Source organism: Sphingopyxis sp. A083 (assembly GCF_001468495.1).
In the GTDB taxonomy this organism is placed as follows: domain Bacteria; phylum Pseudomonadota; class Alphaproteobacteria; order Sphingomonadales; family Sphingomonadaceae; genus Sphingopyxis; species Sphingopyxis terrae.
Genome location: NZ_LNSK01000001.1, coordinates 56987 through 109649, shown reverse-complemented (window position 1 = coordinate 109649; position 52663 = coordinate 56987). Strand labels below are relative to the sequence as shown.

The window sequence follows — 52663 nt, the reverse complement described above, 5'->3', positions numbered from 1 at the left end:
ATCCCCATTTTTTTCGCGATCACGCCAGTGCGCATGATCATTCACTCCTAACAGAGGCCGGGCAGAACCATTTCCGCACGGCGTGTGGACCCCACCGAACCTGCGTTCGATGACTGTCCTCCCAGCCCGAAATTTCGATGCATCGCCCCGTCCGGGCTGAGGTGCCGCCTTCCCGTGGGATCAGCGGCGAGACGGGGGACGCAGCCCGGATAAATCCGGCGGTATCCTCCGAAACCTGAATGTGTTCCTGCGAAAGCAGGAACCCAGGGCGGTTTCAGTGCGACCTATCGGCCGCTTCTACCCTGGGCTCCGGATCAAGTCCGGAGCACGCTGGCTATTTAGGCCAACTTGATTTCGACGTTCACGCCCGCGGCGAGGTCGAGCTTCATCAGCGCATCGACCGTCTGCGGGGTGGGCTGCACGATGTCGAGCAGCCGCTTGTGGGTACGCACCTCGAACTGCTCGCGCGACTTCTTGTCGACATGCGGACCGCGGTTCACGGTGAATTTTTCAATGCGCGTCGGCAGCGGGATGGGACCGCGAATGAGGGCGCCCGTACGACGTGCCGTATCGGCGATGTCGGTGGTGGCCTGATCGAGCACGCGGTGATCAAAGGCCTTCAGGCGAATGCGAATATTCTGCGTTTCCATGACTATTCCAGTCGAATCCCGTCTGACGATGCGAAAGAGCCGAAATGGCCCGTCCCGACCCCCCGCATGGAGGCCGGAAAGGCCATCAAAAATCTCAAAAGCTACGAGCCGCCCGAATCACCCGATTCGAGCGGCTCGTGGCCCTATATTACTTAATGATCGAGGCCACAACCCCTGCGCCGACCGTGCGGCCACCTTCGCGGATCGCGAAGCGCAGGCCCTGGTCCATGGCGATCGGAGCGATGAGCTTGACCGTCAGCTGGACGTTGTCGCCCGGCATGACCATTTCCGTGCCTTCCGGCAGGATGACTTCGCCGGTGACGTCGGTGGTGCGGAAGTAGAACTGCGGACGATAGTTCGCGAAGAACGGCGTGTGACGGCCGCCTTCGTCCTTCGACAGGACGTACACTTCCGAGGTGAACTCGGTGTGCGGCGTGATCGAGCCGGGCTTCGCCAGAACCTGGCCACGCTCGACTTCTTCACGGCCGACGCCGCGGATCAGCGCACCGATGTTGTCGCCAGCCTGGCCCTGATCGAGCAGCTTGCGGAACATTTCGACGCCGGTGACGGTCGTCTTCTTGGTGTCCTTGATGCCGACGATTTCGACTTCTTCACCAACCTTGACGATGCCGGTTTCGACGCGGCCGGTGACAACCGTACCACGACCCGAAATCGAGAACACGTCTTCGATCGGCATCAGGAAGGGCTTGTCAAGCGGACGTTCCGGCTGCGGGATCCAGCTGTCGACGGCTTCCATCAGCTTCAGGATCGCTTCCTTGCCGATGTTGTCGTCGCGGCTTTCGAGGGCGGCGAGAGCCGAACCCGCGATGATCGGAATATTGTCGCCGTCGAAGTCGCGCTTCGAAAGTTCTTCGCGGATTTCGAGTTCGACGAGTTCGAGCAGTTCGGGATCGTCGAGCTGGTCAACCTTGTTCAGGAAGACGACCATGGTCGGAACGCCGACCTGCTTCGCGAGCAGGATGTGCTCCTTGGTCTGCGGCATCGGGCCGTCAGCAGCCGAAACCACCAGGATCGCGCCGTCCATCTGCGCCGCGCCGGTGATCATGTTCTTCACATAGTCGGCGTGACCCGGGCAGTCGACGTGCGCATAGTGGCGATCCTTGGTTTCATATTCGACGTGCGCGGTCGAAATGGTGATGCCGCGTTCGCGCTCTTCGGGCGCCTTGTCGATGTTTTCGAAGTCGACCTTCTGCGACAGACCTTCTTCGGCGAGCACCTTGGTGATCGCGGCGGTCAGCGAGGTCTTGCCATGGTCGACGTGACCGATGGTGCCGATGTTGCAGTGCGGCTTCGTCCGCTCAAATTTAGCCTTAGCCATGTTTCTTGAACCTTCTTGTTCGCGTGTTGAGTTGATCAGTCCTGGACGAGCCTGCTGAATCAGGCGCCGCCCTTAGTAGGTCTTGCCGCGCGGTGCAAGCCCGCGCTTGTCCGGGTCCGCCGTGCGAGGCAAGCCCCGCACGGCCAAACCGGATCAGGCCATCTTCGCCTTCACCTCGTCCGCGACGTTGTTCGGCACTTCTTCATAGTGCGAGAACTGCATCGTGTACTGGGCGCGGCCCTGGGTGAAGGAGCGCAGCTGGTTGACGTAGCCGAACATATTGGCGAGCGGCACGATGGCTTCAACCACCTGGGCGTTGCCGCGGCTGTCCGTACCCTGGATCTGGCCACGACGGCTGTTGAGGTCGCCGATCACGTCGCCCATGAATTCTTCAGGGGTGACAACTTCGACCTTCATCACCGGTTCGAGCAGCTTGATGCCGGCCTTCGCCGCCACTTCGCGCATCGCCGCACGGCCCGCGATTTCGAACGCCAGCGCCGACGAGTCGACGTCATGGTACGCACCGTCGATCAGCTTGATGTCGAAGTCGATGATCGGGAAGCCGATCATGTGACCGTTTTCAGCCGATTCGCGGAAACCCTTTTCGACCGCCGGGATATATTCGCGCGGAATGTTGCCGCCCTTGATCTCGTCGGTGAAAGTGACGCCGCTGCCGCGTTCGCCCGGGGTGACCTGGACCTTGACGCGACCGAACTGACCCGAACCACCCGACTGCTTCTTGTGGGTGTAGTCGACTTCGACCGGCTTCGCGAGGCTTTCGCGATACGCCACCTGCGGCGCACCGACATTCGCTTCGACCTTGAATTCGCGCTTCATGCGATCGACGAGAATGTCGAGGTGAAGCTCGCCCATGCCCTTGATGATCGTCTGGCCCGATTCATGGTCGGTCGAGACGCGGAACGAGGGATCCTCGGCGGCCAGGCGGTTGAGGGCGACGCCCATCTTTTCCTGGTCGGCCTTGGTCTTGGGTTCGACCGACAGCTCGATGACCGGCTCGGGGAATTCCATCCGTTCGAGGATGATCGGCGCATTGTTCGCGCAGATCGTGTCGCCCGTCGTCGTTTCCTTGAGGCCGGCGAGCGCAACGATGTCGCCCGCATAGGCTTCTTCGATGTCCTCACGCGAGTTGGCGTGCATGAGGAGCATACGGCCGATCTTTTCCTTCTTGTCCTTCACCGAGTTCAGATAGGTGCCCTTCGAGAGCGTACCCGAATAGATGCGCGCGAAGGTGAGCGAGCCGACGAACGGGTCGTTCATGATCTTGAACGCGAGCATCGACAGCGGCGCGCTGTCCGACGTCGGACGCGAATCGGCTTCCTCGGTGTCCGGGTTGATGCCCTGGACGTCGGGGATGTCGAGCGGCGAAGGCAGATAGTCGACGACCGCGTCGAGCAGCGTCTGAACGCCCTTGTTCTTGAACGCCGAGCCGCACAGCACCGGAACGAACGCCTGGCCGAGCGTGCCCTTGCGGATCAGCGCCTTCAGCGTCGCGACGTCGGGCAGCGTGCCTTCGAGATAGGCTTCCATCGCATCGTCGTCCTGTTCGACGGCGAGTTCGACGAGCTTTTCGCGATATTCGGCAGCCTTGTCGACGAGGTCGGCCGGGATGTCTTCATAGAAGAATTCGGCGCCCAGGCTTTCATCCTTCCAGATGATCGCGCGTTCGTTGACAAGGTCGACGAGGCCCTTGAAGTCCGATTCCGCCCCGATGGGGAGGTACAGCACGGCCGGCACCGCACCCAGGCGATCGATGATCGTCTGGACGCAGTAGTAGAAATTGGCACCGGTGCGGTCGAGCTTGTTGATGAAGCACATCCGCGGAACCTTGTACTTGTCTGCCTGGCGCCACACGGTTTCCGACTGCGGTTCGACACCGGCAACGCCGTCGAACGCGGCAACCGCGCCGTCGAGAACGCGCAGGCTGCGTTCGACTTCGATGGTGAAGTCGACGTGGCCGGGGGTGTCGATGATGTTCAGGCGGTGTTCCGGACCCTGACCTTCATCGGCTTTCCACAGGCAGGTGGTGGCAGCCGACGTGATCGTGATGCCGCGTTCCTGTTCCTGTTCCATCCAGTCCATCGTGGCAGCGCCGTCGTGGACTTCGCCGATCTTGTAGGACTTGCCAGTGTAATAGAGAATGCGCTCGGTCGTCGTGGTCTTGCCGGCGTCGATGTGCGCCATGATACCGAAATTGCGATAGCGTTCGAGCGGATGGCTGCGTGCCATGATCTTTTCCTCGGTTTTTGGGGGAAGCCTTGGGAGCCGCCCCCGATATAGGAAGTTTTGTTGCGATTGCGAGACGCCGGGGGGCGCCCTCGCAAATTACCAGCGGTAGTGGCTGAAGGCGCGGTTCGCTTCGGCCATGCGGTGCGTGTCTTCGCGCTTCTTGACCGCGTTGCCGCGATTGTTCGACGCATCGAGCAGTTCGCCCGACAGGCGCGCGGCCATCGTGGTTTCGCTGCGGTTGCGCGCCGCGGTGATCAGCCAGCGGATCGCGAGCGCCTGCGCGCGGTCCGGACGGACTTCGACCGGAACCTGATAGGTCGCACCGCCGACGCGGCGGCTGCGCACTTCGATGTTCGGACGGATGTTGGCGAGCGCCTCATGGAACACGCCGAGCGGTTCCTTCTTGGCGCGGGCCTCGACCGCTTCAAGCGCACCATAGACGATGCTTTCGGCGACCGACTTCTTACCGTCGAGCATGACACTGTTCATGAACTTCGACAGCACGACATCCCCGAAACGGGGATCGGGCAGGATTTCGCGGCGTTCAGGACGACGACGACGAGCCATAGGTAATTCCTTTTACAACAGCACCCCGGCGCAACGCGCCCGCGGGATGATCAAATAGCCGAAAAAGCCGTCCTTACTTCGGACGCTTCGCACCGTATTTCGAACGGCTCTGCTTGCGGTCTTTCACACCCTGGGTGTCCAGAACGCCGCGCAGGACGTGGTAACGGACACCGGGAAGGTCGCGCACACGGCCGCCGCGGATCAGCACGACGCTGTGTTCCTGGAGGTTGTGGCCTTCGCCGGGGATGTAGGAAATGACTTCGCGCTGGTTGGTCAGGCGGACCTTCGCAACCTTGCGGAGCGCCGAGTTCGGCTTTTTCGGGGTCGTCGTATAGACACGGGTGCAAACGCCGCGCTTCTGCGGGTTTGCTTCCATCGCCGGGACCTTGGACTTCACCTTTTGCGGAGTCCGGCCCTTGCGGACCAGCTGGTTGATCGTGGGCATGAATGCTTCACCTTCAAGTGTCCGCCCATCGGAGCGAACGGTTACTCTACCGCGGTGGATGAAGCTCCGGGGCATCGAAATGCCCCGACCTGATAACAGCAAAAGACCCCGGCGGACACATTCGTCCTCCGGAGGCTCCATCCGCGCCAGCAATGTTCAAGCGCTGTTGTGAACGAGTTTGGCGAAAAGTCCGCCGCTTTCGATCGGGGGCGCCCCTAGCGGTGATTCCCTTTGCGGTCAAGCGTCAAGCGGCTTGCGCCGCGGATTTCCGGCCGGTAGCGCCCCGTAAATGCCGCCGGTCCGCCACGCCAGCTTCGCACCGCACGTCGCGCCCGACGCGCGCCTGCTGATTCTCGGCAGCCTGCCCGGCGCGCGGTCGCTCGCCGAGCGGCGCTATTATGCGCATCCGACGAACCAGTTCTGGCGGCTGGTGGGCGCAGCGATCGACCGGCCGCTCGCCACCATGACCTATGACGAGCGGCTGGGCGCACTCGCGGATGCGAAGATCGGGCTGTGGGACGTGATCCGTTCGGCCGAGCGGCTTACGAGCAGCGATTCGCTGATTCGCGAGGCCGAGGCGCACGACCTTGCGACACTGATCGCGGCACTGCCCGACATGCGCATGATTGCCTTCAACGGCGGCAAGGCCGCAGCGATCGGGCGAAGGCAATTGCCAGTGCTTGAGGGCGTCGCGCTCGTCGATCTGCCATCAAGCAGCGCAGCGAATACGGTGGGCTATGCGGCGAAGCTGGAGCGGTGGCTGGAGTTGCGCGCGGCGTTGGCATAATGAAGCTCGTCATTGCGAGCGAAGCGAAGCAATCCAGTGCTGGTTGACGCTACCCTGGATTGCCGCGTCGCTTCACTCCTCGCAATGACGATGCGGGTCAATCAACCACTTCCCCCCGCGCCATCACGAAATCGACTTTCTTCAGCACGGTCACGTCGGCGACCGGGTCGCTCGCCACCGCGATGATGTCGGCGCTCTTGCCCGGCGCGATCGTGCCGATTTCGTCGGAGAGGCCGAGCAGATCGGCGGCGTTGACCGTCGCGGCCTTGATCGCGTCGATCGGCGTCACACCGTGCTGGACCAGCAGTTCGAATTCGTCGGCGTTGCGGCCATGCTTGGACACGCCCGCGTCGGTGCCAAAGGCGATACGGACGCCGCGCGGGACGAGTTGCTCGAGGCTTTTGCCGGTGATCGAGATGCGCCAGCGAATCTTGGCGAGCACATCGGGTTCATAGGCATTCGCGTTCGCCGCCAGCCGTTCCTTGTAGCCGTTCACGGTCGACAGGGTCGGAACATAATAGGCCTTCGACTTCGTCCAGGCGGCGATCGTCGCTTCGTCGAGGATCGTGCCATGCTCGATCGAATCGGCGCCGGCGTCGAGCGCCAGGCGGATGCCGTCGGCGCCGTGCGCATGGACCGCGACCTTTTTGCCGAACATATGCGCGGTATCGACGATCGCCTTGGCTTCGTCGTCGAACATCTGTTTGCCGAGCCCTGCGCCAATGCGGCTGTTGACGCCGCCGGTCGAGGCGAATTTGATCACGTCGGCGCCGCGCCCGACCTGAAGCCGGACGGCGCGGCGGCAATCGTCGGCACCGTTGCAGGTGTTGCCCGCTCCCTGGAAATAGGGGCGCAGTTCGTCCCGATAGCCGAGCGATCCGTCCATATGCCCGGCGCTACCCGAAATCGCGTTACCCGCATCGACGATGCGCGGCCCCTCCACCTTCCCCGCAAGGATCGCGTCGCGCAGCGCCAGCGTGGCGCCGTCGCCATCGCCCAGATTGCGCACCGTGGTGAAGCCCGCGCGCAGGGTCTTCATGCCGTTTACCTCGGCATTGAAGGCCTGTGCTGCAGGGCTGAGCGTCACTTCCTCGAGCTGACCCGCCAGACCGCCGGCATCGCTGGTCAGGTGGACGTGGCTGTCGATCAGGCCGGGCAGGACATATTTGTCCTTGAGATCGATCAGCACCGCGCCCGCATCGGCAGGCTGGTAGCCGTCGAGGATCGCGACGACCTTGCCATTTTCGACGATGATCGTCGTCGCGCCGCGCACCGGCTTGCCCGGCTCCGCCATCAATGTGCCCGCGTGGATCACCGTGCGCGTCGGCGCCTGCGCCGCGACCGGCGCCGAATGCAGCGCGCCTGCCAGCGCGAGTGGAAGAAGCATCGTCGATTTCATCAGTCTGTCCCCTCTTGCCCGGTGGCAGCCTGCTTAGCGGGGTAACATGGGAACCGCAAAGTGTGCCACGGCTACCTTGCCGTCGCGGGCGCCGCGTCCTAAGGCGCGCGGCGTCATGACGGTACCGATCGATCATATCGACTGCTGGATCTTCGATCTCGACAACACGCTCTACCATCCGTCGGCGCGGCTGTTCGACCTGATCGACGCGCGCATGGGCGCCTTCATCATGCGCCTGATGGGCGTCGATGCCATCGAAGCGCGGCGCGTGCAGAAGCAATATTTCCACGATCATGGCACGACGATGGCGGGGCTGATGCGCCACCACGGCGTCGATCCCGAAGATTTCCTGATCGACGTTCACGATATCCCGCTCGACCGGCTGGCGCCCGATACGCGGCTGCGCGCCGGCCTCGAACGCCTGCCCGGCCGTCGTCTGATCTTCACCAACGCCGATGCCGATTATGCGGCCCGCGTGCTCGACGCGCGCGGCATCGCCGATCTGTTCGACGGCATCTGCGATATTCGCACGACGCACTATACGCCGAAGCCCGAAGCCGAAGCTTATCGCATGATGATCGGCCATCTCGGAATCGATCCGGCGAAGAGCCTGTTCGTCGAGGATATGGCGCGCAATCTGACCCCCGCCAAAGCGCTGGGAATGACGACCGTATGGCTGGACAATGGCAGCGAAAGCGGCCATCGCGACCACCTGCCGGACCATGTCGATTTTCATGTGAACGACATCGCCGACTGGCTTGATGCGCTTCCGGAACATTTTGGGCCGTAACCTTGGGGAATTTCATGAGCACCGACCTGCAATCGACGATCGAAGCCGCCTGGGATGCGCGCGAAACGCTCGGGCTGACGACGACCGGCGCGGTGCGCGACGCGGTCGAGGCGGCGCTCGCGGGCCTCGATGACGGCAGCTTCCGCGTTGCCGAACGCGATGCCGGCGGGACGTGGCAGGTCAATCAATGGCTCAAGAAGGCGGTGCTGCTCTCCTTCCGCCTCAACGACATGGAGATTATCGAGGGCGGCGCCGGCGGCGCGACCTGGTGGGACAAGGTGCCGTCGAAATTCGCCGGCTGGGGCGAGAACCGCTTCCGCGATGCCGGCTTCCGCGCCGTTCCCGGATCGATCGTCCGCCGCGGCGCCTTCATCAGCAAGGGCGCCGTGCTGATGCCGAGCTTCGTCAATATCGGCGCCTATGTCGGCGAGGGATCGATGGTCGATGCCTGGGCCACCGTCGGCAGCTGCGCGCAGATCGGCGCGAACGTCCATCTGTCGGGCGGCGCCGGAATTGGCGGCGTGCTCGAACCGCTGCAGGCCGGACCCGTGGTGATCGAGGATGGCGCCTTCATCGGCGCGCGCGCCGAAGTAGCCGAGGGTGTGATCGTGCGCGAGGGCGCAGTGCTGTCGATGGGCGTCTATCTCGGCGCCTCGACCAAGATTATCGACCGCGCGACCGGCGAAGTCTTCATCGGCGAGGTTCCGGCTTATTCGGTCGTTGTCCCGGGTTCGCTTCCGGGCAAGCCGCTTCCCGACGGAACGCCGGGGCCCTCGCTCTATTGCGCCGTCATCGTCAAGCGCGTCGATGCGCAGACGCGCGCGAAGACAGGGATCAACGAGCTGCTGCGCGACTAAAGCAGATGCGTCGCCCCCGCGAAGGCGGGGGCCGGTGGAGGCCTTGTGCCATGCCGATAGCAGCCCCCGCCTTCGCGGGGGCGACAGGACTTACCGCTCGCTAAGATAATAGCGTTCGCGCGCCGTTAGATCGTCGTTCAGATCATAGACGATCGGCTGGCCGGTCGGGATTTCGAGGCCGGTGATGTCGGCGTCGGTAATGCCCGACAGATGCTTCACCAGCGCGCGCAGGCTGTTGCCGTGCGCCGAGATCAGCACCGTCCTGCCGTCCCGCAACTGCGGCGCGATCGCGCTGTCATAATAAGGAAGAACGCGCGCGATCGTGTCTTTCAGGCTTTCGGTCGCCGGGATCGCGATGCCCGCATAGCGCGGATCACGCGACAAATCGTAGGGCGAGCCGGCCTCAAGCGGCGGCGGCGGGGTGTCGAAGCTGCGGCGCCAGATCTTCACCTGATCCTCGCCATGCCTGGCCGCGGTCTCCGCCTTGTCGAGGCCGGTGAGCCCGCCATAATGGCGTTCGTTGAGGTGCCAATCCTTCGTCACCGGCAGCCAGAGCCGGCCCATCGCCTCGAGCGCGAGGTTGAGCGTCTTGATCGCGCGCGTCTGGACCGAGGTGAAGCAGGTGTCGGGTGCGATACCCTTTTCCTTCATCAGTTCGCCCGCCGCCCACGCCTCGGCCGCGCCTTTCTCGGTGACATCGACGTCCCACCAGCCGGTGAAGCGGTTTTCGAGATTCCACTGCGACTGGCCGTGACGGATGAGGATGAGCTGCGGCATGATCTGTCCTTTCGACAAAGGGCGCGCCCGCGCGGGCGATTCGGGGGCGCCATAGCGCGGCTTTCGGGCAAGGGCCACCGCCCCTCTTGAAAAGGGTCGGCGCCATCCCAGATTCGGATCATCCGGTCGCCGAAACGGGGCCGGATGGAAGCCGCGGCAGGCCATGCCGCAGCCCGATGACTTCGCTTTGCAAGGAAGGAATGACCCATGCGTAACAGCTTTGACTGGACCCCCTATCGCCGCTCGACCGTCGGTTTCGATCGTCTGTTCGACTTTCTGGAAAACAGCGGTTCGGCCGAAAATTATCCGCCCTTCGATATCGAGAAGGTCGCCGACGACCATTTCCGCATCACTGTCGCGGTGGCGGGTTTCAAGAGCGACGAGATCGACATCACCGCGCAGCAGAATATGCTGACCGTCAGCGGCCGCAAGGCGCCCGCGAAGGACGGCGAAACGCGCCAGCTTCTGTATAGCGGCATTGCGACGCGCGCCTTTGAGCGCCGCTTCCAGCTTGCCGATTTCGTGCGCGTAGATCGCGCCGACCTGGCCGACGGGCTGCTGATCATCGACTTGGTGCGCGAAGTGCCCGAAGCGATGAAGCCGCACAAGATCGCCATCGGCGGCACCCAGCCCACGGCGATCGAAGCCAAGAAAGCCGCGTAAGCCAGCGGCTAACGCCGGTCCGAATGGGCCGTACGAACGGGGTCCGGCTGTCCCTTCCGGGCCCCGTTTCTGTTTTGCGTTGCTAGATTGCGCGCGTCATGAAGCGACTGAATGGATCGGGCCTGTAATCCGCGAAAGGCGCACAGTCCGTGAAGCCATGCCGCCGGTAGAGCGCAAGTGCCGGTTCGAAGGCAGCGCCTGACCCGGTTTCGAGGCTGAGCCGCTCAAGCCCGCCCGCGCGGGCCTCTTCGATGATGTGGTCCAGCATCCGGGCGGCGACACCGCGGCGCAGAGAGGCGTCGGCGGTGCGCATCGACTTGATCTCGCCGTGCCGGCCATCGAGTCGCTTCAGCACGCCGCAACCCGCCAGATCGGGGCCGCAATGAATCGACCAGAAGGTAACGCCCGGCGCCTTCAGCCCCTCGAAATCGAGGAAATGGCAGCTTTCCTCGGGCGAGTTTGCGAGCATGCCGGCAAAATGCCGTTCGAGCAGCGCGCGGATCGGAGCGCCCGACAGATCGTCCTCGACGATATGCCAGCCGTCCCGACCTGCGGCATCGGTCAAAGCATCTGGTCCAGCGTCGCGAGGCACGCGTGCGCGAGCAGCTTCGAGCGTTCGGGCGACCAGCCGGCGACGGGATCGGGCAGATCGCGATTGTCCTTGAACGGCATTTCGATCGTCATCGACACCGCACCAAAGCGTTCGGCGAGCTGCGTCGTCGACATCGACAGATTGGCTTTGCCCGGCGCCGAGCTTTCATAGCCGAGGGCGGTCTGGAAATCGGGCGTGTTGGCGGCAAGGGCGGACTGGAAGGCCAGATAGCGCGCCTGTTGCTCGTCCTTCAACGACGGGATGCCCTCGAAACCCGCGAGGAACACCGCCGGAATCGCCTCGTCGCCATGAACGTCCATCGCCCAATCGACGCCGCTTTCGTCCATCGCATTGCGCACCGCGAGCACTTCGGGGCTGCGATCGGCAGTCGGATTGTCCCATTCGCGGTTGAGATTCACCCCGGCATAGTTGGTGCGCAGATGACCGCGGCGCGACCCGTCGGGATTCATGTTCGGGACGATGTGGAAACGGCATTTCTGCCGTAGCGACCGGGCATGGGGATCGGCCGGATCGGTGAGCTTTTCAAGCGCGCCTTCCATCCACCATTCGGCCATGCTCTCGCCCGGATGCTGGCGCGCATACAGCCACACCTGGACCGGCCCCGTGCCCATTTCGAGGCAGTCGATCGGCTGCCCCTCGAGACTGGTGCCGAGACAGCGATAGGAAACGCCGTCGCATTCGGCCACAGAGGCGACCAGATCGTGATGCCGTTCCATCGAATAGGGAGCAAAATAGGCGATCCACAGAAGCTGCCCTTCGGCGCTGTGGTTAATGGTGAGCGTCCCGGCATCGTAGCCGGTGTCGAGCCGGAACCAGTTTTCGCGGTCATAGCTGGCGCAGGCGGCATAGCCGGGCCAGCCATCGGGATAAGCCGAATCGCCGAGCCCGGCGATCGCCAGTTCAAGTTCATCGCCCACCGCGCAGGCCACGCGGAGATGGAACCACTGGAAGAAATCGGATTCGCGATCCTTGCGGATCGAAAGGCGGGCACGCGTGCCATCGATCGAATCCACGACGATATTGCCGCTGTCGAAAGCGGCGTTGATGCTGATTGTCATGGGACGCTGATAGTGCGTCCCGATTCGCCGGGGAAGTCCTTGAATAGGGCTTCGGCCAATTTCGCCGCAGCAATCGACGGTTGTGCCGCAGGCGCCTTCACCGGCACCGCGCTGAGCGCCCGGCCTTCCCACAGGGCTTGGCCCGTGGCCGCGTCATCGATGCGTACAGACAGCTGCAGATCCTGCATCTGTTTCGGCCCGCCACCAAGATTGATGCCGATCCCGAGCCCGACTCCCGAACCATAGCTGCCCGTCGATCCGCCGACGCCGACCGAAACCGGCGAACGCTTCGCGAGCGGCAGGCGATCGTTTCGGTCGAAGGCGATGCGAACCTTGAGCGGCGCGGCCGTTCCTTCGGGCGCAGCGACGAAGCCGAGCAACTGCAGCTGACGCTCCACGGCGATGCGATAGCTGTTCCATTCAAGCGAGGGCTGCGCCGCGCCGCCCGTCGCCGAGGCATCGCCGTGCGGCAGCACCTCGACGGCATAGCGCGTGCCTGGGGCCAGGCCAGCGGTCGCATTGTTATGGAAGCGGGTAACCTCGACGGGTGGAACCGCCGTGGCACAACCGCCGAGCGCAAGCGCCGCTGCCGCGAGCAGGGCGACGGAAAAATGACGCGTCATGCCCACATCATGCGCCAGCAAAAATGGCTTGGCAATGAACGAGGTGGGGGGCGTGGCCCCCGCACCCGCGAATTCAGCGATAGAAGATATGGTTGTCGATCTGCGCGATGCGCGTCTTGCGCCAGCCGGGCGAGACGTAACGCGCATGGAAGAACAGCGCGCCGGGCGCCCTATTCTGCCAGCTGTCGTCGCGCGCGATCTGCGCGATCGCCAGCGCGTTCGACCATTGGGCGGCATTGCGCACGGCAGGCATCTTGCCGCGGCGCACGAAGCTGAACTGGCTCGGCTGATGGACGACGCCGCACAGGGTCGTCGGGAAGCGGCCCGACTTCGCGCGGTTGATCACGACATGCGCGACCGCAAGCTGGCCCGCGAGCGATTCGCCGCGCGATTCGAAATAGACCGCCTGCGCCAGGCAGCGCAGTTCGGGATCGATCGTCTCGGGCTTCGGGGTCGCCGCGACCAACTGGGCCAGCGTATCGGCAACAGCGCTGTCGTCGGTGGCGGTATCGACCGGCGTTTCGGCTTCGGTCGACGGGGCTGCCGCATCGCTGTCGGCCGGCGCATCGGCGGCGGGCAGCGTGATCGCGGGAATGTTGGCGTCGGCAGCCAGATCGCTGGCGAAGCCGGGTTCGGCCAACGACAGCGCGGCAAAGGCAGTCATGCCCACGGCAGCCACGCTGGCAGCGTTCAGAATACGACTCATCTAATCCGTCAAAAGGGCGGCTGACGAACCTAAATCTAACAGGCTGGGGGATCGTCGATCCTGAACCACCTGCGGTCGTCATCCGACTGCGTGTCCATATCGGGAAATCGGGCCTGTCCGAAAAGACGGATGCAACCCGCGATACGACCTACGCGTTATCAAGTGGCCGGGCACCTATTGTGCGCCGCAACAGAGTCAAGTTAACGCGCCCCACTCCGCGACGAGTCGTGGCGCATCTGCGATATCCAGTTCGACGATCCACAAGTCGGGATCGGCCTTTCGCCGCCGGTCCTGATAGTTTGCGCGTTCTTCACCATCGCTAGCGGGGTCGGGTCCGACCGCTTCCCATACATAATTACCGGTCATCGCGAAGCGGCGTTCGAGCAGCGGCCCCGCGACCCCGCGGTCGCTGCACTGGACGAGGATCGAGCCGGAATGATCGTCGCCCGCGGCAAGAACCGCAGCGAATCCGCCCGCGGCCTCGGTTTCGCGGATAAGAAGATCGACGAGGAACCGGCTGGTGAAGCGCGTCATCGGAGCAGCCGCCCCGGAAGGTCAGGCCGCGTCGCGCGCTTCGGCATCGACGAGCATGGCATAAAGCGCTTCGTCATTCTTCGCACCGCGCAATCGTTCGGCAATGCTGTCGTTGCGCAGCATACGCGATACGCCGGCGAGCGCTTTCAGATGGTCGGCACCCGCGTCGAGCGGCGACAGCAGCACGAAGAGAAGATCGACCGGCAAACCGTCTACCGCCTGAAAATCGATCGGCCGCGCGAGTTGCAGAAACATGCCGCGCACGCCGTTGAGATCGGCCATCTTGGCATGCGGCAAGGCGATGCCGCGACCGAAGCCGGTCGAGCCGAGCCGTTCGCGTTCGAGCAGCGCCTCGCTCACTTCGCCCGCGTCGAGCCCCAGCGACCGCGCCGCCAGTTCGCCGACATAGGGGAACAGGGCCTTTTTCGAATCGAGCTGCACATGCGCCCGCACGGTGGCCGGATAGAGGAGGGAAGATAGGTTCATCGGTCTGGTCAAATCTGCATGGCCGCAAGGCGACGCCATGCGGGTCATCCTGTTGGCATTGGTTCGCATGAGCGGACTAGGCTGGCCCCCGCCGTCCGGCTTTCGGGCTTTGTTGGGCGCGGCCCTTAGGCCGAACGGCAGAGAAAATCCAGCCCTATTGTCTACTAGCGGGGCTCGACCCAGCCGATCGTGCCGTCGCGGCGGCGATAGACCATGTTGTGCGACCCCGTCTTGCTGTTGACGAACAGCAACGCATTGGTGTCGCGCAAATCAAGCATCATGACCGCATCGGATACGCTGCTCGTCGGGATATCGACGCGGGTTTCGGCGATGATCGCAGGCGCATCGCCCGCTTCCTCGTCATCGGTGCCGCCGTCGAAAACGACATAGCTGGCGTTGTCCTCGATCGTTTCGATCGTCACCAACTGCGCACCATTGCCGTTGTTGCGGTCCTTGAGCCGGCGCATATAGCGGCGCAGCTGCTTTTCGATACGGTCGGCCGCGCCCTCGAACGCGACATGCGCGTCCTGCGCCTGGCCATGGCCTTTCAGGACCAGACCCTGCATGACATGCGCGACGATGTCGCACTGGAAACTGTCGTGCGGCCCCTTTCCGAAGGTCGCGTGCGCCCCGATCGCGCGCGAGAAATATTTGTCGGCAATCGCGTTCATCCGGTCCGACACATGCGCCTGCAGCGCTTCGCCGGTTTCGATCTGGTGGCCAGAGACGCGGATTTCCATTTTTCTTCTCCTTCAGTCATGTCCACGGGATCGCAGGGGAGCCGCGATCAGGGACTATCGTGCCACAGGGGTTGATTGAGCGTGGCGACGAATTCTGCATGACGCGCTAGTTCGGCCGGGGTTGCACCGTGCGGGCGCGGTTCGCGAAACGGGCGAGCGGGCGCGACCGGTCGAATAGGGGCCGGCTCGGCGCCGCGCGGCGTGGCGGCCGGTTCGGCAGCGAGCCCGAGCGCGATCTGCCGCCCGCCGGTCATTTCGATATAGAGGTGCGCCAACAGTTCGGCGTCGAGCAGCGCGCCGTGCTTGACGCGGTGACTGCGGTCGATGCCGTAGCGCGTACACAGCGCGTCGAGGCTGTGCTTGGCGCCCGGATGAAGCTTGCGCGCCATCTGCACGGTGCAGCACATGCGCGCCATATCGAGCGGCGGCCGCCCGACGCGCGCCAGCTCGGCATTGACGAAACCGAAGTCGAAAGCGGCGTTGTGCGCCACCATCGGCGCATCGCCGAGAAAGTCGAGCAGTTCGTCGACGCGCGCGGCAAAGAGCGGCTTGTCGGACAGAAACTGGATCGACAGGCCGTGCACCGCCTCGGCCTCGGCCGGCATATCGCGTTCGGGATGAAAATAGGCGTGAAAGGTCCGCCCCGATTCGCGGCGGTCGATCAATTCGATGCACCCGATTTCGACCAGCCTGTGCCCCGTTCTGGGGTCGAGGCCCGTGGTTTCCGTATCGAAGATTATCTCACGCATCTTTCAAACAATCTGGACCCTATTGCGCATGGAAACAAGAGGCGATCCGCCGAATCTGACGATGCGTCTCGCTTTTCGGGCGGCCGGTTTCGATCAGAAAATCGGCGCGCGCACGCTTGACGCGATCGGGAACCTGCAAGCCCCGGATCGCTTTGAACTTGGCGTTGGTCATGCCGGGCCGGCGCAGCACGCGTTTGCGCTGGATCCACATCGGTGCGGTGACGACGGCGACCGCGCCGACGCGGTGCCAGCCCCCCTTTTCGAACAGCAGCGGAATGTCGAGCACAACGACATCGCGCGCGCGGTGACGGGCAAGGAATTTCTTTTGCGCCCGACCGACCGCGGGGTGGACGATCGCTTCGAGCGCGGCAAGCTCGTGCCGATTCCCCAGAACGCGGCGCCCGAGTTCTTGGCGATCGACGCCGCGCGGTCCGGTCGTGCCGGGAAAGCGCGCCTCGATCGCGGCGACCAAGGCACCGCCCGGACCTTGCAGCCGGTGAACTTCGGCATCGGCATCGAACACAGGCACCCCTTCTCGTTCGAACATCGTCGCCGCGGTCGATTTCCCCATGCCAATCGAACCCGTCAGGCCGAGGATGAATGGCCGGCGAAGCCGCGATCCGGGGCGCTTGTAGTGCGTCATGCGGTCAAGATCGCGCGCAATTCCTCGTCGCGTCCCTCGGGCGGGGGCGCGCCGAAAAACAGCTCGAATGCCAGGGCCGCCTGACCGATCAGCATGTCGAGCCCATCGACGATGTCCAGCCCGCGCGCGTCCGCAGCGCGGAGCAGCCCTGTCATCAGCGGTGCGTAAACAAGATCGTATACGATCGCATCGTCGGGCAACGGCGACAGGTCGAGGTCGAGCGGCGGCTGCCCCGTCATGCCAAGACTGCTCGAATTCACGAGCAGCGCAGCGGGCGGAAGCGGGACATCGAGCGCGACGACATCGCCCTTGAGCCCGAAGGTGGCAAGCAGGCCCATCGCTTTCAGCGGGGAACGGTTGAGGATGGTGACATGCCCGACCTTCGCGCGCGCGAGCGCGAAAAGCACCGCCCGCGCTGCGCCCCCCGCGCCGATCAGCACAACCGGCGCGCCTTCGAGATCGAGTTCGGCGAGCGGGGCATAGAAGCCCGCAGCATCGGTGTTGGTCCCGATCAGCGCCCCGTCTCGCTGCCGCACGATCGTATTCATCGCGCCGATCGTGCCGCGAATGTCGCCCGGATCATCGACCAGATCCATCACCGCGATCTTGTGCGGAATGGTGACATTGCATCCGCGCCAGGCGGGATCGGTCCGGCGCTCGGCGATATAGGCCGCCAGATCGTCGGGCTTCACATGCGCGCGCCGATACGCGCCCTTCATGCCCAGCGCATCGAGCCAGAAGCCATGGATCAGCGGCGATTTCGACTGGGCGATCGGATCGCCGATCACCTCGGCATAAGGGGCGGAATCGGCAGCGCTCATTGCGGCGCCAGCCCGGTCGCGCGCAGCCATGCCATCAACGGCAGCATCGGCATGCCGATGATCGTCCAGGGATCGCCTTCGACCCGATCGAACAATTGCACGCCCGCCCCCTCGATTTCGTAACAGCCAACGGTCCAGCGGATGCTGTCCCAATGCTGCGCCACATAGTCGGCGATGAAGGCGTCCGACAAGGGCCGCATCCACAGCCGCGCCTCGCCGATCGCGCGCCACACCGGCACGCCATCGCGCGCCGCAACGACCGCGCTGAACAATTTGTGCCGCGTCCCCGCCATGCGGCGCAGATGATCGGCCGCCTCATCGGGGTTCTCTGGCTTGGCGAGCATGGTTCCGTCGGCAAGCGCGAGCGTCGAATCGGCACCGATTACGGTCACGCCGGGCAGCCGAGAAGAAATCTTGATCGTCTTGGCCTCCGCCAGCGCGTCGGCAATGTTGCGCGCCGTCTGCCCGGCGGCCGCCAGTCCGGCCGTCAACGCCTCTTCATCGACATGCGCCGAGGTCGCTTCGAACGCGATTCCGGCCGCGCGCAGCATCGCGGCGCGGCCGCTGCTCTGCGATGCGAGGACGATCTGCGTCATGCCGGTCGACCCCCGCGGTCCTCGACCAGCTTGATGACGGCAGCCGCCGTTTCCTCGATCGATCGGCGCGTCACATCGATCACCGGCCAGTCATTGTCGGCGAACATGCGGCGGGCATAGGCGATTTCGGCTTTCACGCGTTCATCGTCCACATAGGCGGTTTCGGGCGCCTGATTGAGCGAGAGCAGACGGTTGCGCCGAACCTGGACAAGGCGGTCGAGGCTGGTCGTCAGCCCGACGACGAGCGGACGCTTCAGATGATAGAGCGCCTCGGGCGGTGGCGATTCGGGAACGATCGGAATATTGGCCGTCTTGTATCCCCGATTCGCCAGATAGATGCTCGTCGGCGTCTTGGAGGTTCGCGATACGCCAGCGAGCAGGATGTCGGCCTGTTCCCAATTTTCCCAGCCGATCCCGTCATCATGCGCGACGGTGAACTGGATCGCCTCGACCCGCGCGAAATAGGCGGCATCGAGCGCATGTTGACGACCCGGCCGCGCCTTGGCCTCCTGTCCCAACATGCGCGACAAGGCATCGGTTACCGCGTCGAGCGCGGGAACCAGCGGCAGGCCCTGAACTTCGGCGCGGCGCTCGAGGCTGGCGCGCAATTCGCCGTTGACGAGCGTGAAAAGGATCATGCCGGGGCTCGCCTGAACCTCCGCCATGATCCGGTCGAGATGCGATTCCGACCGCACCATCGGCCAGAAATGGCGCACGACTTCGACATCGTCGAACTGTGCGATCGCGGCCTTGGCGATATTTTCGAGCGTTTCGCCGGTGGAATCGGATATGAGGTGAAGGTGGAGGCGGTCCATCGCCTCTCTTGCCGCCTTGCGATCCGAAAAGGCAAGCCGTGAAGCGAATTTCGGGGGTTGTGGATAAGTTTGCGGACAAGCTGCGGGATGAAATCGGCAGGGCGATTCCATCCCCGGCCGCGCCGATTCTGCCCTACCGCTTATCCACAAGGGACGAGTCTTATCCACAGACTGTGAATAGCGGGGATGACGGCCCACGACTCTGTGGGGTTTGGCGGGCCAGCTGGAGTCAAGCTGTTGGCAAAAAGGGCGGCTGCGCCTAAAGCGCGCTTATCCGCCCGCCAACAATCCACCACAATCATTTATATATAGATTATGAAGAGAAAGAGGGGCCGCGTGAAGGCGTCATCGAAGAGCTTGCTGGCAACGCTGCGTGGGGCGCGGCAGGAACGGCCCGCCCTGTGGCTGATGCGTCAGGCCGGTCGCTATCTTCCCGAATATCGTGCGTTGCGGGCGACCAAGGGCGGCTTTCTGGAGCTATGCTATGATCCCGAAGCCGCGGCCGAAGTAACATTGCAGCCGATCCGCCGCTTCGGCTTCGACGGCGCCATTCTCTTTTCGGACATTCTGGTTGTGCCGCACGCGCTGGGCCAGCGGCTGTGGTTCGAGACGGGCGAGGGGCCGCGGCTTGCCCCGCCGCTCGTCGATAGCGCCCTGGCGTCGCTCGAGGCGGCACCCGAGCGGCTCGATCCAATCTACGCGACCGTCGCGCGCGTGGCGGCCGCCTTGCCGCCCCAGACGACCTTTCTCGGCTTCGCCGGCAGTCCCTGGACCGTCGCCACCTATATGGTCGCCGGACAGGGATCGAAGGATCAAGCAGCCGCCCGGCGCATGGCGCTTTCCGACCCGGCGGCATTCGGGGCGATCCTTGACGCGATCATCGATCTCAGCGTGACCTATTTGTCGGGGCAGATCGAGCAGGGGGTCGAGGCGGTCCAGTTGTTCGACAGCTGGGCGGGGAGCCTGTCGCCAACCGAGTTCGAACGGTGGGTGATCGCGCCCAATGCCGAAATCGTCCGCCGGCTGAAGGCGCTGCACCCCGACACGCCGATCATCGGTTTCCCGAAGGGCGCGGGCGGCAAGCTGGCGGCTTATGCCCAGGGGGTCGGCGCCGATGCGATCGGTCTTGACGAAACGGTCGATCCCGCTTGGGCCAATGATATTCTTCCCGGTCATCTACCGGTGCAGGGCAATCTTGATCCGCTTGCGCTGGTCGCCGGCGGCCCGGCTCTTGACGCTGCGATCGATCGCATCCTTGCAGCTTTCCCCGAACGGCCCCATATCTTCAATCTCGGCCATGGTATCGTGCCCGACACGCCCATAGCCCATGTCGAACATCTGATCAGGCGCGTGCGAGGCGGGTAGCGGGATGGCAGACTGGACTGGATTTCTGGGGGTCACGATGTTGTGGGTGAAAGCGGCGCATGTGATTTTCGTCATCTTCCTGATGGCGGGGCTGTTCATGATGCCGCGCTTTTTCGTCTATCATCACCAATGTGCGGTGGGATCGGACGAGGACAGGAAATGGATCGAGCGCGAAGATCGCCTGCGCAAGATCATCCTCAATCCCTCGCTCGTCATCGTCTGGATCCTGGGTCTGATGCTCGCCTTCAATGGCGGCTATTGGTCGCAGGGCTGGTTTCACGCCAAGCTCCTGCTTGTCCTGCTGCTGTCGGGCTATCACGGCTGGACAATCGGCTATTTCAAGAAGCTGAAGCGCGGCGAACGACCGCTGTCCGAAAAGCGCCTGCGGATGCTCAACGAGGTGCCGGGCGTGGCCGCGGCGATCATCGTCATTCTGGCGGTCGTCCGGCCCTTTTGACCGGTCGTCTCGGCGACAGCCGATTGACTTGACGAAATCGGCGGCTTAGGGGCCGATCAACCCGGCTTTCCGTCGGCGGCGCGATCTTGGCGCCGAAGCTATCGTGAACGGTCGTCCCCCGGCCGGATAGGCACCGCCTGGTGCACCGTATCGAACGAATTTTCCTATATTTCTGTTACCTGGAATCCATCCATGCATCTTAAAGAACTCAAGACAAAATCGCCCGCGCAGCTCGTCGAAATGGCTGAAGAGCTGGGCGTCGAGGGCGCCTCGACGCTGCGCAAGCAGGATCTGATGTTCTCGATCCTCAAGGAACTCGCCGAAGAGGGCGAGGAAATCATCGGATCGGGAACGATCGAGGTTCTGCCCGACAGCTTCGGTTTTCTGCGCAGTCCCGAAGCCAATTATCTTGCCGGTCCCGATGACATCTATGTGTCGCCCAATCAGGTCCGCAAATATGGTCTGCGCACCGGCGACACCGTCGAGGGCGAGATTCGCGCGCCGAAGGACGGCGAACGCTATTTCGCGCTGACCAAGCTGATCAGCGTCAATTTCGACAATCCCGAGGTCGTGCGCCACCGCGTCAATTTCGACAATCTGACGCCGCTCTATCCGAACCAGAAGCTCAAGCTCGATACGATCGATCCGACCGTCAAGGACAAGTCGGCGCGCGTGATCGATCTCGTCAGTCCGCAGGGCAAGGGCCAGCGCGCGCTGATCGTCGCGCCGCCGCGCACCGGTAAGACGGTGCTGCTGCAAAATATCGCCAAGGCGATCACCGACAATCACCCCGAGGTCTATCTGATCGTCCTGCTGATCGACGAGCGGCCCGAGGAAGTCACCGACATGCAGCGCAGCGTCAATGGCGAGGTCGTCTCCTCGACCTTCGACGAGCCCGCGACGCGCCACGTCCAGGTCGCCGAAATGGTGATCGAAAAGGCGAAGCGGTTGGTCGAGCACAAAAAGGATGTCGTCATCCTGCTCGACTCGATCACCCGCCTCGGCCGCGCGTACAACACCGTAGTGCCGAGCTCGGGCAAGGTGCTGACCGGCGGTGTCGATGCGAACGCGCTTCAGCGTCCCAAGCGCTTCTTCGGTGCCGCGCGCAATATCGAGGAAGGCGGATCGCTGTCGATCATCGCGACCGCGCTGATCGATACCGGCAGCCGCATGGACGAAGTGATCTTCGAAGAATTCAAGGGCACGGGTAACAGCGAAATCGTCCTCGACCGCAAGGTCGCCGACAAGCGCATTTTCCCCTCGCTCGACGTCGGCAAGTCGGGCACCCGCAAGGAAGAACTGCTCGTCGAGAAGGACAAGCTCAGCAAGATGTGGGTGCTGCGGCGCATCCTCATGCAAATGGGCACGGTCGATGCGATGGAATTCCTGCTCGACAAGATCAAGGATTCCAAGACCAACGAAGATTTCTTCGACAGCATGAACCAGTAAGCCGCGATGGCCATGATCGAGCATGCCTTGCTGCCGGTCCGGCCTGGAAAGGAAGTGGAATTCGAAGCGGCCGTCGCCAAAGCGCGGCCGCTGATCGAAGCCTCGCCCGGCTTCCTTTCGCTGACAATTCGTCGGCCATTGGGAACCGGGCAGCCCTATCTGTTGTTGGCAGAATGGCGGACGGTCGCGGATCATCGCGATGGTTTTCGTCGATCCGACCGCTATGAACGGTGGCGGGCGCTGTTGCATCGCTTTTACGACCCCGTGCCGGGGGTCAGCTATTTCGGAGACGCCGTGTGATTTTGGAAATGTTGACGCAGGCGGCGGCCGCTGCCGGGCCCGGTGGGTTCGGCGAAATCTGGTCGCACATCGTCGCCGATTTTTCGAACATCACCGAACCCGCCGCGCTCGCTGCCTTCGTGCAGGTGCTGATGATCGACATCGTGCTGGCCGGCGACAATGCCATCGTCGTCGGCGCGCTCGCCGCTGGGCTGCCCGCCGATCAGCGCAAGAAGGTGATCCTGATCGGCGTTCTGGCGGCGCTCGTCCTGCGCATCGCCTTCGCACTTGTCGTCACGCAGTTGATGCAGATTGTAGGTCTGATCTTCGTCGGCGGTCTGCTGCTGATCTGGGTCGCCTGGAAGATGTGGCGCGAACTGCGCGAAGGCGCGCATTCGGCCGGATCGCCGGAGATCGAGGGCGACGAACATTCGGGGCTGAAGCCTGCGAAAAGCTTTGCCGCCGCCGCCTGGGCGGTCGCGATCGCGGATGTCAGCATGAGCCTCGACAATGTGCTTGCGGTTGCCGGTGCGGCGCGCGAGCATCCGGGCATCCTGATCGTCGGACTGATCTTCGCGGTCGCACTGATGGGCGTCGCGGCGAATATCATCGCCAAATATATCGAACGCTATCGCTGGATCGCTTATGTCGGTCTTGCCGTCATCCTCTATGTCGCGGTCAAGATGATCCATGAAGGCTGGATCGACCCCGCGGTCGGGCTGGGAACGCTGTTCAGCTGAGCAAAGGCCGGTCTCGTGAGAGGCCGGCTTTTCTTTTAGCGGCGGAATCCCCATTTGGCGGATATGGCAAAGCTCCATCTCACCCGGGTTGCTGTGGGTTGTCCCGACTATCCGTCGCTGGAGGCGCGGATTGCCGCACGTGCGGAGCAGGGCGAAGTGCGGTTCACGACGCGGTTCAAGCCGAAACGTGCCGACGACCTGATCGGCGGCAGATTGCATTTCATCATTCGCCATATGATCGTCGGGCGCGTCGAAATCCTGGCCTTTGACGATCGGGATGACGGGCGGGTCGATATCGTCTGTGCGGCCCGGCTCGAACCCGTTCATCCACAGCCCAAGCGTGCGCACCAAGGCTGGCGTTATCTGAGCGAGGCCGATGCGCCCAAAGCTGCCGATAGCGCGAGCGGAATTGGCGATCTGCCGCCCGAACTCTATCGCGAATTGGCGGCGATCAGCCTGATCTAGCGCTCGCCGGGCGTGCCTTCGATGGCGGCGCGAAAGCTGTCGGCACGCGCCATCGCCCAATAGCGCGCGCTGGCGACCGATTGCGGATCATCGAGCAGAATAGAGCGCGGGTAGAAGCTGTAGATGCGGTCGATCGAATCCGAGCGCGCCGAATTCAGCCGCTCGTGCAGATGGTGCGGCCTTATCTGCCACGGATCGTCGAGTCCCATTGCGCAGCTGATATCCCACAGCGCCGACACGGTGGACGCCTGGAACCGGCGGACACGTTCGGCCTTGTCCTCGACGACCAGACCGCGCTGGCGCCCGGCGTCCTGTGTTGCCACGCCGGTCGGACATTCGTCGGTATGGCATTTGAGCGACTGGACGCAGCCGAGACTGAACATGAAGGCGCGCGCCGCGTTCGACCAGTCGGCGCCGAGCGCGCAATTGACCGCGAGCCCGGCGCCCGAATGCACCTTGCCCGAGGCAGCGAGACGGATTTCTTCCTTGAGTCCGCAACCGACAAGCGCGTTGCGGACGAAGATCAAGCCTTCGCGAAGCGGCATGCCGACGCGGTTCGAAAATTCGACCGGAGCGGCGCCGGTGCCGCCTTCGGCGCCGTCGACGACGATATAGTCGAGGCGGATTCCCGTCTCGATCATGGCCTTCATGACGGCATAGATTTCGTGCGGCTGGCCCACGCAAAGCTTGATCCCGACCGGCTTTCCGCCGGACAGATCGCGCAGTTTCGCCGCCCATTCGACCATTTCGATCGGCGTCGAGAAGGCGGAATGCGCAGCCGGCGATACGCAATCCTTGCCTTCGGGAACGCCGCGCGTCGCAGCGATCTCGGCGCTCACCTTCGGGCCGGGGAGGACGCCGCCATGGCCCGGCTTCGCGCCCTGGCTGAGCTTGATTTCGATCATCTTGACCTGATCATGTTGCGCGGCATCGCGAAAGCGATCGGGGTCGAAACGACCCTCATCGTCGCGGCAACCGAAATAGCCGCTGCCCAATTCCCAAACGATGTCGCCGCCGTGGACACGGTGATAAGGGCTGAAGCCGCCTTCGCCGGTATCGTGGTAGAAATCGCCTGCCTTGGCGCCAAGATTGAGCGCCTCGATCGCCTTGGCGCCGAGCGACCCGAAGCTCATGGCCGAAATATTGAGGAGGGCCGCATCATAGGGCCGCGCGCATTGCGCGGTTCCGACGCGGACCCGCCGCGTCCGATCATGCGCCTCTGCGGGCGCGATACTATGGCTCATCCATTCATATTCGTCCGAATAGACATCGAGTTCGGTCCCGAAGGGATGGCTGTCGAGTTGCCCCTTGGCGCGGGCATAGACGAGATCGCGTTCGTTGCGCGCGAAGGGGCGGCCGTCGAGCGGGCTTTCGACGACATAAGCGTAAAGAAAGGGCCGCAACGCTTCGAACAACCAGCGGATGCGCGCGATCAGTGGATAGTTCCGGCGCAGCGAATGATGCGACTGCATGACGTCGTAGAGCGCCACGAGCAGCAACGGCGTCCAGATCAGCAAGCTCCAGCGCGCGGGCGCCCACCATAGCGCCAGCGCAATCGCAGCGATCAGGACGGGAAAGACGATCCAGCGGCGCATGACAGGGAAACGCGGTCAGCCCGCCTGCGCTGCAAGCATCGCCGCCATCTTCTCCCAAACCTTGTTGATCGCCTTGAGCGGGCGAACCATCACCTTGAATTCCTGTATCTTTCCATCATCGTTCCAGCGGATGATGTCGACGCCGTTGATGTGAATACCTTCGAGCTCGGTCGCAAATTCGAGGCAAGCCTGGTTGCCGTCGGCGATTTCGCGCAGATAGCGGAAATTGTCGCCGCCGAGCACATGGCTCGCCGCGTGCAGATAGGCGAATACCTTGTCGCGGCCCTCTTGCGGTGAGTGAACGACGGGCGAATGAAACACCGCATCGTCGGCCAGCATCGCGCGCAATGTTTCCGGCTCGCCGCCCGCCGCCATATAGGCGTGCCAAGCGGCTAGTCCGGGATGGACGCCGGACCCGGCGCTCATGCAAGAGCCTCGGCGAAGAAGTCGCGCGTGCGGCTATCGGCAAGCTGCGCGCCATCGTCGTTGCGGCGATTGCCCATCGTTGCTGCGAAGCCATGGTCGAGGCCGGGATAATCGTGGAGCGTGACTTTGGGATTGGGATCGAGCGCTTCGTGGATCTTTGCCTGCGCGGCATGATCGACGAAATGATCCTCGGTCGGAATGTGGAGCATCAGTGGCTTGGCAATCGCATGCGCCTCATTCAGCATCGTGTCGATCATGACGCCATAATAGCCGACCGAAGCGTCGATATCGGTTCGCGTCGCCGCCATATAGGCCAGCCGTCCGCCAAGGCAGAAGCCGACGCAGCCGACCTTGGTCGCGCCCTGGCTACGCAGCCACCGGATCGCGGCCTCGATATCCTGGACACCCAGATCGGCATCATATTGCCCGAAATAGCCAAGCGCTTCCTGAAATTCGGATTCGATATCGGGGCTGAGTTCGACACCGGGCGCGAACCGCCAGAAAATATCGGGCGCAATCGCCAGATAGCCGAGCGCCGCCCAGTCGTCGGCCTTTTTGCGGATGCCTTCGTTCACGCCGAAAATCTCCGGAATCACGATGATCGCGCGCGTCGTGTCGGCATCGGGCCGCGCGACATAGGCGGGAATCCGGCCTTCGCCGTCGAGTGCGGCGATTTCGCTGTTGGTTGGCGACATGAGGGGGCTCTCCTGACTCTTGCTTATTGGCTGTGAAAGCGCGAAGCTAGCCGCCGACAGGGCGACGCTCAAGCGCGGAAAGGGCGGAAAACAATGAAGTTCAATATCGAGGTCGATTGCACGCCCGAAGAGGCGCGGCGCTTGTTCGGACTTCCCGACCTCGAGCCGCTGCACGACATCTACCTCAGCCGCGTCAAGGAACTGATGGCGAAGGGGATCACGCCCGACATGGTCCAGTCGATGGTCAAGAGCTGGGTCCCGATGGGCGAGAGCGGATTGAACCTGGTGCAATCGCTGCTCGGTCAGTTCGGTGGCGGGCTGATGGGGGCAGCGCCGAAGCCCGCGGCCAAGGATGACGATGACAAGCCGGCGCGGGGAAGCAAGCGCTGATCAACACGCTGGCAAGCGAAACAATTTTTGCCCTGTCGAGCGGGATGCCGCCGGCGGCGATCGCGGTCGTGCGGGTCAGCGGCGCACACGCCGCCGATGCCGTGCGGGCGTTAGCGGGGCGCCTGCCGCCGCCGCGTCATGCATCGCTTGCCGATCTGACGGATGCAACGGGCGCGCCGCTCGATCGGGCGCTCATCCTCTGGTTTCCGGGACCGAATACGGCGACGGGCGAAGATCTGGCCGAGTTTCATCTGCATGGCGGCCGTGCAGTCGTCGCAGCGGTCGAAGCAGCGCTGGCAACGCTTCCGGGGCTGCGCCGCGCCGAGGCGGGCGAATTCACCCGGCGCGCTTTTCTGAATGGCCGGATCGATCTGGCCGAGGCCGAGGGGCTTGCCGATTTGCTTGCGGCCGAAACCGAAAGCCAGCGGGTGCAGGCGCTCGGGCTAGCAAGCGGCCATATATCGCGCGCGGTGGCGGGATGGCAGGAGCGTTTGCTGGCGTTGATGGCGGCGGCGGAGGCCGAACTGAACTTTGCCGACGAGGATGACGTCGACGTTTACGAAGGCGCTGCTGCGCGGTTGGTCGCGGGGATGGCGGCGCTGGCGGCGGAGTTGGGCGAGTGGCTGGCGCGACCGGCGGCCGAAGTGATCGCAGAAGGGCTGTCGGTGGTGATCGCCGGGCCGCCGAACGCAGGAAAATCCACGCTTATCAACGCATTGGCGCAGCGCGAGTTGGCGATCGTATCGCCCGTCGCGGGGACGACGCGCGACATCATCGAAACCCCGCTGGCGCTCGATGGTATTGCGATGCGCTTTTCAGACACCGCGGGATTGCGCGGCGAAGGTGCCGATGTTGTCGAAGCGATCGGTATCGACCGCGCGCGCGCCGCGGTGGAGGCCGCTGACATCGTCCTGTGGCTCGGCCCGCCGCGTGACGCCCCCGACCATCCCCGCTGCATCCTGATTGCGGCGCAGGCCGACCGCTGGCGCGGCGATGCCGCCGCCGAAGCCGATGCTGCGCGCTGCGATCTGATCCTGTCGGCGGCGACGGGTGAAGGGATGGAAGCGCTGCACGGCATGATCGTCGACATGGCGCGAACGCTGTTGCCCCGCGAAGGCGAAGCGGCGCTGCGCCAGCGTCAGCGCGCTGCACTTGCCGAAGCGCAGCAATGGCTTGCGATCGACCCGACGTCGCGCGAGGCCGGCGACCTGATCCTTATTGCCGAACGCCTGCGTCTGGCCGCGGGCGCGCTCGACCGGATCACCGGGCGCGCCGGCGTCGAGGATATGCTCGATGCGTTGTTCGGACGCTTCTGCATCGGCAAATGATGTTCCACGTGGAACATGTTCATGCCGCCCCATGCGCGCGGGCGCCGTAGACCGACCCCGCCGAATCGGCTAAGGGCGCGGCAATCATGGACAGCAGCAAGATTTTCGACGTGATCGTTGTCGGCGGAGGGCACGCCGGAACCGAGGCCGCGGGTGCCGCGGCGCGGCTCGGCGCGCACGTTGCGCTCGTCAGTTTCGACCCGGCGCTGATCGGCACGATGTCGTGCAACCCGGCGATCGGTGGCCTCGGCAAGGGCCATCTGATGCGCGAAGTCGATGCACTCGACGGCTGGATGGCGCGCGCCGCCGATGCCGCCGCGATTCACTATCGGATGCTCAACGCGTCAAAGGGCGCTGCGGTGCAAGGCCCGCGCATTCAAGCCGACCGCAAACTCTATCGTGACGCGATCCAGGCGTTGCTTGCAGCGGAGGAGAGGATTCTTGTCGTAGCGGGCGAAGCCGCTGCGCTGGTGCTGGGTGACAATGGCGCGCGCGTCGAAGGTATCGAACTGGGCGACGGGACGCGTCTCGTTGCCCCAGCGGTCGTGCTCGCGACGGGCACCTTCCTCGGCGGGCGCCTGTTTCGGGGTGAGGAGCGCATGACCGGCGGGCGGCTCGGCGAATCCGGCGCACACCGGCTCGCCGAGCAATTGCGTGCTGCGGCTTTGCCGATGGCGCGGCTCAAGACCGGAACCCCGCCGCGGCTCGACGGGCGCTCGATCGATTGGGCGCGGCTCGAGGAACAACGGTCGGACAGCGCCGAAGGCGCGCGCTGGACCTGTTCCACGTGGAACAGCGAGCGGACAGTGCCGCAGATTTTCTGCGCAATCACGCGCACCAACACCGAATCGCATCGCATCATCGCCGACAATCTCGACCGCTCGCCGCTTTTCACCGGCGCGATCGGGGCGGCAGGGCCGCGTTACTGCCCGTCGATCGAGGACAAGATTCACCGCTTCGCCGACCGCGACGGGCATCAGGTATTTCTAGAACCCGAGGGGCTCGATTCGCCGCTCGTCTACCCGAACGGCATTTCGACCTCGCTGCCCGCCGATGTCCAGCTCGCGATGCTGCGCACAATGGAGGGTCTGGAACGCGTCGAGATGACGGTGCCCGGCTATGCGGTCGAATATGACCATATCGATCCGCGCGCGCTCGACCGCAGTCTGCAGGTGCGTGCAATCGCCGGCCTGTGGTGCGCGGGTCAGATCAACGGTACCACCGGATATGAGGAAGCGGCGGCACAGGGACTGGTTGCGGGGGCGAATGCCGCGCTTGCGGTACAGGGCCGCGAGCCGATGATTCTCGACCGCTCCGAATCCTATATCGGGGTGATGGTCGACGATCTGGTGTTGCAGGGCGTCACCGAACCCTATCGCATGCTCACCGCGCGCGCCGAATATCGCCTTCGGCTGCGCGCCGACAATGCCGCGACGCGGTTGACGCCGAAGGGAATCGCATTGGGGCTGGTGCGGCCCGCGACGGCAGCGCAGTTCGAAGCGCGCATGGCGGAGCGCGCCAAAGCGGTAGAGCTGCTGTCGGCACCGGTGTCGAGCGCCGATTATGCCGCCATGGGCTTGGCGTTGCCTGGCGACGGCGCACCGCGGACGCGAATCGATCTGTTGCGCTTTTCGGGTGTGGCGATCGGCGACTTAGTGGCGCTCGCGCCCGAGCTGGCTGACATCGACCCGGCATTGCTCGCCGAACTTGCCGAGGATGCGCACTATGCGCCCTATATTGCACGGCAAGAAGCTGAACTGCGCGCGCTCGCGGCGAATGAGGCTGTTCTGCTCGACGCTACGATCGACTATGCCGCGATCGGCGGCCTGTCGCGCGAAATGGTCGAGCGCCTGACCAAGGCGAGGCCCGAAACGCTCGGCCAGGCGGGACGCATCGATGGTGTGACCCCTGCGGCGCTGACCGCGATCATGGTGCATAGCCGACGACGGGCGGCGTGAGGTGGGTGTGGCCGACATTTCTATCGAATAAGCTGCTATTGCCGCAAAGCGGGCAAGCCGAAGAGACTCCATTGCCACCTCCAACGCTCGTGTGAGCAGAAATGTGATGGTGGTTCTCGGCGACTCCCCCGGTGGCTAGCGATGATGCAGGTCCGCCTTGTGATCGACCTCGCACTCCCACCGACGCGGGATTCAAATCCCGCTCACAAGGCGCTAGGGCGGGGAGAGATCGAAGGCCATTGATCGACGGGACAATATACGCATGACGGTTGAATTGCTGACAAGCGAAGCGGAAGCACGCAGTTGGATCGGGGCGGCCTTTGCGCTGACCGAACAGCAATGGGCGCAGCTCGATCGCTTTGCCGCGATGCTGGTCGAGGAGAACGCCCGGCAGAATCTGATCGCTGCATCGACAGTCTCGACCTTGTGGGTGCGGCATATCGCCGACAGCGCGCAGTTGTTGGCGCTCGACGATGCGGGCGAGGGGCTCTGGATCGATCTGGGCAGCGGACCAGGGTTGCCGGGGCTGGTCGTCGCAATCCTGTCGTCGCGCCCGATGCTGCTTGTCGAATCGCGGCGGCGGCGCTGTGATTTTTTGCGTGCGGTCACGGGCGAACTTGATCTTGCGCATGTCGAGGTTGTCGAAGCGCCGCTCGAACGCATCGCGACGCGCCCCGCCGCGACGATCAGCGCGCGAGCCTTTGCGCCGCTCGACAAGCTGATCGCCTTATCCACGCGTTTTTCCACCGAATCGACGCGGTGGCTGCTGCCAAAGGGGCGAAATGCAGTTAAGGAACTGGCATCTCTGCCGCAGCCATGGCAGAGAATGTTTCACGTGGAACAGAGCCGGACCGACGCCGAGAGCCAGATATTGGTCGGCATGGGGACGATCGGCGCAAAACAGCGAGGAAAGCGATGATCCGTATCGCCGTGGCGAACCAGAAAGGCGGGGTCGGCAAGACGACGACCGCGATCAATCTGGCGACCGCGCTTGCGGCGACGGGCTGGCGCACGCTGATCATCGACCTCGATCCGCAGGGCAACGCCTCAACGGGGCTCGGAATCGCGCAGTCGCAGCGCGAATTTTCGAGTTATGAATTGCTGCGCGGCGATGCGCAGCTGGCCGATTGTGCCGTCCCGACCGCAGTGCCGCGGCTTGATATCGTCCCTGCGACGGTCGATCTGTCGGGTGCCGAGATCGAACTGATCGAATTTGCCGATCGGCTCCATCGCCTTGAGCAGGCGTTGACGAGTGCCGAGGCGGGGCAGTGGGATATCTGCCTGATCGACTGTCCGCCGTCGCTCGGCATGCTGACGCTGAACGCGCTGATCGCCGCCGAATCGCTGATCGTGCCGTTGCAGTGTGAATTCTTTGCGCTCGAGGGGTTGAGCCAGCTGCTCACTACGGTCGAGCGCGTACGCGGTCGCTTTAACCAGAAATTGTCAATTCTCGGCGTCGCGCTGACGATGTTCGATCGCCGCAACCGGCTCACCGACCAAGTTTCGGACGATGTGCGCGAAGTGCTGGGGCCGGTGGTCTTTCAGACCGTCATTCCGCGCAACGTGCGGCTGTCCGAGGCGCCGAGCCACGGGCTTCCGGCGCTGATCTACGATCATCGCTGCGCTGGATCGGCCGCCTATATTGCGCTCGCGCGCGAATTGATCGACCGCCTGCCCAATGTTCGCAAGGCTGCATAAATGGCTGATAATAAAGATGAAACCGGACAATCTGCGCCGCGCAAACGCCCGTCGGGACTCGGCCGCGGTCTGAATGCGCTTTTCGGCGACGTAGCGGCAGAAGCCCCGGTACTCGCGAGTCCCGGGGCCGCCCGCCCGGCGACGTCAGCACCTGCTGGCGATTCGGTGCAGCATATCGCGGTGGGCGCAATTCGCCCGCTTCCCGGCCAGCCGCGCCGCCACTTCGATGAAAATGCGATTGCCGAGCTTGCCGATTCGATCGGGACGCGCGGCCTGTTGCAGCCGATCATCGTCCGGCGCGCGCCGGGGGGCGAGGGGTACCAGTTGGTCGCCGGCGAACGCCGCTGGCGCGCAGCGCAGCGCGCGGGGCTGCACCAGATTCCGGCGCTGGTGCGCGAACTCGACGACGCTGCGACCTATGAGATTGCGCTGGTCGAGAATATCCAGCGCCAGGATCTGAACGCCATCGAAGAGGCGAGCGCCTATCGCAAGCTGATCGAGGATTTCGGTCACAGCCAGGAAGCGCTGGCAAAGCTGGTCGGCAAGTCGCGCAGCCATGTTTCGAATCTGATGCGTCTGCTCGACCTTCCGGTCGAAGTGCAGGATCTGGTCGGTGACGGATCGCTGTCGATGGGTCATGCGCGCGCGCTGATCGGGGCCGACGGCGCCGAGGCGATCGCGCGCAGGGTCGTCCAGGAAGGCTTGTCGGTGCGTACGGTCGAGGCGCTGGTGCGCGAGGCGAAGGGGGGCGGCCGCAAGGCGCCCGCCGAAAGCCCGAGCGCGGCTGGCGGCGGGCGCGATCCCGACATCGTCGCAGTCGAGCGGCATCTGTCCGAGCTGCTGGGGATTGGCGTTGCGATCCATTATGCGGGCGGCGGCAAGGGCGCATTGACGCTGAAATTCGCGTCGCTCGACCAGCTCGACATGATCTGCCAGCGGCTTTCGGGCGAATCGATCTGATCGGCGTGTGCCGGATCATCGCGATTCGCCCCTGATATTTTTCTATCCGACGCGCTTAATCTGTCCCGCAGCGGGCCGTTAAGGGGGCGACGGCAATCCCCACGATTGACCGAAAACTGGCGTAACGTCTTGTTTTTGCTCGCTTGCACCTTGCAACGCGGGCCAATTCTATATGCGCTGTTAACCATGCTTGTTGGGCAAAAGCTGAACCGGTCGCCCGCTAAAGTGGTCGGCGAATGGGGTGGGATTTCCATTCGATTATCGACTGTTCAAGGGACCAACTTATGCGCACCATTGGAATGAAGCGCGCCCTCATCGGCGCCGCGATTGCTGCTCTCGCCATGAACGCCCCGGCGGCGCATGCGGCGACGGCCACGGGTACGGCAAAGGCGAAAATCCTTCGCCAGATCACGCTCTCCAACACCAGCGACCTGCAGTTCGCGACCGTCATCAGCGGCGCGACCGCCTCGACGGTCGCGGTGTCGACCGCGGGCGGCGTGACCTGCGGCACCGGGCTGACCTGCACCGGCACCACGACGGCGGCCAATTTCGACATCACCGGCACCAATGGTGCGGTTGTCGTGGTCGGCGGCGACGCGAATGTCACGCTCAACGGATCGCTCGGCGGCACGATGAACTCGACGCTCAGCTATTCGGCGACGAACGTCACGCTCGGTGCGACCGGCGGCAGCTTTCAGGTCGGCGGCACGCTCAGCGTTGGCGCCAACCAGACGGCTGGCGACTATAGCGGCACGTTCAACGTCACCGCCAACTACCAGTAAGCCTTAGAATCATCAGGTGGGGGGATCGGCGCGCCCGTGGGCGTGCCGGCCATCGAAAGGGGTCGCCGGATACCAGCTCCGGCGGCCCCTTTTCGCGTGCGTGGCTTTGGCAGATGCACGCTGCTCGGCATGGTTAGCGAAATATCAACCATGATGGGGCAACAGGGATGCGACCAACCTGGGGGCGGCGACCGCAGCCCCCGACCGATTGTGGGGATCGTGTCTATGCTTCGCTTTTCCAAGGGCTTTTGCCTGCTCGCGGCGGCTGTGTGCAGCGGCGCCGCGCCGTCCGCGCACGCCGCGGGCGATCTGCTCGTAGCGCCGACGCGCGTGATTCTGGACGGATCGCGCGGTACCGAGGTGGTGCTCAACAACATCGGGGCCGAACCCGCCACCTACCGCGTCAGCCTGGAGGTCAAGCGGATGACCGCCGAGGGCGGGCTCGACGAGATCGACGAGGCCAACGCGAACGCCGCCGAACGCGCCGCGCTCGACATGATCGCCTTCAGCCCGCGCCGCGTGACGCTGCCGCCGAACCAGCCGCAGGTGATCCGCATCGGCGTACGTATCCCCGAAGGACTCGCGCCGGGTGAATATCGCGCGCATATGCTGTTCCGCGCGGTTCCCGATGCGGCACCGGCCATCGCCGATCCTGCCAAGCCGAAGGGCGAAGGTGTGTCGATCGCGCTTACCCCCATCTATGGCATCACTATCCCGATCATCGTGCGTGTCGGCGACCTCGCGGCGACCGCAAAGATCGGGGAGGCTTGGGTTGGGGATACGCGCGACGGACCTGCCTTCAATTTCCACCTGACGCGCACCGGCAACCGGTCGGTCTATGGCGATATCGCGGTGACGCGGCCGGGTGTGGCCGAGCCGCTGCTGTTGGCGCGCGGCATCGCCGTCTATCCCGAGGTCGGGGAGCGCACCGTTTCGCTGCGCGTGCCGGCAGAGGTCGCGGCGAAGCTGAAAGGGCCGGTGCAGATCCGCTATGCGGAGGATCGCGAAGTCGGCGGCGCGACGATCGATCAGGTCGACCGGGTGGTGAAATAGCCGGACGGCGCGCGGGATCGGGCGGAGGCGGCGATGCTCGGCGCCCTCCTGAAACGCCTGCTGCCGGCGCTCGCCGCCGGTATGGCGCTGGTGGGCACGCTGCCCACCGGCGCCCATGCCGCTGAAAAAACAGATATTTCTCAAATTCCTAGCGACGGCTGGAAACCGAACGAAGACGACCGCTGGCTGTTCGACCTGCGCTCGGGCCAATATCGGCTCGGCGACGGCGTGCGCGGCTATCAGACGCCGCAGGGGCTGTGCGTCGATCTTGCCGACGTTGTGCTCGCACTCGATCTCGCGGTGCGCGTCGACCGCAAGTTGCGCCGCGCAACCGGCTGGGTGCTCGACGAGCGCCGCACCTTCCTGATCGACCGCGACGCGGGCGAAGTGCGCGCGGGCAGCGAGCGTTTCCGGATCGGCGCGACGACGATCCGCGACACGGCGGCGGGGTGGTGCGTCGACCTTGCCAGCCTGTCGAAATGGATCGGGGTGCCGATCAGCGCCGACCTGTCGAATGCGGTTTTGCGCATCGATTCGAAGGAAAAATTGCCGTTTCAGCTCGCCGCGGAACGCCGCGCGCGCGCCGCAACGATCCGTCCGCAGACGCGCTTCGACCTCGCCAGCCTGCCGCAAGCGGCGCGCCCCTACCGCATGTGGAGCACGCCGTCGATCGATGTCGTCGCCTCGGCAGGTGTGGTGTCCGACAAGCAGGGCGGCTCTTCGACGCAGGCGCGCTACGAGATTTTTGCGGCCGGCGAATTGCTCAAGCAAAGCTTCGATGCGCGCCTGTCATCCGACGACAAGGGCGTTCCCGACAGCCTGCGCCTGCGGCTCTATCGCACCGATCCCACCGGCCAGCTTCTCGGCCCGCTCCACGCGACGCATTATGCGGTCGGCGATGTCAGCCTGTTGTCGACGGGAATCGTCGCCCAGTCGGTACCGGGCCGCGGCGCGGTCCTGACCAATCGCCCGGTCGAACGCCCCGATGCGTTCGACAAGACCGATTTCCGGGGCGATCTGCCCGCCGGATGGGACGCCGAACTCTATCGCAACGGCCAGTTGCTGGCCTTTACCAGCCCTAATGGCGATGGCCGCTACGAATTTCTGGGCGTCCCACTGCAATATGGATCGAACCGGTTCGAAATCGTCCTTTATGGCCCGCAGGGGCAAGTGCGGCGCGAGATCCGGCAGTTGCAGGTCGGGCTCGATTCGATTCCGCCGCAAAAGACCTGGTATTGGGCCGGGATTGCCCAGGACGATACCGACCTGATCGAGTTCGGCGGGCCGCGCGGCGGCGCCTTCCGGCGCGGCTGGCGCGGTTCGGCGGGGATCGAGCGCGGCCTCGATACCCGCACCTCGATCGCCGCCTATTTCCACAGCCTGTTGATCGAAAACGTCCGCCGCAACTATGGCGAAGCGGCGCTGCGCCGTTCGATCGGACCGACCTTGCTGGAGGTCGGCGCTGCCTATGCCGACGACGGCGGTCGCGCGCTGCGGGCCAGCTGGCTCGCCGGCTTTGGCGAAACCTATATCCGCGCTGACGCCATGCGCGGTTGGGGCGGTTTTGTTTCGGACCGTTTCATCAACAATATCAACGGCCTCTATTCGGTGTCGATCGACCAGTCGGTAAAATTGGGACAGACGGTGCTGCCCTTGCACGTCGATCTGGCGAAGATCGACCGGACCTCGGGCGTTTCGAGCATCGAGGCCTCGGCGCGCGCCTCGGCGAGTTTCCGCACCATGACGCTGACCGGGCAGATCGACTGGTCGCGATCGGATGTGCCCTATGGCCCCGACCCGCCCGACAATCTGACCGCCACACTGCTCGCCAATGCGCGTATCGGGCGCGTCCGCCTGCGCGGTGAGGCGCGCTTTGCGCTGGCGGGATCAAACGCCGATTCGCGCCTGACCGCAATTGCCGAATGGTCGGGCAAGCGCGACGCCGAATGGCGCGCCGAGCTGGGCTATGACAAGGGGCTCGACCGCGCGCGCGCCGGGATCGGCTACACGCGGCGTTTCGACAAGTTTCAGCTTTCGGGCTTCGGTGAGGTGGCGAGCGACGGCTCGGTCGCGGCGTCATTGTCGCTCGCCTTCAGCTTCGGGCCGCGCAGCCGGGCCGATGGCGGCAGCGGGGGCTGGCGCGTGTCGAGCGAAAAACTGGCGAGCCGCGGTCAGGTGCTCGCCGAAGTGTGGATGGACGATAATGGCGACGGCATCCGCCAGCCGGGCGAAGCGGCGGTCGCCGACGTCCCGCTGACCGCGGGCAATGCCTTTGTCGATCGCGCGACCGCGAAGGATGGCAGCGCCACGATCGACGGACTCGAACCCTTTCGTCCGGTGATGATCGGCATCGACGCCGGGAGCCTGCCCGATCCCTATGTCCAGCCCGCGCTGCCCGGTGTGGTCGTCACGCCGCGGCCCGGCGTCGCGACGCGGGTCGCGCTGCCGCTGACCGCCGCCGGCGAAATCGAAGGCGTCGCAATGCGCGACGGCGGCAATGCGATCGAGGGATTGCAGCTCGAGCTGGTCGATGCCGAAGGACGGGTGCGCGCGACCACGCTGACCGAGTTTGACGGATATTTCCTTTTCGAAAGCGTAGCTTACGGGCGTTACACGGTGCGGATGGCGAAGGCATCGGCGGCCGCTTTGCGGCTCGATCCCGCTTTCGTGCTGTCCGCCGTCCCCGGCAAGCAGATGCCGCGCGTTCGGCTCGGAACGCTGGCGCTAAGGCCGCTGGCGCGCGCGCTGGCGGGCGGGGACGCCGCCGACGGGGGACAGGGCGGCGCACGGGCACCGCCCAATGATGCGAGGGATGGCGGCGGCTAGAGTCCTGATCCCGCTTTGGGGTGGCAGGGCATCCTCAGCCGAGGCGATGTTCGCCCTTCACCCAGCGCACGGTGCCCGACGATGCGCGCATCACGACCGTTTCGGTGGTCAAAATGCCGCCGCGCCGGTGCTTGACGCCGCGCAGTAGCGAGCCGTCGGTGACGCCGGTTGCGGCGAAGATCACATCGCCCTTCGCCAGATCTTCGAGGTCGTAGACGCGGTCGAGATCTTCGATCCCCCATTTCTTCGCGCGCAGCCGCTCGTCGTCGTTGCGGAAAAGCAGGCGACCCTTGAACTGGCCGCCGACGCAGCGCAGCGCCGCTGCGGCGAGGACGCCTTCGGGGGCGCCGCCCGATCCCATATAGATGTCGACATTGGTTTCGGGATTGGTCGTCGCGATCACGCCCGCGACGTCGCCGTCGGGGATCAGCGCAACGCCGCAGCCGATCGCGCGCAGTTCGGCGATGATCGCTTCGTGGCGGGGGCGGTCGAGGACGCAGACGATGATGTCGGCCGGCGCGCAGCCCTTTTCGCGGGCCACCGCTTCGACATTTTCGCGCACGCTATTGTCGAAATTGACGATGCCGGGCGAATAGCCGGGGCCGACCGCAAGCTTGTCCATGTAGACGTCGGGGGCGTTGAGCAGGCAGCCTTCTTCGGCGATCGCGAGCACCGCGAGCGCGTTGGGGCCGGCCTTGGCGGTGATCGTCGTGCCTTCGAGCGGATCGACCGCAATGTCGATCTTCGGACCCTTGCCCGGCGCATTGCCGACCTTTTCGCCGATATAGAGCATCGGCGCTTCGTCGCGCTCGCCTTCGCCGATGACGATCGTGCCGTCCATATAGAGCGTGTTGAACGCGTTGCGCATCGCCTCCACGGCGGCGGCATCGGCCGCCTTTTCGTCACCGCGGCCGATCAGCTTGGCGGCGGCGATCGCCGCGGCTTCGGTGACGCGCACCATTTCGAGCACCAGGACCCGGTCGAGGTTGCTACCGCCACTTTTTGCCATCGGTACACATCTCCGTCTTTACTTGCTCCGCCCCATCGGCATGCTGGGCGCCATATGGTCGTGCGCCCCGCTTGTCGAGATCGCTTCGCCCGATTCGGGGGCGTGATTGCGCTGTCGTGCGTCATCGGCATGACAGCGCCGCCGCTCGCGGCGCAGGAGGCGTCGCCGCCGCCCGCGCAGGACGCAGAGGGGGCGATCGCGCGCAGCCGGGTGCTGCCCGACCCCGTGCGCCGCTGCGGCCCGATCAAGGCCGGCGAGATTCTGGTGTGTGGCTCCGATACCGACCGCAATCGCCTGTCGCCCGAACTGCGCGCCATCGCCGGGGTGGGTCAGGATGCATCGCCGCAAATCCCGCGCGCCGAGGCGAAGGCGATGAGCCTCGACAAGCTGCCCTATAACTGGATGCCGATCGGCGGGCGGTACAAGCCCGGCCCCGAATATAATCCGCTTTACGAGATGGCGAAGCGCGCGACCGATCCCGAAAGGGGCACCCCCGCGCTGCCCGAGGAGCCCTAGACGCGCAGCCTAGGCAAAGACCTCGACCGCGGCCCGACCCTCGGATGCACGGTACAGACCCGCGGGAACGAGCAGCAGCATCAGGAAATAGGCGGCCCAGAACAATAGCCACCCGACGCTCATCGCCGTTTCGGCGAAGCTGCCGGGCGCGCTGTTGAACAGGATGAACAGATGCGGCGCGAGTAGCGCCAGCGTCAGCAGGCCGGACACGACATAGATGGCGAGATAGAGCCCGAGAAGGCGCGGCCACGCCTTTCGCGTGCGGCGCCAGGATTCGGCAAAGGCCGATACCGGCTCGAGCCGCCCGCTCGCCGCCATTACCGGGCCGACGAGACAGAAGCGCGCATAGATCCACGAGCCGAGCAGCGCCGAAACGATATAGCGGAGGATCACAAGGGCGATTCCATAGTTCTGAACAGGCTGAAATGCAGCGAGCAGCAGGATCGGCAGCGACAAGATGATTCCGACGCCAAAATAAAGGATCATATTGACCGCCAGATAGGCCGCCCCCGCGACGAGCCCGTACATGATCTCCGAAATATAACCCTCGCGGATGTCGGCGAGCAGCGCATTCCACGCCGCGAGCAGCGCGCCGCTGACGATCAGGCTGACGATACCCAGAAGATAGAGCGGTCCGGTGATCGAGCCGCTGACGCGATAGGTCCAGGGATCGGCGGCGATGGCGACAAGGGTGCGCAGATCGAAGATCGGCTCGCTCGACAGCAACAGAAAGGGCAGCACGACGCCGAGGCCAACATAGGCCAGCAGCGCTTGCCAATGCTGGCGGGCCAGCGCGCGTGCGTCGGCCAGGCCGTCCCGGATCGCTATATCCATGTCCATCCCCCCGTTCCCTTATGCGAGGGGTAACAGGGGGTTTCGCGAATGCAAGCAGGGTCAGAGCGCCAGGATCGGCATGTGCATCGGCGTGCCGATGACATGATCCGAGGCGGCGAGCGCAGCGAGCGCTGCGGCGACGGCGCGGCCCGGGCCTTCGTGCGTCACGAGCGCGATCAGGACGCCGCCTTCGGCATCGTCGCCGCGCTGGATGAAGCTTTCGATCGAAACGCCGGCGTCGCGCATCGCGGTCGCGATCTCGGCAAGGACGCCGATCCGGTCCTCGACGATCAGGCGGACATAATGTTTGCCGACGCGCGCGCCCGCATCGGCGGCGGGGGCGGCATCGAGCGCATCGACCGGCATCGCGAAGGCGGGGCCATATTCGTCGCGCGCGATGTCGATGATGTCGGCGACGATCGCCGACGCCGTCGGCCCCGCGCCCGCGCCCGCGCCTTCGAAAAAGAGGCGGCCGACGAAGTTGCCCTCGGCGACGACGGCGTTGAGCGCGCCGGGGACATAGGCCAGCGGATGGTCGGCAGGGACGAGGCACGGCTGGACATGCTGATAGAGACCGCTTTCGTCGCGTTCGGCCATGCCGATCAGGCGTACGCGGTGGCCGAGCGCCGCAGCCTCGCGAATATCGGCGGCAATCAGGCCGCGGATACCCTCGGCGGTCACCGTGTCGAAATCGAGCCGGGTGCCGAAACAGAGCGCGGCGAGGATCGACAGCTTGTGCGCGGCGTCGATTCCATCGACGTCGAAGGTCGGATCGGCCTCGGCATAGCCTTCGGCCTGCGCCGCGGCGAGCGCATCGGCGAAGCTCGCGCCCTCGCGCTCCATCAGCGTCAGGATATAATTGCAGGTGCCGTTGAGGATGCCATAGACGCGCGCGATCTCGTTCGCCGACGCGCCTTCGCGGATCGCCTTGATGACCGGGATGCCGCCCGCGACGGCGGCTTCATATTTCAGCGGCCTGTCCTGCGCCTCGGCGATCCGCGCCAGATCGAGCCCGTGATGCGCGATCATCGCCTTGTTCGCGGTGACGAGCGCCTTGCCGGCGCCCAGCGCCTGACGCGCGAGCGTCAACGCCGGGCCGTCGGCGCCGCCGACCATTTCGACCACCACATCGACATCGTCGGCCTCGACCAGCGCCGCCATATCGTCTTCCCAGCGATAGGGCGACAGATCGACGCCGCGATCCTTCTGGCGATCGCGCGCGGAGATGGCGACGATCTCGACCGCGCGGCCGGCGCGGCGGGCGATCAGGTCGCGATTGGCCTCGAGCAACCGGACGACGCCGCCGCCGACGACGCCGATACCAGCGAGCGCGACACGCAACGGCGGGCGCGGGGCAGCGGGGACGGGCTGAGGCGACATGCAGGCACTCCTTGGCAGGGCGGGCCGGAGCCCGCGGTCGCCTGCGCCCCTATCGGCTTTTCGCCCGGAAACAAGGCCCCGCGTTGCCGCAGGCCCGGCAATTCGGCTGGATCAGAGGCCCGGCGGCGGCGTGCGGGTGCGCATGCATTGGCCGAGCGCGCCGAGGACGACGGCATAGTCGGCGGCCGCCTTCTTGCGGTCTTCGGGGGCGGTGCCACCGAGCTTGCTGAGCGGCAGGCTGCGCGGCAGGCCGCAGGCGAGGCGATACCAGCCGAGCGTGTTCTGGCGCGGAATCGGCGCGCTTTCGTCGACGATCTCGCCAAAGGCGGCCGACCAGCGGCGCGATCCGTCGGCGGCGGTCAGGACGGTGATCGACACTGGCTCGCCGGTCTTGGTGTCGAGGAACAGCTGCGTCTCGCCCTCGCCGGGCAACGTGCCGGGGACGTGGAAGCCGTTGGCGATTCCGGTAATCGCGGGCGGCGCGCCGGGCTTGACCAGCTCGGTCAGGATCGCGCGCAGCCGCGATTCGGTTGCAGCGTCCCACGGCAATTGGGCGTCGGGTGCGATCAGCTGGACGCTGCCGGTGCTGCTGCTCCCCGCCGCCGCGCCCGCGACGGGGCGGGCGAAAAGCAGCACGGGCTGCTTCCTTTTGAGCTTCGGTGGCTTTCCCTTCGCGTCGAGCGGAAGGTCGACGAGATAGCTGATCCGCGCCGCCAGCGGCCCTGATCCGCGAATCAGGCTGACCACATCGGCCTCGACATAGAATCGCGCAAAGCCCGCCGCGAGCCCCGGTGCGCGTTCAGGTTTCAGCAGCGCAGCGCTGTAGACGCGCGCCTCGATCACCATCGGGGCAACTGTCGCCAGATCGGCGAGATCGGCATAGCTCCAGGGGCTTTCGGCGACCGCGGCGGGGGTCGGAGACTCGGCGTAAGCATCTGAAAAACAATTAGTAAACAAAGCAATGCCGGCCACGGTAGCCAGGGCGAGGGCGCGCATATTCGATCCACCTTCTGTTCTATCCTGCCTCGAAAGGCGGCCAATTGCCCATCATGGACAAGTGCACATTAACCGCTGATAAAGGGTTTGCGAACTTCTCGCCACCGCGATAGGACGAGCGGTGAAGCGTCCGGCATAAACAGAACAAGCCGGCTGCTAAGCCATCGGGTCTGCGGAGCGCATCGGAAAATATCCGGGCAATTGGCAACCGAACCCGATGGTGCGGATTTGGTGTCAGGATGATCTAGCAAGGAGCGTCGTCCCTGAATGGCTTATGGTGATAATGTCGACCCTAAAAACAGGGTAGTGGCAATTGTCTTGGTGGGCTTGCTGACGGCAGTGCTGGGCTACGGCCTGGTGAACGGCCTGAATATCAGCATCGTCAAGAAAATTGCCGAAAAATTGGACGTGGTGGACGTCGAAGAGCCGCCGCCGCCGGAGGAGCCGCCGCCGCCGCCGCCGCCGGATAACAAGCTGCCGCCGCCGCCGCCGGTCGTGACGCCTCCGTCGCCGATCCCGCCGCCGAGCACCGCGAACCAGATTCAGTCGGTTCCGACGCCGCCGCCGGCGCCGCCGCCGCAGGTCTATACGCCGCCCGCGCCGCCGGCTCCGCCGCCGACCCCCGACATGTCGAAGGGCGCGTCGCCGAAGGGGTCTCCGGGCCGCTGGGTGACGAACGACGACTATCCGCCGAGCGCGCAGCGTCAGGAACGCGAAGGGACAACGGGTTTCCGTCTGACCATCGGCACCGACGGCAGGCCCACCGGCTGTTCGGTCACATCGTCCAGCGGGCATTCCGACCTCGACGATGCAGCGTGCAAGCTGCTGATGCGCCGTGCGAAATTCGCACCGGCCGTCGATCGGAACGGCAACCCCACGACGGGTAGCTGGTCGAGCCGCTTTACCTGGAAGATCGATCGCTAAGCGTCGCTTTTCCTGAATTTTCCGGCAGCAATGCCGACCCCCGGTTTAGATTTTTTGAGAGGGAATATCGAAATGTTCAATCTGATTGCGAACGCCGCTGCTGCGGCTGGTGCCCACGATGTCGGGATGAGCCTCATGCCCGCGTCGATGTGCGTCAAGAAAGAGGGCGAGAACCCCTATGGTCTCGTCCCGGCGCTGTGCGAAGGCGGTATCGTGTCGCAGATCACCTTCCTCGTCCTGCTGATCATGTTCATCGGCACGCTGTACATCCTGTTCACCAAGCTGTTCGAACAGAATAAGGTGATCAACCAGGGCAAGGCGGTCGACGCGAACTTCTGGCGTGCGCCGACCCTCGCCGAAGGCATGAACAAGCTCGAAAAGAACAGCGCCTATCGTCAGGTCGTCGAAGACGGTCTGCGCGCCAACGAAGAGCATAACAAGCTGACCGACCCGGTCGAAGCGCATGACTGGATGCACGGCACGCTCGAGCGTTCGCAGAACCACATCAACTCGAAGCTCAACGGCGGCCTCGCCTTCCTCGCGACCGTCGGTTCGACCGCGCCGTTCGTCGGCCTGTTCGGTACGGTTATCGGTATTCTTCGCGCCCTCGTGAAGATCGGTGCATCGGGCCAGGCCTCGATCGACACCGTCGCCGGCCCGGTTGGCGAAGCACTCATCATGACCGCCATCGGTCTGATCGTCGCGGTTCCCGCGGTTCTCGCCTTCAACTGGCTCCAGAGCCGCAACAAGGCGATTGCCCGCCGTCTGTCGACCTTCTCGAACGACGTCCTCGGCTCGATCATGTCGGGCGGCCAGGTGAAGCCGGCGGTTGCCGCTGCGCCCGCCAAGGCTGCGCCCGCCGCCGCGCCGAAGAAGGCCTAAGACTCTCGCGCCCCGTCGGCCGCTCAGGCGATCGGCGGGGCCGCTGGACAGCGAAAAGGCGCGCTTCGGCAGGCTTTTCGCAGGTCCATGACAGTAATTTTGTGACAGGATGCTAATCCTATGGCGATGAGTGCAGGCGCAAAGGGCGAAGATGCCCCGATGTCCGACATCAACACGACGCCGCTCGTGGATATCATGCTTGTGCTTCTCATCATCTTCCTCATCACGGTTCCCGTGGTGTTGGAGACGGTGGAGCTCAAGCTGCCCGACGTCGCTTTTGAGCCGACGACGACGAAGCCCGAGAATGTGAACATCTCGGTTCGAGCGGGCGCAACCCCCGGTAGCTGCGAAGTATATTGGGGCCAGGCTCCGGTCGATTCGCGCGAATTGCTCAAGCGCGGCCAAGACAAGCTTGAAAAGCTTCTCAAGGATATCGGCGGGCCCCAGAATATCACCGAAGAGAACTTCCCCGAAGTGCATATCCGCGGCGACATCAACACGCCGTACCAGTGCATCGGCGGTGTGATCTACACGATGCAATATGCCGGTTTCCAGAAGATCGGGTTCATTTCGGAACCTGCCCCTGGTTCGGCCACGCTGGGCCGCCTCTAAGGCGGTCCGCCAAGGAATGAAGGAATAGTCTCATGGCTATGGCTGTTGGGGATCGGGACGATAATGAACCGATGATGGAAATGAACACGACGCCGCTGATCGACGTCATGCTCGTTCTCCTCATCATGTTCATCATCACCATTCCGGTCCAGACCCACGCGGTGAAGATCGACCTGCCGGTTCCGACCGATTCGAAGAACAATGTCGACCCGGAAAAGAACAAGATCATGATCGACCCCGCAGGGACGGTCACGTGGAACGGCGTTCCGGTCGATCTGGCGCAGCTTTCGGATTATCTCGAGCAGACGAAGGCGCTGCCGGTCGAACCCGAACTGCAGATCCAGCCGGACCCCTACGCCCGCTATATCGTGGTCGATCGCGTCATGGCGGTCGTGAAGCGTAGCGGCGTCGGCAAGCTCGGCTTCGTCGGCAACGAACAATATGCGCGCGTTTTCTGATCGCTAGATCAGCGATGCGCCAGCGAAGGGCCGCGGAGCGATCCGCGGCCCTTTTGCTTTGCCGGGCGTGAAAGCGCTTGGCGCGGCGGCTTTGGCGGGGCATCCTGCCGGCCTGGGAACGAACGCCGCGCCGCGGCGTAGGATTCCCGCAAGCGCCGTACCGCGCGCCAGATGATGGGGAGCCGATCGATGAAGCCTGCCGCCACTTTTCGCCCGACGATGACCGCCGCGCTGTGCGCCGCCTCGCTGCTCGCCCTTGGCGGCTGCGCCAGCGGATCGAAGGGGCCGACGACGACGATGCCGCCGTCCGATGCCCATGCCCAGCTTTACGACGCGTCGGGCGCCGACCGTGGGCGCGTCGATATCTACAAGGACGGAACGGGCCTGCGCATTGAACTGGTCGCGCGCGGCTTTGCCCCCGGCACCTATGGCATGCATCTGCACGCCGTCGGCCAATGCACCCCGCCCGATTTCAGCAGCGCCGGCCCGCACTGGAACCCGACCCATGCCCAGCACGGGCGTGACAATCCGATGGGGGCGCACCATGGCGACCTGCCCAACCTCGTCGTCGAATCGGGAACGATCGGCCGCGCGACGCTGCAGGTCGTCGGTTCGCGGCTGACGGGTGAGGGCGGACTGCTCGACGCCGATGGCGCGGCGTTCGTGATCCACGCCGGTCCCGACGATTACAAGACCGATCCGAGCGGCAACAGCGGCGGCCGCGTTGCCTGCGGCGTGATCCAGCTCGGCGCCGCGAACTGATCGCGCGCGGGCGCGGTCAGGCCGCCGCGCTCGCCGCGCGCTCGGCAATCGTCGCTTCGGCCTGCGGCACCGTGCGATAGGCATAGATCAGCAGGGCCAGCGCGATCGGCGCGACGCCGATCAGCGACAATATGCCCGTCCGCAGGTCACCCACCGGCTTGCCGTTGACCATCGTGCCGGCGAGGTCCGAAATCTGTCCGACCATATAGGGACCAAATGACAGACCGACGAGCGTCGTGCCAAGGAAGAAGGCGGCGGTCGCCGTCCCGCGCATGCGCGGCAATACCAGCTCCTGCGTCGTAGCGGCGGCGGCGCCGAGCGCTGCAGCACCGAACATGCCGGCAAGGAAGTTCATCGCGTAGAAGATGAAGCTGCTTTCGGTCGTGTAGCCGATCCAGATCGGGATGATCGGCGCGACGACGCCGAAGATGATCGTCAGGATGCGGCCCGCCGGATTGCGCGCGCGCAGCGCGTCGGCGATGCGGCCGCCCAGAATGACCCCGACGAACCCTGCGAGCGCACCATTGGCGCCGAGGATGAATGCCAGTTCCTGCTTGGGCAGCTTCAGCACAAGCTCTGCATAGGGCGGCGACCAGAAAGCGAGGGCGTAGGCGGCAAGGCTCACCAGCCCGTAACCCAGCGTTGTGCAGATGAAGGCAGGCGTGCCCCAGATCAGACGGAAGGTCGCGGGATCGCGCGCGCGCAGCGTCGAGGCCCATGAAAAGACAGCATAATAGCCAAGCCCGACCGCCGACCATTGCGGGAAATTGCCCGTCAGGCGAATCATCCACCACGCAAAGGCGGCGATCGCGGCGGCGAAGCCGATGTTTACCGCCAGCGCGGTCGTGCCGCGCTGTGCAGCGCCGAAAAGGGTGAAGGGCGGGACGATCGTCGACAGGTCGCGAAAGAATTCGCGGAAGGGATGGGGCGAACTGTGGCTCGCGACTCCGTCCATCGCGCCGCGCGCGGGTTCGCGCAGCGCTGCGACCCACAGCGCGACGAGCAGGCCGGGAATGCCGACGGCCAGAAAGGCGCCGTGCCAGCCGACCAGCCCCATCGGCCCGCCGTTCGGCCAGGTGCGGTTCCACGCCTCGACGATCGAGGCGCCGATGAACAGCGACACGCCGCCGCCAAGGTAGAGCCCCGACGAATAGATGGCGAGCGCGGTCGCCTTCTGCCGCTTGGGGAAATAGTCGGAGATCAGCGAATAGGCGGTCGGGCTGGCGGTCGCTTCGCCGACGCCGACGCCCATGCGGGCAAAGGTCAGCGTCACCTGATTGCGTGCGAACCCCGACAGGGCGGTCATCGTCGACCAGAGTGCGAGGCCGATCGACAGCAGCTTCACGCGGTTCCAATTGTCCGCGAGGCGTCCGAGTGGGATGCCGAACAGCGCATAGAAGACCGCGAAGGCGGCACCGCCAAGGAAGCCCATGTCGGCGTCGGTCAGGCCGAGGTCGGCCTTGATGTCGACCGCAAGGATGCTGACGATCTGGCGGTCGATGAAGTTGAGGATATAAACGACGACGAGGACGCCGAGGACATACCAGCTGTATCCCGTCGCGCGCGGTTCGGTCTCCGCACTTTCGACGCCTGTCCCCGGATCGTTGCTCGTCTCAGCCATCTGGCACCGCGCTCCCTCAGTCATTATCGTTGGTCGCCATGGCTAGCAGAGCCGCCGGACAGCGCAAGTTGAAAACCGGTTCAACTTCGTGACGAAGGATATGACATGACCGACGACCGGGGCGATGCGCCCGCCATCCTTTTTCTCTGTCTCGGCAATATCTGCCGCTCGCCGCTGGCGGAGGGCGCGGCGCGCGCCGCCTTTGCCGACGCCGGAATCGCGGTGCGGCTCGATTCTGCGGGGACTGGCGACTGGCATGTCGGCCACCCGCCCGACGCCCGCGCGCAGGCGGAAGCGCGGCGGCATGACGTCGATATCGGCGATCTGCGCGCGCGCCAACTCGTGCGCGGCGACTTTCACCGCTTCGATCTGATCCTGGCGGCGGACGCCGACAATCTGCGGACCGCGCGTGCGCTCGCCCCGGCGGACGCGACGGCGCGGCTGATGCTGATGCTCGATCTCGTACCCGGACGGGCGGGCGAGAGCGTGACCGATCCCTATTATGGCGCCGACGACGGCTTTGCCGAAACCTGGGCCGATGTCAGCGCGGTCGCCGCCGCGCTGGTTGCCGCGACCGGGTCGTCGAGCGGATAGCGAGCGATCGGGTGATAGCGCGATCCGCCATGGCCAAGCTCACTTTCGTAGAGGGTGACATGGCCGAAGACGAAGTCGGGCGTCGCCAGATCGCCGTTCAGGGCCAGAAAGGGCGCCACCGGCCCCGATCCGCGATTGAGCCGCGCCAGCGTGACGTGCGGCAGAAAGGCGCGCGTCTCCTTCTCGATCCCGACGCGCATCAGCAATTGGTCGACCTTGCGGTGCAGTGCCGCGACCGGTTCGGCGGGTTCAACCCCAGCCCATACCATATGGGGCCGCCCGTGCCGCTCGAACAGGCTGACCCCCGCGATGCGCGCGGCGATGGCGGGGGCGTGCAGGGCGCCGAGCGCCGCGGCGATGTCCTCTGCGCGATGGCGGTCGACTTCACCGATGAAGCGCAAGGTCAGGTGAAGCTGGTCGTCATCCTGCCAGCGTGCGCCAGAAATGCCGTGCATCGCGGCGATCAGCCGGGCGCGAATCGGCCGCGGCGGCCGCAGGGCTACGAACAGGCGGTGGGTCGACATGGTGCGCTCGTCATAGGGCCTTTGCACCGCGCGCGACAGCGCCGAAGGCGCCCGGACCGGTTTCGCTTGAAACGGAGGGCGAAAATACTGATATTGGCAGTACGGCCGGTATGGGCTGGCCGGTGATGGAGATTTGAAAATGGCTAATTGGAACGACCCCAATATGGCGGCGTCCGGCTTTCCTGGCAGCGCGAGCGCGATGGATCAGGCCGTCGATGCCGGCCTGCGGTCGTACATGCTGTCGGTCTATAACTATATGGGCTCGGGCGTGCTGCTTACCGGCATCGTCGCGATGCTCGCCTATTCGACGGGTTTCACCCTGTCGCTGATCGGCAGCCCGCTGATGTGGGTTGTCATGCTTGCACCGCTCGCTTTCGTGATGGTGCTCAGCTTCGGGATCAACAAGCTGTCGACCGGCGCGGCACAGGCGCTGTTCTGGGGCTATGCGGCGATCATGGGTCTGTCGATGTCGACGATCTTCCTCGCCTTCACCCAGACCTCGATCGCGACGACCTTCTTCGCGACCGCAGCGGCCTTCCTCGGTCTCAGCCTCTATGGCTATACGACCAAGAAGGATCTGTCGGGTTTCGGCACCTTCCTGATCATGGGCGTCGTCGGCATCCTCGTCGCGATGCTGATCAACCTGTTCGTGCAGTCGACCGCGCTCAACCTCGCGATCAGCGTGATCGGTGTGCTGCTGTTCGCCGGCCTCACCGCCTACGACACGCAGAAGATCAAGAGCATGTACTTCTATGTCCGCGGCACCGACTTCGTCGGCAAGTCGGTGGTGATGGGCGCGCTGACGCTCTACCTCGACTTCGTGAACATGTTCACCTTCCTGCTCAACCTGATGGGCAGCCGCGACTAAGCGGCGGCGCATCGGAACGGCAAAGGCCCGGCGGAGCGATCCGCCGGGCCTTTTCATTGGGGCATCCGCGAGACGGAGCGCGGTCAGGCGGGGACGAAGCGGAGCGCGGCGCCGTTCATGCAATAGCGCTTGCCGGTCGGCTTTGGCCCATCGTCGAAGACATGGCCCAGGTGGCCGCCGCAGCGCCGGCAATGCACCTCGGTCCGCGGATAGCCGAGTTCATGGTCGACCGACGTCGCGATCGCGCCGGGCAGCGGCGCCCAGAAACTTGGCCGGCCGGTGCCGCTGTCATATTTGGTCTTGCTCGAATACAGCGGCAGCGCGCAGCCCGCGCAGGCAAAGGTGCCGGCGCGATGCTCCTTGTTGAGCGGGCTGGTGAAAGGCCGTTCGGTCGCGGCCTCGCGCAGCACCGCATATTGCGTCGCGGTGAGGCGCTTTTTCCACTCGGCATCGGACAGGCGCCAACCCGGCTGCGCCAGCGGGCGCTTGCCGGGCTTGGCGAACAGCATCGGCGCGGCGATCATCGCGCCGCCCAAGGCGAGGCCCGAAAGCAGATAACGACGTTCGATCATGGCAGGCTCCTCTGCCTTCTAGATACGATGCCGGTCTGCTCCCGGTTTCAGTGCCGCGTCAATATTTCTCGAGCACCACGGGCAGGTGGCGATAGCCGTGAACGAAGCAGGCGTTCACCCGGTCGGGTTCGCCGACCACATTCACGCGCAGCCGCCGCCGCTGCATTTCGGAGATCAGCGCGGTAAGCTGAAGCTCGGCGACGCGTGCGCCGACGCAGCGGTGGATGCCGTAACCGAAGGCGAGGTGACGCCGCGCATTTTCGCGATCGACGATGATCCGGTCGCCGTCGGGGAAGATGCTCTCGTCGCGGTTCGCCGACGCATACCACAGCGCGATCTTGTCGCGCTTCTTGATCTGGTGCCCGAACAATTCGGTGTCTTCGGTGGCGGTACGGCGCATGTGCGCCAGCGGGGTCTGCCAGCGGATGATCTCGTGCATCGCGTTGACCGCGAGTTCGGGATCGTGATTCGCCTCCAGCTTCGCGCGCTCCTCGGGGAAAAGATGGAGGCCATAGGCGTAGGCCGACATCGAATTGCGCGTCGTGTCATTGCCGCCGACGATCAGCAGGATGAGGTTGCCCATGAATTCCTCATGGCTCATGTGGCTCATCGCATCCGACTGGAGCATGATCGAAATCAGGTCGTGCGTGCCGGGGTTCTGCGCCTTGCGGTCCCACAATTCCTTGAACGCGGCGCCCATTTCGAACGCGATTGCAAGGCGGGCCTGGCGTTCTTCGAGGGTGTTGAAGCTTTCGATGTCGCCGAGCGCGTCGGACCAGGCGGTCAATTTGTGGCGTTCTTCAAAGGGAAAGTCGAACAGGATGGCGAGCATCTGCGTCGTTAGTTCGATCGACAGTTTTTCGACCCAGTCGAACGTTTCGCCGATGGGCAGCGAATCGAGCACTTCGCTCGTCCGGCGCAGCGTGTCGGCGCGCATCCGTTCGATTTCGGAGGGACCGAAAGCCGGGGCGACGGTGCGGCGCTGCGCGGTGTGCTGCGGCGGGTCCATCGCGATGAACATCGGCATCGGGATTTCGCCCTCCTGCAGATGTTCGATACCGTCGCCCGCGACGGTGATGCCGCCATATTCCCACGAGGAGGAGAAGATCTTGGGCAGCGCCTCGATATGCTGGATCGGCTTGTAGGTCGTTACCGACCAATAGGGACCGAATTTCGAATCGTCGCAGTAATAGATCGGCGATTCGGCGCGCAGCTGCGCCATCGGTTGCTGCCAGCGATCCTCGCGCCACATATCGGCGCGGCTGACGTCGAGCGGATTGATGGTTTCGGGTTCGACGCGAATTTGGGTGGCCATTAGGGGCAGCTCCTCTCAAGGCCGTCGGGCGCGGCCGATTGGGTTGCAGAATGCCACTATTTACAGTTTTGTCAATGAGACTTTGGGGCGATTACCCTAGAAACGAGCGGGACCCTCGGGGCGTCACGCGCGCTGCCGCCGCTTCCAGAATTTCCAGCCCGCCTTGCCGCTCAGCACCCCGGCGCGGAACATCCGGACCGACAGGAAGATGACGAGCGCGACCCAGAGCAGCTGCCAGCCGAGCGCAAGCAGATGGACGGCCTTCGCATCGTCGGTCGCGGCGCGCGCCGCCATCGCGAAGGGCGACGAAAAGGGAAAGATCTCGGCGAAGCGCGCGAGCGGGCTGCCCGGCGCGCTCGCGGCGGCCGAAGAGAGGCTGAACATGCCGACCTGAAAGATGGTGATCGGCAGGCTGAGCATCTGGATTTCGCGCACCGTTCCCGCCTGCGCGCCGACACCGAGGAACACCGCGCCGAGCAGGAGGAAAGCCATGATGAAATAGACGAAGCAGATGCCGACGAAGAAGCCCCAGCCGGTGGCGGGCGCCGCGAGCATCGCCGCAACCGGCTTGCCCGCGCCCGCCGCAGAGAGCGTGGCCGGGTCGATCTGGGTTGCCGCGATCAGTCCGCCGCCTGCCGCCATCGCGAGCCAGAAGGCGATAAACAGCACCGCGACGCCGAGCATGCCGAGCAGCTTGCCGAGAAAGACGCTTTCGAGCGGTACCGCGGCGGCGAGGATTTCGATGACCTTGTTGCCCTTTTCCTCTGCCAGCGAACTGACGGTCTGCCCCGCGAGCAGCAGCGTCATCAGGAAGATTGCAAAGACCGCGCCGAAGCCCATCGACTGTTGCACCGCTATGCTCGTCCCGCCGCTGCGGATCGATTCGAAATGCGCAGCGACCGGCGCGACCGCGCCGGCAGCGCGGTCGCGCAGCACCTCTTCCGCGAGCAGCACAAGATAGCGACCCGCGCGGCTGCCCTCCTCGCGTTCGACGATGCGCGGCGCGGCGAGCGGGCCGACCATCACCGCATAGGTGTCGGCGCCCTTTTCCTGCGCGATGACCAGCGGATCGTCGCCCTTCGGCGAGGCAATCCGCACGTCGAGCGTCGCGGGACCGCGGCCGCCCAGCGCGTCGCGCAAGCGCGTGTCGGCGCTGCGCAGCGCCGCGACATCGCCCGCGCCGGCGACGACGACGATGCGCCCTGCGCCGCGCGCGCTGTCGGCGAGCTGCGACGCGCCGAGGCCGCCGACCAGGCTCATGCCCAGCATGAACAGCGGCGCGAGCAGGAAGAGGAGAAAGGTCGGCGTCGCGACGATCGCAAGAAAGTCGCGGCGCGCGACGACCGCCATATTTTTCAGAAAGGGGGTCATGCGCTTGCCTCCGCAGCGGCTTCTTCGGCGGCGTCGGCGGCGAAGCCCGCGTCG

60 protein-coding genes (2 of these 60 cut by a window edge) are annotated in these 52663 nt (G+C 64.7%); 27 read left to right on the top strand and 33 right to left on the bottom strand.

What is annotated here, in order from left to right; genetic code table 11:
* The 6 genes from rplC to rpsL all read right to left on the bottom strand — a co-directional run.
* On the bottom strand, positions 1 to 35 hold the 5' portion of the coding sequence (rplC, locus tag ATE59_RS00545) for a 50S ribosomal protein L3 (protein ID WP_040589724.1). It extends 724 nt beyond the left edge of the window; only the first 35 of its 759 coding nucleotides appear in the window; the start codon lies at positions 33 to 35; the stop codon falls past the left edge of the window.
* Positions 36 to 338: 303 nt separating this feature from the next.
* Positions 339 to 650, bottom strand: a complete 312-nt coding sequence (gene rpsJ, locus ATE59_RS00540; protein ID WP_003042199.1) for a 30S ribosomal protein S10 — start codon at positions 648 to 650, stop codon at positions 339 to 341.
* A gap of 148 nt (positions 651 to 798) precedes the next feature.
* Positions 799 to 1989 carry an elongation factor Tu gene (gene tuf, locus ATE59_RS00535; protein ID WP_058810842.1) on the bottom strand — a complete coding sequence of 397 codons (1191 nt, stop codon included), beginning with the start codon at positions 1987 to 1989 and terminating at the stop codon, positions 799 to 801.
* A 153-nt stretch (positions 1990 to 2142) separates the two neighbouring features.
* Complete coding sequence (gene fusA / locus ATE59_RS00530; RefSeq protein ID WP_058810841.1) at positions 2143 to 4236, bottom strand: elongation factor G; 2094 nt, start codon at positions 4234 to 4236, stop codon at positions 2143 to 2145.
* 96 nt (positions 4237 to 4332) lie between these two features.
* Complete coding sequence (rpsG, locus tag ATE59_RS00525) at positions 4333 to 4803, bottom strand: 30S ribosomal protein S7 (protein ID WP_003042192.1); 471 nt, start codon at positions 4801 to 4803, stop codon at positions 4333 to 4335.
* Positions 4804 to 4876: 73 nt separating this feature from the next.
* A complete protein-coding gene (rpsL, locus tag ATE59_RS00520) occupies positions 4877 to 5248 on the bottom strand; it encodes a 30S ribosomal protein S12 (protein ID WP_003042180.1) in 372 nt (123 codons plus the stop codon).
* A 289-nt stretch (positions 5249 to 5537) separates the two neighbouring features.
* Between rpsL and ATE59_RS00515 the strand changes: the two genes are divergently transcribed.
* Positions 5538 to 6035 (top strand): DNA-deoxyinosine glycosylase, encoded by a 498-nt coding sequence (locus ATE59_RS00515; RefSeq protein ID WP_003042177.1) that lies wholly within the window; start codon positions 5538 to 5540, stop codon positions 6033 to 6035.
* 97 nt (positions 6036 to 6132) lie between these two features.
* Here ATE59_RS00515 and ATE59_RS00510 read toward each other — a convergent pair whose 3' ends face one another.
* Positions 6133 to 7434, bottom strand: coding sequence for a metal-dependent hydrolase family protein (locus tag ATE59_RS00510; protein WP_058810840.1), 1302 nt, complete (start codon positions 7432 to 7434; stop codon positions 6133 to 6135).
* Between the two features lie 115 nt (positions 7435 to 7549).
* Here ATE59_RS00510 and ATE59_RS00505 point away from each other — a divergent pair, with 115 nt between their 5' ends.
* Both ATE59_RS00505 and dapD read left to right on the top strand, forming a co-directional pair.
* Positions 7550 to 8224 carry a pyrimidine 5'-nucleotidase gene (locus ATE59_RS00505; RefSeq protein ID WP_058810839.1) on the top strand — a complete coding sequence of 225 codons (675 nt, stop codon included), beginning with the start codon at positions 7550 to 7552 and terminating at the stop codon, positions 8222 to 8224.
* Between the two features lie 14 nt (positions 8225 to 8238).
* A complete protein-coding gene (gene dapD, locus ATE59_RS00500; RefSeq protein WP_003042169.1) occupies positions 8239 to 9081 on the top strand; it encodes a 2,3,4,5-tetrahydropyridine-2,6-dicarboxylate N-succinyltransferase in 843 nt (280 codons plus the stop codon).
* A 90-nt stretch (positions 9082 to 9171) separates the two neighbouring features.
* On the opposite strand, the gene gpmA is transcribed toward dapD, so the two are convergent.
* The gene (gene gpmA, locus ATE59_RS00495) at positions 9172 to 9858 is read right to left on the bottom strand and encodes a 2,3-diphosphoglycerate-dependent phosphoglycerate mutase (RefSeq protein WP_058811259.1); all 687 of its coding nucleotides are present in this window, start codon (positions 9856 to 9858) and stop codon (positions 9172 to 9174) included.
* Between the two features lie 207 nt (positions 9859 to 10065).
* On the opposite strand from gpmA, the gene ATE59_RS00490 reads away from it, so the two are divergent.
* Positions 10066 to 10521, top strand: a complete 456-nt coding sequence (locus ATE59_RS00490; RefSeq protein ID WP_003042165.1) for an Hsp20 family protein — start codon at positions 10066 to 10068, stop codon at positions 10519 to 10521.
* Positions 10522 to 10603: 82 nt separating this feature from the next.
* Here ATE59_RS00490 and ATE59_RS00485 read toward each other — a convergent pair whose 3' ends face one another.
* The 12 genes from ATE59_RS00485 to ATE59_RS00430 all read right to left on the bottom strand — a co-directional run bounded on the left by ATE59_RS00485 (position 10604) and on the right by ATE59_RS00430 (position 18905).
* Entirely contained in the window at positions 10604 to 11086 is a 483-nt protein-coding gene (locus ATE59_RS00485) for a GNAT family N-acetyltransferase (RefSeq protein ID WP_058810838.1), read from the bottom strand.
* Complete coding sequence (locus ATE59_RS00480; protein WP_058810837.1) at positions 11083 to 12192, bottom strand: M14 family metallopeptidase; 1110 nt, start codon at positions 12190 to 12192, stop codon at positions 11083 to 11085. The genes ATE59_RS00485 and ATE59_RS00480 overlap by 4 nt, the downstream gene beginning before the upstream one ends.
* Positions 12189 to 12815, bottom strand: a complete 627-nt coding sequence (locus ATE59_RS00475) for a DUF4136 domain-containing protein (protein WP_058810836.1) — start codon at positions 12813 to 12815, stop codon at positions 12189 to 12191. The genes ATE59_RS00480 and ATE59_RS00475 overlap by 4 nt, the downstream gene beginning before the upstream one ends.
* Positions 12816 to 12888: 73 nt before the next feature.
* On the bottom strand, positions 12889 to 13521 hold the full coding sequence (locus tag ATE59_RS00470) for a cell wall hydrolase (RefSeq protein ID WP_058810835.1): 633 nt from the start codon (positions 13519 to 13521) through the stop codon (positions 12889 to 12891).
* 195 nt (positions 13522 to 13716) lie between these two features.
* Positions 13717 to 14055, bottom strand: coding sequence for a DUF1491 family protein (locus ATE59_RS00465; protein ID WP_058810834.1), 339 nt, complete (start codon positions 14053 to 14055; stop codon positions 13717 to 13719).
* A gap of 21 nt (positions 14056 to 14076) precedes the next feature.
* The gene (locus ATE59_RS00460) at positions 14077 to 14541 is read right to left on the bottom strand and encodes a PTS sugar transporter subunit IIA (RefSeq protein WP_058810833.1); all 465 of its coding nucleotides are present in this window, start codon (positions 14539 to 14541) and stop codon (positions 14077 to 14079) included.
* A 164-nt stretch (positions 14542 to 14705) separates the two neighbouring features.
* The gene (hpf, locus tag ATE59_RS00455) at positions 14706 to 15281 is read right to left on the bottom strand and encodes a ribosome hibernation-promoting factor, HPF/YfiA family (RefSeq protein WP_058810832.1); all 576 of its coding nucleotides are present in this window, start codon (positions 15279 to 15281) and stop codon (positions 14706 to 14708) included.
* 47 nt (positions 15282 to 15328) lie between these two features.
* A complete protein-coding gene (gene dnaQ, locus ATE59_RS00450; protein ID WP_058810831.1) occupies positions 15329 to 16030 on the bottom strand; it encodes a DNA polymerase III subunit epsilon in 702 nt (233 codons plus the stop codon).
* A gap of 19 nt (positions 16031 to 16049) precedes the next feature.
* Positions 16050 to 16673 carry a dephospho-CoA kinase gene (coaE, locus tag ATE59_RS00445; RefSeq protein WP_058810830.1) on the bottom strand — a complete coding sequence of 208 codons (624 nt, stop codon included), beginning with the start codon at positions 16671 to 16673 and terminating at the stop codon, positions 16050 to 16052.
* Positions 16670 to 17494: a shikimate dehydrogenase gene (gene aroE, locus ATE59_RS00440; protein ID WP_058811258.1), complete on the bottom strand. Its 825-nt coding sequence runs from the start codon at positions 17492 to 17494 to the stop codon at positions 16670 to 16672. Before aroE ends, coaE begins: the two co-directional genes overlap by 4 nt.
* Positions 17491 to 18090 carry a Maf family protein gene (locus tag ATE59_RS00435; protein ID WP_082657242.1) on the bottom strand — a complete coding sequence of 200 codons (600 nt, stop codon included), beginning with the start codon at positions 18088 to 18090 and terminating at the stop codon, positions 17491 to 17493. The genes aroE and ATE59_RS00435 overlap by 4 nt, the downstream gene beginning before the upstream one ends.
* On the bottom strand, positions 18087 to 18905 hold the full coding sequence (locus tag ATE59_RS00430) for a pyruvate, water dikinase regulatory protein (protein WP_058810829.1): 819 nt from the start codon (positions 18903 to 18905) through the stop codon (positions 18087 to 18089). Before ATE59_RS00430 ends, ATE59_RS00435 begins: the two co-directional genes overlap by 4 nt.
* Positions 18906 to 19241: 336 nt before the next feature.
* Here ATE59_RS00430 and hemE point away from each other — a divergent pair, with 336 nt between their 5' ends.
* From hemE to ATE59_RS00400, 6 genes are all read left to right on the top strand, one after another.
* On the top strand, positions 19242 to 20270 hold the full coding sequence (gene hemE / locus ATE59_RS00425; RefSeq protein ID WP_231737134.1) for a uroporphyrinogen decarboxylase: 1029 nt from the start codon (positions 19242 to 19244) through the stop codon (positions 20268 to 20270).
* 4 nt (positions 20271 to 20274) lie between these two features.
* Positions 20275 to 20727, top strand: a complete 453-nt coding sequence (locus tag ATE59_RS00420; protein ID WP_003042130.1) for a CopD family protein — start codon at positions 20275 to 20277, stop codon at positions 20725 to 20727.
* Positions 20728 to 20919: 192 nt separating this feature from the next.
* Positions 20920 to 22176 (top strand): transcription termination factor Rho, encoded by a 1257-nt coding sequence (rho, locus tag ATE59_RS00415; protein ID WP_003042126.1) that lies wholly within the window; start codon positions 20920 to 20922, stop codon positions 22174 to 22176.
* A gap of 12 nt (positions 22177 to 22188) precedes the next feature.
* The gene (locus tag ATE59_RS00410) at positions 22189 to 22476 is read left to right on the top strand and encodes an antibiotic biosynthesis monooxygenase family protein (RefSeq protein ID WP_231737133.1); all 288 of its coding nucleotides are present in this window, start codon (positions 22189 to 22191) and stop codon (positions 22474 to 22476) included.
* An 8-nt stretch (positions 22477 to 22484) separates the two neighbouring features.
* On the top strand, positions 22485 to 23195 hold the full coding sequence (locus ATE59_RS00405; RefSeq protein ID WP_058811256.1) for a TerC family protein: 711 nt from the start codon (positions 22485 to 22487) through the stop codon (positions 23193 to 23195).
* A gap of 63 nt (positions 23196 to 23258) precedes the next feature.
* Positions 23259 to 23660 (top strand): DUF1489 family protein, encoded by a 402-nt coding sequence (locus ATE59_RS00400; protein WP_058810826.1) that lies wholly within the window; start codon positions 23259 to 23261, stop codon positions 23658 to 23660.
* On the opposite strand, the gene ATE59_RS00395 is transcribed toward ATE59_RS00400, so the two are convergent.
* From ATE59_RS00395 to ATE59_RS00385, 3 genes are read right to left on the bottom strand one after another with little or no spacing between them, the layout of a single operon-like run.
* The gene (locus ATE59_RS00395) at positions 23657 to 25255 is read right to left on the bottom strand and encodes an FMN-binding glutamate synthase family protein (protein WP_058810825.1); all 1599 of its coding nucleotides are present in this window, start codon (positions 25253 to 25255) and stop codon (positions 23657 to 23659) included. The two genes, ATE59_RS00400 and ATE59_RS00395, sit on opposite strands and share 4 nt — an antisense overlap.
* A gap of 15 nt (positions 25256 to 25270) precedes the next feature.
* Positions 25271 to 25681 (bottom strand): nuclear transport factor 2 family protein, encoded by a 411-nt coding sequence (locus tag ATE59_RS00390; protein WP_058810824.1) that lies wholly within the window; start codon positions 25679 to 25681, stop codon positions 25271 to 25273.
* Positions 25678 to 26376 (bottom strand): dienelactone hydrolase family protein, encoded by a 699-nt coding sequence (locus tag ATE59_RS00385; RefSeq protein ID WP_058810823.1) that lies wholly within the window; start codon positions 26374 to 26376, stop codon positions 25678 to 25680. The genes ATE59_RS00390 and ATE59_RS00385 overlap by 4 nt, the downstream gene beginning before the upstream one ends.
* Before the next feature lie 93 nt (positions 26377 to 26469).
* Here ATE59_RS00385 and ATE59_RS00380 point away from each other — a divergent pair, with 93 nt between their 5' ends.
* From ATE59_RS00380 to ATE59_RS00340, 9 genes are all read left to right on the top strand, one after another.
* Positions 26470 to 26766 (top strand): DUF6489 family protein, encoded by a 297-nt coding sequence (locus tag ATE59_RS00380; protein WP_058810822.1) that lies wholly within the window; start codon positions 26470 to 26472, stop codon positions 26764 to 26766.
* An 8-nt stretch (positions 26767 to 26774) separates the two neighbouring features.
* Positions 26775 to 28094, top strand: coding sequence for a tRNA uridine-5-carboxymethylaminomethyl(34) synthesis GTPase MnmE (mnmE, locus tag ATE59_RS00375; protein ID WP_082657241.1), 1320 nt, complete (start codon positions 26775 to 26777; stop codon positions 28092 to 28094).
* An 86-nt stretch (positions 28095 to 28180) separates the two neighbouring features.
* Complete coding sequence (gene mnmG / locus ATE59_RS00370) at positions 28181 to 30052, top strand: tRNA uridine-5-carboxymethylaminomethyl(34) synthesis enzyme MnmG (protein ID WP_058810820.1); 1872 nt, start codon at positions 28181 to 28183, stop codon at positions 30050 to 30052.
* Between the two features lie 262 nt (positions 30053 to 30314).
* Complete coding sequence (gene rsmG / locus ATE59_RS00365) at positions 30315 to 30971, top strand: 16S rRNA (guanine(527)-N(7))-methyltransferase RsmG (RefSeq protein ID WP_058810819.1); 657 nt, start codon at positions 30315 to 30317, stop codon at positions 30969 to 30971.
* On the top strand, positions 30968 to 31750 hold the full coding sequence (locus ATE59_RS00360; protein ID WP_003042095.1) for a ParA family protein: 783 nt from the start codon (positions 30968 to 30970) through the stop codon (positions 31748 to 31750). Before rsmG ends, ATE59_RS00360 begins: the two co-directional genes overlap by 4 nt.
* Positions 31751 to 32710, top strand: coding sequence for a ParB/RepB/Spo0J family partition protein (locus tag ATE59_RS00355; RefSeq protein WP_058810818.1), 960 nt, complete (start codon positions 31751 to 31753; stop codon positions 32708 to 32710).
* A gap of 284 nt (positions 32711 to 32994) precedes the next feature.
* The gene (locus ATE59_RS00350) at positions 32995 to 33492 is read left to right on the top strand and encodes a DUF4402 domain-containing protein (protein ID WP_058810817.1); all 498 of its coding nucleotides are present in this window, start codon (positions 32995 to 32997) and stop codon (positions 33490 to 33492) included.
* 225 nt (positions 33493 to 33717) lie between these two features.
* The gene (locus ATE59_RS00345) at positions 33718 to 34545 is read left to right on the top strand and encodes a fimbrial biogenesis chaperone (RefSeq protein WP_058810816.1); all 828 of its coding nucleotides are present in this window, start codon (positions 33718 to 33720) and stop codon (positions 34543 to 34545) included.
* A 33-nt stretch (positions 34546 to 34578) separates the two neighbouring features.
* On the top strand, positions 34579 to 37371 hold the full coding sequence (locus ATE59_RS00340) for an MSCRAMM family protein (RefSeq protein ID WP_058810815.1): 2793 nt from the start codon (positions 34579 to 34581) through the stop codon (positions 37369 to 37371).
* Positions 37372 to 37405: 34 nt separating this feature from the next.
* On the opposite strand, the gene glpX is transcribed toward ATE59_RS00340, so the two are convergent.
* Positions 37406 to 38380 (bottom strand): class II fructose-bisphosphatase, encoded by a 975-nt coding sequence (glpX, locus tag ATE59_RS00335; RefSeq protein WP_003042088.1) that lies wholly within the window; start codon positions 38378 to 38380, stop codon positions 37406 to 37408.
* Between the two features lie 129 nt (positions 38381 to 38509).
* On the opposite strand from glpX, the gene ATE59_RS00330 reads away from it, so the two are divergent.
* A complete protein-coding gene (locus ATE59_RS00330) occupies positions 38510 to 38896 on the top strand; it encodes a hypothetical protein (RefSeq protein WP_231737132.1) in 387 nt (128 codons plus the stop codon).
* Between the two features lie 9 nt (positions 38897 to 38905).
* Here the strand turns inward: ATE59_RS00330 and ATE59_RS00325 are convergent, their stop codons facing one another.
* The 3 genes from ATE59_RS00325 to ATE59_RS00315 all read right to left on the bottom strand — a co-directional run bounded on the left by ATE59_RS00325 (position 38906) and on the right by ATE59_RS00315 (position 42106).
* Positions 38906 to 39736, bottom strand: a complete 831-nt coding sequence (locus tag ATE59_RS00325) for a hypothetical protein (protein ID WP_058810813.1) — start codon at positions 39734 to 39736, stop codon at positions 38906 to 38908.
* A 54-nt stretch (positions 39737 to 39790) separates the two neighbouring features.
* The gene (locus ATE59_RS00320; protein WP_058810812.1) at positions 39791 to 41110 is read right to left on the bottom strand and encodes a homoserine dehydrogenase; all 1320 of its coding nucleotides are present in this window, start codon (positions 41108 to 41110) and stop codon (positions 39791 to 39793) included.
* Positions 41111 to 41221: 111 nt separating this feature from the next.
* On the bottom strand, positions 41222 to 42106 hold the full coding sequence (locus ATE59_RS00315; protein WP_058810811.1) for a hypothetical protein: 885 nt from the start codon (positions 42104 to 42106) through the stop codon (positions 41222 to 41224).
* A 267-nt stretch (positions 42107 to 42373) separates the two neighbouring features.
* Here ATE59_RS00315 and ATE59_RS00310 point away from each other — a divergent pair, with 267 nt between their 5' ends.
* The 5 genes from ATE59_RS00310 to ATE59_RS00290 all read left to right on the top strand — a co-directional run bounded on the left by ATE59_RS00310 (position 42374) and on the right by ATE59_RS00290 (position 45744).
* Positions 42374 to 43030 carry an energy transducer TonB gene (locus ATE59_RS00310; protein WP_040589502.1) on the top strand — a complete coding sequence of 219 codons (657 nt, stop codon included), beginning with the start codon at positions 42374 to 42376 and terminating at the stop codon, positions 43028 to 43030.
* A 126-nt stretch (positions 43031 to 43156) separates the two neighbouring features.
* Positions 43157 to 43912 (top strand): MotA/TolQ/ExbB proton channel family protein, encoded by a 756-nt coding sequence (locus ATE59_RS00305; RefSeq protein ID WP_051066368.1) that lies wholly within the window; start codon positions 43157 to 43159, stop codon positions 43910 to 43912.
* A 120-nt stretch (positions 43913 to 44032) separates the two neighbouring features.
* The gene (locus tag ATE59_RS00300; protein WP_003042070.1) at positions 44033 to 44524 is read left to right on the top strand and encodes an ExbD/TolR family protein; all 492 of its coding nucleotides are present in this window, start codon (positions 44033 to 44035) and stop codon (positions 44522 to 44524) included.
* 32 nt (positions 44525 to 44556) lie between these two features.
* Positions 44557 to 44982, top strand: a complete 426-nt coding sequence (locus tag ATE59_RS00295) for an ExbD/TolR family protein (RefSeq protein ID WP_040589500.1) — start codon at positions 44557 to 44559, stop codon at positions 44980 to 44982.
* Positions 44983 to 45171: 189 nt separating this feature from the next.
* Positions 45172 to 45744, top strand: coding sequence for a superoxide dismutase family protein (locus ATE59_RS00290; protein WP_003042066.1), 573 nt, complete (start codon positions 45172 to 45174; stop codon positions 45742 to 45744).
* Positions 45745 to 45760: 16 nt separating this feature from the next.
* Here the strand turns inward: ATE59_RS00290 and ATE59_RS00285 are convergent, their stop codons facing one another.
* Positions 45761 to 47365, bottom strand: a complete 1605-nt coding sequence (locus ATE59_RS00285; protein ID WP_058810810.1) for a spinster family MFS transporter — start codon at positions 47363 to 47365, stop codon at positions 45761 to 45763.
* A 105-nt stretch (positions 47366 to 47470) separates the two neighbouring features.
* On the opposite strand from ATE59_RS00285, the gene ATE59_RS00280 reads away from it, so the two are divergent.
* On the top strand, positions 47471 to 47959 hold the full coding sequence (locus ATE59_RS00280; RefSeq protein WP_058810809.1) for a low molecular weight protein-tyrosine-phosphatase: 489 nt from the start codon (positions 47471 to 47473) through the stop codon (positions 47957 to 47959).
* Here ATE59_RS00280 and thpR read toward each other — a convergent pair.
* A complete protein-coding gene (gene thpR / locus ATE59_RS00275) occupies positions 47866 to 48483 on the bottom strand; it encodes an RNA 2',3'-cyclic phosphodiesterase (protein WP_058810808.1) in 618 nt (205 codons plus the stop codon). The genes ATE59_RS00280 and thpR overlap by 94 nt on opposite strands.
* 139 nt (positions 48484 to 48622) lie before the next feature.
* On the opposite strand from thpR, the gene ATE59_RS00270 reads away from it, so the two are divergent.
* The gene (locus ATE59_RS00270) at positions 48623 to 49351 is read left to right on the top strand and encodes a Bax inhibitor-1/YccA family protein (RefSeq protein ID WP_003042056.1); all 729 of its coding nucleotides are present in this window, start codon (positions 48623 to 48625) and stop codon (positions 49349 to 49351) included.
* An 83-nt stretch (positions 49352 to 49434) separates the two neighbouring features.
* On the opposite strand, the gene msrB is transcribed toward ATE59_RS00270, so the two are convergent.
* The 4 genes from msrB to ATE59_RS00250 all read right to left on the bottom strand — a co-directional run.
* Positions 49435 to 49923, bottom strand: a complete 489-nt coding sequence (gene msrB, locus ATE59_RS00265; RefSeq protein WP_156416674.1) for a peptide-methionine (R)-S-oxide reductase MsrB — start codon at positions 49921 to 49923, stop codon at positions 49435 to 49437.
* 58 nt (positions 49924 to 49981) lie between these two features.
* Complete coding sequence (locus tag ATE59_RS00260; protein WP_058810807.1) at positions 49982 to 51238, bottom strand: cytochrome P450; 1257 nt, start codon at positions 51236 to 51238, stop codon at positions 49982 to 49984.
* 123 nt (positions 51239 to 51361) lie between these two features.
* A complete protein-coding gene (locus tag ATE59_RS00255; RefSeq protein WP_058810806.1) occupies positions 51362 to 52609 on the bottom strand; it encodes an ABC transporter permease in 1248 nt (415 codons plus the stop codon).
* Positions 52606 to 52663: the 3' portion of an ABC transporter ATP-binding protein gene (locus ATE59_RS00250; RefSeq protein WP_058810805.1), read on the bottom strand. It continues 932 nt past the right edge of the window; the window shows 58 of its 990 coding nt (coding positions 933-990); the start codon falls outside the window, past its right edge — the gene reads right to left on this strand; it ends in the stop codon at positions 52606 to 52608. Before ATE59_RS00250 ends, ATE59_RS00255 begins: the two co-directional genes overlap by 4 nt.

Excerpts from the sequence above, each read along its gene's own strand:
- ATE59_RS00510 (WP_058810840.1), bottom strand. The coding sequence starts at position 7,434 with ATGAAATCGACGATGCTTCTTCCACTCGCGCTGGCAGGCGCGCTGCAT.
- hpf (WP_058810832.1), bottom strand. The coding sequence starts at position 15,281 with ATGGAAATCCGCGTCTCTGGCCACCAGATCGAAACCGGCGAAGCGCTG.
- ATE59_RS00475 (WP_058810836.1), bottom strand. The coding sequence starts at position 12,815 with ATGACGCGTCATTTTTCCGTCGCCCTGCTCGCGGCAGCGGCGCTTGCG.
- ATE59_RS00340 (WP_058810815.1), top strand. The coding sequence starts at position 34,579 with ATGCTCGGCGCCCTCCTGAAACGCCTGCTGCCGGCGCTCGCCGCCGGT.
- tuf (WP_058810842.1), bottom strand. The coding sequence starts at position 1,989 with ATGGCTAAGGCTAAATTTGAGCGGACGAAGCCGCACTGCAACATCGGC.
- ATE59_RS00470 (WP_058810835.1), bottom strand. The coding sequence starts at position 13,521 with ATGAGTCGTATTCTGAACGCTGCCAGCGTGGCTGCCGTGGGCATGACT.
- ATE59_RS00360 (WP_003042095.1), top strand. The coding sequence starts at position 30,968 with ATGATCCGTATCGCCGTGGCGAACCAGAAAGGCGGGGTCGGCAAGACG.
- ATE59_RS00480 (WP_058810837.1), bottom strand. The coding sequence starts at position 12,192 with ATGACAATCAGCATCAACGCCGCTTTCGACAGCGGCAATATCGTCGTG.
- ATE59_RS00395 (WP_058810825.1), bottom strand. The coding sequence starts at position 25,255 with ATGCGCCGCTGGATCGTCTTTCCCGTCCTGATCGCTGCGATTGCGCTG.
- ATE59_RS00385 (WP_058810823.1), bottom strand. The coding sequence starts at position 26,376 with ATGTCGCCAACCAACAGCGAAATCGCCGCACTCGACGGCGAAGGCCGG.
- fusA (WP_058810841.1), bottom strand. The coding sequence starts at position 4,236 with ATGGCACGCAGCCATCCGCTCGAACGCTATCGCAATTTCGGTATCATG.
- rsmG (WP_058810819.1), top strand. The coding sequence starts at position 30,315 with ATGACGGTTGAATTGCTGACAAGCGAAGCGGAAGCACGCAGTTGGATC.
- ATE59_RS00405 (WP_058811256.1), top strand. The coding sequence starts at position 22,485 with ATGTTGACGCAGGCGGCGGCCGCTGCCGGGCCCGGTGGGTTCGGCGAA.
- ATE59_RS00465 (WP_058810834.1), bottom strand. The coding sequence starts at position 14,055 with ATGACGCGCTTCACCAGCCGGTTCCTCGTCGATCTTCTTATCCGCGAA.
- ATE59_RS00285 (WP_058810810.1), bottom strand. The coding sequence starts at position 47,365 with ATGGCTGAGACGAGCAACGATCCGGGGACAGGCGTCGAAAGTGCGGAG.
- ATE59_RS00290 (WP_003042066.1), top strand. The coding sequence starts at position 45,172 with ATGAAGCCTGCCGCCACTTTTCGCCCGACGATGACCGCCGCGCTGTGC.
- ATE59_RS00350 (WP_058810817.1), top strand. The coding sequence starts at position 32,995 with ATGCGCACCATTGGAATGAAGCGCGCCCTCATCGGCGCCGCGATTGCT.
- ATE59_RS00435 (WP_082657242.1), bottom strand. The coding sequence starts at position 18,090 with ATGACGCAGATCGTCCTCGCATCGCAGAGCAGCGGCCGCGCCGCGATG.
- aroE (WP_058811258.1), bottom strand. The coding sequence starts at position 17,494 with ATGAGCGCTGCCGATTCCGCCCCTTATGCCGAGGTGATCGGCGATCCG.
- ATE59_RS00410 (WP_231737133.1), top strand. The coding sequence starts at position 22,189 with ATGATCGAGCATGCCTTGCTGCCGGTCCGGCCTGGAAAGGAAGTGGAA.
- ATE59_RS00355 (WP_058810818.1), top strand. The coding sequence starts at position 31,751 with ATGGCTGATAATAAAGATGAAACCGGACAATCTGCGCCGCGCAAACGC.
- ATE59_RS00380 (WP_058810822.1), top strand. The coding sequence starts at position 26,470 with ATGAAGTTCAATATCGAGGTCGATTGCACGCCCGAAGAGGCGCGGCGC.
- ATE59_RS00280 (WP_058810809.1), top strand. The coding sequence starts at position 47,471 with ATGACCGACGACCGGGGCGATGCGCCCGCCATCCTTTTTCTCTGTCTC.
- ATE59_RS00255 (WP_058810806.1), bottom strand. The coding sequence starts at position 52,609 with ATGACCCCCTTTCTGAAAAATATGGCGGTCGTCGCGCGCCGCGACTTT.
- ATE59_RS00515 (WP_003042177.1), top strand. The coding sequence starts at position 5,538 with ATGCCGCCGGTCCGCCACGCCAGCTTCGCACCGCACGTCGCGCCCGAC.
- ATE59_RS00390 (WP_058810824.1), bottom strand. The coding sequence starts at position 25,681 with ATGAGCGCCGGGTCCGGCGTCCATCCCGGACTAGCCGCTTGGCACGCC.
- ATE59_RS00420 (WP_003042130.1), top strand. The coding sequence starts at position 20,275 with ATGGCAGACTGGACTGGATTTCTGGGGGTCACGATGTTGTGGGTGAAA.
- ATE59_RS00310 (WP_040589502.1), top strand. The coding sequence starts at position 42,374 with ATGGCTTATGGTGATAATGTCGACCCTAAAAACAGGGTAGTGGCAATT.
- rho (WP_003042126.1), top strand. The coding sequence starts at position 20,920 with ATGCATCTTAAAGAACTCAAGACAAAATCGCCCGCGCAGCTCGTCGAA.
- ATE59_RS00270 (WP_003042056.1), top strand. The coding sequence starts at position 48,623 with ATGGCTAATTGGAACGACCCCAATATGGCGGCGTCCGGCTTTCCTGGC.
- ATE59_RS00490 (WP_003042165.1), top strand. The coding sequence starts at position 10,066 with ATGCGTAACAGCTTTGACTGGACCCCCTATCGCCGCTCGACCGTCGGT.
- rpsL (WP_003042180.1), bottom strand. The coding sequence starts at position 5,248 with ATGCCCACGATCAACCAGCTGGTCCGCAAGGGCCGGACTCCGCAAAAG.
- ATE59_RS00295 (WP_040589500.1), top strand. The coding sequence starts at position 44,557 with ATGGCTATGGCTGTTGGGGATCGGGACGATAATGAACCGATGATGGAA.
- ATE59_RS00260 (WP_058810807.1), bottom strand. The coding sequence starts at position 51,238 with ATGGCCACCCAAATTCGCGTCGAACCCGAAACCATCAATCCGCTCGAC.
- ATE59_RS00325 (WP_058810813.1), bottom strand. The coding sequence starts at position 39,736 with ATGGACATGGATATAGCGATCCGGGACGGCCTGGCCGACGCACGCGCG.
- ATE59_RS00505 (WP_058810839.1), top strand. The coding sequence starts at position 7,550 with ATGACGGTACCGATCGATCATATCGACTGCTGGATCTTCGATCTCGAC.
- glpX (WP_003042088.1), bottom strand. The coding sequence starts at position 38,380 with ATGGCAAAAAGTGGCGGTAGCAACCTCGACCGGGTCCTGGTGCTCGAA.
- ATE59_RS00300 (WP_003042070.1), top strand. The coding sequence starts at position 44,033 with ATGGCGATGAGTGCAGGCGCAAAGGGCGAAGATGCCCCGATGTCCGAC.
- ATE59_RS00305 (WP_051066368.1), top strand. The coding sequence starts at position 43,157 with ATGAGCCTCATGCCCGCGTCGATGTGCGTCAAGAAAGAGGGCGAGAAC.
- ATE59_RS00320 (WP_058810812.1), bottom strand. The coding sequence starts at position 41,110 with ATGTCGCCTCAGCCCGTCCCCGCTGCCCCGCGCCCGCCGTTGCGTGTC.
- dnaQ (WP_058810831.1), bottom strand. The coding sequence starts at position 16,030 with ATGCGTGAGATAATCTTCGATACGGAAACCACGGGCCTCGACCCCAGA.
- mnmG (WP_058810820.1), top strand. The coding sequence starts at position 28,181 with ATGGACAGCAGCAAGATTTTCGACGTGATCGTTGTCGGCGGAGGGCAC.
- ATE59_RS00315 (WP_058810811.1), bottom strand. The coding sequence starts at position 42,106 with ATGCGCGCCCTCGCCCTGGCTACCGTGGCCGGCATTGCTTTGTTTACT.
- ATE59_RS00345 (WP_058810816.1), top strand. The coding sequence starts at position 33,718 with ATGCTTCGCTTTTCCAAGGGCTTTTGCCTGCTCGCGGCGGCTGTGTGC.
- dapD (WP_003042169.1), top strand. The coding sequence starts at position 8,239 with ATGAGCACCGACCTGCAATCGACGATCGAAGCCGCCTGGGATGCGCGC.
- ATE59_RS00430 (WP_058810829.1), bottom strand. The coding sequence starts at position 18,905 with ATGGACCGCCTCCACCTTCACCTCATATCCGATTCCACCGGCGAAACG.
- ATE59_RS00400 (WP_058810826.1), top strand. The coding sequence starts at position 23,259 with ATGGCAAAGCTCCATCTCACCCGGGTTGCTGTGGGTTGTCCCGACTAT.
- ATE59_RS00460 (WP_058810833.1), bottom strand. The coding sequence starts at position 14,541 with ATGAACCTATCTTCCCTCCTCTATCCGGCCACCGTGCGGGCGCATGTG.
- rpsJ (WP_003042199.1), bottom strand. The coding sequence starts at position 650 with ATGGAAACGCAGAATATTCGCATTCGCCTGAAGGCCTTTGATCACCGC.
- msrB (WP_156416674.1), bottom strand. The coding sequence starts at position 49,923 with ATGATCGAACGTCGTTATCTGCTTTCGGGCCTCGCCTTGGGCGGCGCG.
- coaE (WP_058810830.1), bottom strand. The coding sequence starts at position 16,673 with ATGACGCACTACAAGCGCCCCGGATCGCGGCTTCGCCGGCCATTCATC.
- ATE59_RS00330 (WP_231737132.1), top strand. The coding sequence starts at position 38,510 with ATGACAGCGCCGCCGCTCGCGGCGCAGGAGGCGTCGCCGCCGCCCGCG.
- rpsG (WP_003042192.1), bottom strand. The coding sequence starts at position 4,803 with ATGGCTCGTCGTCGTCGTCCTGAACGCCGCGAAATCCTGCCCGATCCC.
- gpmA (WP_058811259.1), bottom strand. The coding sequence starts at position 9,858 with ATGCCGCAGCTCATCCTCATCCGTCACGGCCAGTCGCAGTGGAATCTC.
- thpR (WP_058810808.1), bottom strand. The coding sequence starts at position 48,483 with ATGTCGACCCACCGCCTGTTCGTAGCCCTGCGGCCGCCGCGGCCGATT.